This window comes from Acidiphilium cryptum JF-5, assembly GCF_000016725.1.
Lineage (GTDB): Bacteria > Pseudomonadota > Alphaproteobacteria > Acetobacterales > Acetobacteraceae > Acidiphilium > Acidiphilium multivorum.
The window spans coordinates 56,285-113,552 of sequence record NC_009484.1 but is presented as its reverse complement, the minus strand read 5'-3'; the positions used below and the strand labels follow the sequence as shown (position 1 = coordinate 113,552).

Here is a 57,268-nt window from a genome sequence, read left to right as displayed (position 1 = left end):
GGCTGAAGAGGCGATCGCTCTTTTAGAGACTGCGATCGACGTTGAGCCGGATGCGTCTGATATCCTAGCTTTGCTCGGCAATGCGTATTTGGCGAATCAGATGCCAGAAATGGCAGAATTACATCTGCGCAAAGCCCTTCTCCGTGCGCCCGAAAACATCGATATCGCCAATGATCTAGCTGTCGCACTTGGCCGACAGTATCGTTTTGGCGATGCTTCCGATATATTGAATAAATTAGATATTCCCGCAAACGCGAGCTCTACGATATTATTAAATCGCGCTACGATCAGAGCATCAGCTGGCGATCTCGCAGGAAGTGCAAGGGACATCAAAGCGGCAACCCCCAAAGCCAATGACCGGTCTCGGCTGCGAGCTGAATGTTCCTTAATTCCGTATCAAAGCAATGCGACCGCGGAGCTTCTTCTGGACTCGACCCGAAAACTCGCCGCGACATTGCCCGAAGACTGCGAACCACTGATGAAGCCCTCTGTTGTTGATCCTGATCGTCCACTTCGAATCGGCCTACTGTCTCATTCTCTGCGACAACATCCTGTAGGATGGCTCACATTTGCCGGTCTGGAAAATTTAGATCGAGATGCATACGAGCTCTATTGTTTTGGTCACTTCGCTGCAGGAGATCCATTTGCGCAGCGGCTTGCACGACGTGTGCACAAATGGCAAGACCGAATCACAAAATACGAGGCGGAGATTGCCTCAAATATTGCCGATTGTAATATCGATATTCTTATTGACTTGAGTGGCTTTGGTGACAATGGATTGATTGGAAGTTTGGCGTATCGCCCGGCGCCCGTCCAAATAAAATGGGTTGGCTCACAGGCGTCTACAACTGGCATGAAGCGTGTTGACTGGTTCATTACGGATCGATGGGAGACCCCGGAGGGGTTTGATCAATATTATACGGAACAGCTATTACGGTTGCCGGACGGCTATGTCTGCTATTCTCCTCCCCCAACGTCGCCGCCTGTCAGCAATTTGCCGGCTCTTGCAAACGGTCATGTCACCTTTGGCTGCTTCAATAATCTGACAAAACTGACCGATGAGACATTATCGCTCTGGGGACGGATCCTTGAACAGGTCGATAACGCCCACCTGCTCCTCCGCTGCCCGCAATTTTCTGAAGATGGAATTCCTGAGCGCTTCATCTCTCGAGCGCATGCTCTTGGAGTTGATACGAGTCGGGTCGAATTGCGCGGTCGAGCTCCGCATCCAGAATTCATCGAAGGCTATAAGGACGTTGATATCGCACTAGATCCATTCCCGTATTCAGGTGGGCTAACGACATGCGAATCGATGTTTATGGGGGTGCCTGTCATCACTTTGGCTGGTGATTTCTTCGCCGCACGTCATTCGGTGAGCCACCTTTCGAACGTGGGCCTGACGGATTGCGTTACAGAGAGTCCGGAACAGTATATCGATCGTGCCGTTGCCATGTCCTCGGATCTGGAAGCGCTAGCCGCACGTCGGGCTCGATTGCGCGAACAGATGCTCACGAGTCCCCTCTGTGACGCGAAGCGTTTTGGTCGTAATCTCGGTGCCGCGTTGCGCTATGCGTGGCAGGATTATTGTCGTAACGGCTGCCGGGCTTGATCAATCGCCGCAACTGTGGTGCTGACGCGGGATGATCCAATTTTCCGCCCGCGTCGGCCGAACAAGGCCGGCGGCTACTTTCGCTATGGCTGCCCGGGCTCGCGCTCTTCGTGCCGCTGGCCATGATGTGATTTCGCTATCGATCGGCGAGCCCGACCTTCCAACCCCACCGCATGTCGTTGATGCCGCACACCGTGCCGCACTCGGCGGGCAGACACGCTACCCCCCTATCGCTGGAACCGATGCGCTGCGCTGCGCCGCAGCACGGAAATTCGAACGCGATCAGGGTTTGCCGGCAACACCAGCTGACGTTCTTGTCACAAATGGCGGCAAGCAGGCGATATTTGACGCCGTGATGTCGGTCATCGATCCTGGCGATGAAGTGCTTATTCCCGCGCCTTGCTGGGCAGGCTACATCCAGGTGGTTGAATTCGCCGGTGGTATCCCGGTGTTCATCGATTGCCCCGCCGAAGCAGGATTCCGCGTGGATGCTGCCACCCTCGCGGCAGCTATCGGGCCAAGGACGAAGCTCCTTGTTCTCAACTATCCAAACAATCCGTCCGGCGCGATTGCCGATGCGGCAATGCTTATCGGCATCGCCGATGTGCTTCGTCGGCATCCTCATGTACTGACAATTTCGGATGATATTTACGAGCACCTCATTTTCGAAGGCGCGTACCTGACATTGGCGGCCGCTGCTCCAGATCTCGCTGGGCGCGTGCTGACTATGTCCGGCGTATCGAAATCCTATGCGATGACCGGCTGGCGCCTTGGCTTCTGTACCGGTCCGCGTGACTGGCTAGCGGCAATGACGCTGGTTCAGGGGACTGCCACTGCGGGTGTTTCGACCATTAGCCAGGCGGCTGCTGTTGCGGCGCTAGACGGCCCGCAGGATCTTCTCGAGGAACGACGTACGATTTATCGTCGACGCCGCGATCTTGTTCTAGGTGCGCTGGCCGGTGCGCCTGGCCTTACCTGTTCCCGCCCAGAGGGAGCTTTCTACGCCTTCCCGTCGATCACCAGTCTATTGGGTTGCCGGACCCCGAGCGGCCGAATACTTGGCAATGATGAGGATGTGGCGAATGCCTTACTAGATGAGGCTTTGGTCGCTACGGTTCCGGGCTCCGCGTTTGCAATGCCAGGTCATATCCGGCTTTCGACGGCTGCATCCGATGCCCTTCTGGAAGAGGCCTGCGAGCGCATTCTACGATTTTGCATAACGACATGTAACCATTAATTTAGGGTTTGTGGGGATTCATCGTGAGTTGATGACGGCTGCGGCGAGGTGGATCATTGGCTGGAAGCTCTGGTCTGTTTTGCAGGCGCGCAGGGCGATGCGTTTGAACTCCTTGAGCTTGCAGAAGAAATTCTCGATCAGATGACGCCATTTGTAGGTTTCGTGGTCGATTTTCAGCTTCAGTGCCCGGGCCGGGTGCTGGGAAATGACGATCCTGGCGCCTCTTTCGTTGAGTTCTGCGACCAGAGCGTTGCTGTCGAATGCCTTGTCTGCGATCAATCCACCGAATTCGACGTTGTCGATCAGTGGCGGGACCTCGATGCTGTCATAGCGATTGCCCGGCATGAGACGAAAGCGCACAAGGTTGCCCAAGGCATCCGTCAGCGCCAGAATTTTGGTTGTCATGCCACCTTTGGAACGGCCTATGGCCTGGCTTTGAGTCCCCCTTTTGCGCCCTGGCCGTGACGGTGGACCTTGACGATCGTGGCGTCGACCATGGCGTATTCCATGTCGGGTTCATCAGATACCGCGTCGAAAATCCGTTTGAAAACATCAGCGCGGCGCCAGTCGTTGAACCGGCGGTAGGCCGTGCTCCAGTTGCCAAACATCGAAGGCAGATCACGCCACGGACTGCCAGTACGGACAATCCAAAGCACCGCTTCCAGAAACAGCCGATTGTCCCGGCCGCTGCGGCCAGGGTCACTCGCCTTGCCAAGACAATGCGGTTCTATCCTCGCCCATTGGGCGTCCGTCAGTACAAATCGTTCCATTCACAGCGTGAATCACAGCCACCCCCAAATGGGAATCCTAAATCCCCACATGCCCTAGAGCGCTTTCGACCGTATTGAATTGATGGGGGGAATTCCCGCTGGCGTGGAATTCTGGGTCAGAATCCGTGCTGGTGAAGGAGGCTGGCATGGATGGGATACCCTCTCTCGATTGATTTGCGCGTGCGGATTCTGGCTGCTGATCGGCTCCTTCTGAGTGATCCGGGATCTATTTTAGAGCAGCTTCTGAGCCGAAAAATCGCGTGGGGATTCCCGTATCGGGTGAGAGGTGATTCACGATGTTTGCAGGCGAAGGAGGCTGGCATGCATAGGGTGAAGGTAATTTCGCTGGATTTGTGTACGCGTCGTAGCGGCGGTTGATGGCGGCATGTCGCACTGTCTGGCGGCTGAACGCCTCGGGGTTGGGATTGCGGCGGCGATACGCTGGGTGCAACTGAGCCGGGAGAGGGGTTCGCCGGCACCAATGAAGGTGGGCGGCGACCGCAGCTCGGAACGGATCGAGCGCCACGCGGGTGGTTGTCCTTGACCTGGTCGAGACGACGCCGGACTTGACACTTGTCGAGGTGCAGGAGCGGCTGATGACGGAACGTTCGGAGCGGTTTGGCATTTCGACGATCTGGCGGTTCTTCGGCGGACACCGGATCACGCTGAACAAAAAGATTGGCCATGCGGTGGAGCAGGACCGTCCGGACGTCCTGAAGCGGCGCCGTGAGTGGTTTGAGGACCAGGTCGATCTCGAACCCGAGCGGTTAATCTTCATCGATGAAGCCGGCGGTGTCAGGAATTCTCTGTATGGGTGGCGGTTGAACATCAGGCCGGCGGGGCCCTTACGAAGCGATTGCCGAAGATGACGGCGAACTGAACCTTTGCCATAGGCCATTCTCGAGGTGGCATCACCCACTCCTTTTTCGGATCGGTTCAGGATCAGATAGAGCAGCTTGGCCGCGGCCTCATCGCTGGGAAATGGCCGCGCGCGGGGATGGCCCGCCGCAGCTTGGAATTCAGGGCCTCTATGGCATTCGTTGCATAAATGATCCGACGGACCTCGCCGGGGAAGGAAAAGAACGGGATGACTTCCTGCCACACTCGGCGCCAGCTCTGGCCGATGTCAGGATATTTCTGCCCCCCATGAACCGGCGTCGAAGGCGGCGAGAGCGGCCTCGGCGGCTTGGGCATCAACGGCCCGGTCCGGTAGATGTCCTTGAGCGCGGTGGCGACCGCCTTGTGGTCCTTGTAGGACACGAAATCCATGGAATTCCGGAGCAGATGGACGATGCAGGTCTGCACGATCGTCTCGGGAAAGACGGCAGTGATCGCCTCCGGGCCCCCCTTCAGGCCATCGACCACAGCCAGCAGGATGTCCTCGACGCCGCGGTTCTTAGCCTGAATTATGCGTGAGGGTTGGCAGGCATAGCGTAAACCGTTGATTTGATCTAAGAATTTGGTGTCGAGACCAAATCTTCATCAGCATGGAACGTGATGCCCGCCACGGTTGAAACGACCCCATGCCTCCCCGGTCTGTCACCTGTCGCCGGCAAACCGGTGCTGGCCCGCTTCGACGGCGAGATGCTGTCCTCAGACGGCGGTCTGCTGGCATTACGCGAGGTCGAGAAGCGGCTGGGGATTGCCGCGCAGTTGGCAGCCTGCATCGATGATCCGCGCACGCCGGAGGGCGTCCAGCATGGGCTCGACGAGATCATTCGGTTTCGCATGTTGATGATCGCGGCCGGTTACGAGGATGGCAACGACGCCGACCGGTTGCGCAACGACCCGATGTTCAAACTCGCGATGGAGCGTCTGCCCGAGGCGGGCGATCTGTGCTCGCAAGCGACGGTTTCACGCACCGAGAATTTGCCCGGGCCTCGCGCGCTGCTGCGCATGGGCCTGGCGATGGTCGAGCATTATTGCGCGAGCTTCCGCACCATACCCAACCGGATTGTGCTGGATATCGACGATACCTTCGATGCCGCTCACGGCGCGCAGCAACTCTGCTTGTTCAACGCACACCACAACGAATACGGATCTCAACCGATTGTGGTGTTCGACGGCGACGGCCGGATGCTCGCCGCGGTGCTGCGTCCGGCGTGTCGGCCAAAAGGGGCCCAGATCGTCAAATGGTTGCGCCGGCTGATCGACGCCATCCGCGGCCATTGGCCACGTACCGCGATCATGCTGCGCGGTGATTCGCACTTCTGCACGCCGGCAGTTCTGCGGTTCTGTCGAGCGCGTCGCCTCGATTACATCTTCGGCGTCGCACGACCACGACGCTGCGCAAACACGTCATCGCGCTGGAGGCCAGCACCACGGCGCGCGCGCAACAGGCTCCGGGAGAGAAAATCCGGCGGTTCAAAGAGTTCAATGATGGCGCAGCAAGCTGGGACCGCGTCGAGCGGATCATCGCCCGCGTCGAGGCCTGGCCGCTGGGGGGCGATACCCGCTTCATCGTCACCAGCCTGAAGGCTGGTTCCCCGCGCACCCTGTATCAAGAGATCTACTGCGCGCGCGGCCAGGCCGAGAACCATATCAAAGGCGTGGAAGACCCATCTTGCGGCCGACCGGACCTCGTGCTCGCGGGCCAGCGCCAACCAGATGCGCCTGTTTCTGCATATCGGCGCCTACTGGCTGATGTGGAGTTTGCGCTCCCTGATGCCGCGTCGGTCGCGCTGGCGTGGTATCCAGTTCGATACCCTGCGCCTGCGCCTGATCAAACTCGCCGTCCGCCTCGAAACCCTGAAACGCTCGATCCGCCTGCATCTGCCGCGCTCAATGCCGGACCAGGGAATCCTCGGCTATGCCCCGGCCAGACTGCCCAGGCTGGTCAGCTGATCCCAGGGGCGTTTGCCCCGTCCGGCCCCGATCTCTGCCACATCCAACGCCAACACATCGTAGAGCCCACCAAAAACAGCTAGGTTCGGCCGGTAAGCCATCACGCCCGCACGATGTCAGGTTGCACAACCCGCCTGAGAAAAATCAGAGGAAATGCGCTCGCGAATAATCCCGCTAAGTTGAGTGCCTATAAGAGCCGGACCGCAAAAGATAAGTTGAGCGATTTCAGCGGGTTGTGTTTCAGTTCGTTTGCGAAGACGAGCGGAGACACGATGGCCTGGACTGATATCGCCCGGCAACGATATTGCCGGGCCGGATTGCGCTACGCAAGCGCCCTCACCAACGCCGAATGGGCCTTGATCGAACCATTCATGCCCTTGCCGCCGCATCGAGGCCGGCCCCGAACGGTGGCGCTGCGAAGGATTGTGGAGGCCATTTTCTACATGCTGGCGACCGGCTGCCAGTGGCGGAGGCGGCTCAAGGTTCCGCCTGCGGAGCAGGTGGAATGCCGCCGGAGGTGGCAGATCCCGAAGGAATTCGCACCGTTCACCACCGTACTGGGGTATTTTTACCGCTTCTGTCGCGATGGCACGCTCGATCGCATCAATCACGTCCTGGTCATGCAAGCGCGGGAAATGGCCAGACGCCAGGCTTCGCCCACAGCCGGTGTGATCGACAGCCAGTCGGTCAAGACCACCGAAGCCGGCGGGCCGCGCGGGTTCGATGCCGGAAAGAAGATCAAGGGGCGCAAGCGCCACATCATCACGGATACAATCGGCCACCACGTCGGTGCCGTCGTTCACCATGCCGGCATACAGGACCGGGATGGGGCGCCCGATGTGCTCAGATCCGTCAAATCCCTATATCCCTGGTTGCGGCATGTGTTTGCCGATGGCGGCTATGCCGGTCCCAAACTCAAGGGACGCCTCACCAAAATCGGCAAATGGACCATACAGATCGTCAAGCGCTCGGACGCCGCCAGCGGGTTCGTGCTCCTGCCGCGACGCTGGGTGATAGAGAGAACCTTCGCCTGGCTCAGCAGATGTCGGCGCCTTGCAAAGGATTTCGAAGCCACCGTTACCAGCGCCACCGCATGGCTCTTCCTCGTTGTCTGGCAACACGGCTACAATACCGGAGGCCGTACTCGAAACTAGGCGGAAAGGCCCCCGCCGAGATCATCGGCCAACGTATTTGGATGCATGTCCCCAGACGCGTTGCATTCACCTCAAACAACCATCATGAAGGAACAAGACTCTACCTTTGGTCGGCAACAATCGGGGGAGCAGGTCGTCTTGGCCATTGTCACGGTTCGGTTAACGCAGCACTGGCGAAGCTGGGCGGATTGAGGTCTTATCCGACCATGAATCATCATGTAGCCGCTCTTGTGGCCCGATTGCATGAGCAACCCTCCCATACCGGATCGCTTATCGTAACGCTGTTCGGGGATGCTCTGCTACCACGCGGCAGCGCCATTGCTCTCGCTACCATACTCGACCTGTTCGAGTCCCTTGGCATTGGCCCGGGTGTAATACGTACCGCTATCTCGAGGCTTGCCGCTGATGGCTGGCTGGTGGCGAGCCGCCGTGGCCGTTCGAGTTACTACCGGATCGGCCCGTCACGCCGCGGTGAGTTCATCCGCGCCGCGCGACATATCTACGGTCGGCCTCGTGGCACAGCAGCTCGGAGCCTGATCATCGCCCTCCCCGAGCCAGGACCGGGCCGGGAACCTGCACGCGAGCGGTTCAACCGACTCGGCTTTGCCTCATGGCAAGGCATACTGCTCGCTCCGGACCGGCCGTTGCCACGCTCGCTCGAAGCTGGGAGCATCGTTCTTCGAGCAACCGGCGGCCCGGAATCACTGCGCCGACTGGCGGCGCGGGCCTGGCGACTGGATGCCTTGTGCGATCACTACAAGGGATTTCTTGCCATTTTCGGCGGGCTTACGGCCGACGCCCCGGCTTTCGATCCGCGCGATGCGCTGCTGGCCCGGCTGCTGCTGATCCATGACTACCGGCGGATTGTGCTGCGGGACCCGCGTCTGCCGGCTACTTTCCTACCGGAAGAGTGGGCCGGCGACGGGGCGCGCCGACTCTGTGCCCAACTCTACGAGGCGCTACTCGATGCATCGGAGCTCTGGCTGAGCCATAACGGCGCGACCGAGACAGGCGCGTTACCGACGGCAGATTCAACTCTGCGCCATCGTTTCGCGGACCTGCGCGGGCACGTCTGATCCCACCCGCCCGCTTGGCCTGGCCCCACCGAGGAACAAGCCGACAGCACGGGCAATCCGGGCATCGATTTCGGCACGGCTACGGGCCTTTCCGATGCCCAAAAGCATTTCGATGTGGATATTACCGATCGCCATCCCGTAAAGCATGTGTGCCGCCTCTTCGGGATCGTCGATGGCGAGGGATCCGCTGGCGGCACTGGCGGAAAAATAATCCCGCAGCGCATCACGGCACGGCTTTGCCCCCTCCCGATCCAGCAGGCGGGAGAGCGTCCGGCCATGCATGTATTCCGCCATGATCAGCCGGGCAAGTGCGATAATCGACGGGCTCAACACGTGGTGCGCCCACAAGCGGAGCATATCGTTCAATACGTCGTCCACCGGCCGCCCCTCGGTCTCAATGCCGGAAACATCAAGAGGGCGACGGCGGCGCTCGAGCAGAGCGGTGAACAGGTCTTCCTTGGAGTCCACAAGCTGATAAAGCGTTCGCTTCGACATGCCGGCCTCCGCGGCAATATCGTCCATCGTCGCGGCATGATACCCCTTGCGAAGGAACACCCGTTCCGCCGTCTCGATCAGCGCATCGCGCCGTTGCCGCGCCGCATCTGCGGCGTCGCGCCGGCGGCAAACTCGTGTGACAATACCCATCAGCCAGTTCCTCGCCTTCTTCTCCCATCGCAGGAACATTCATGAATTTCAATATTAAATCGGCCTCTTTTCGATATCTTGACGCATCGGCAGAAAACTCTGTAGTTTCCACTTGTCCACTGAGGAGGCTCCCGCGTGCAGGCTGGCGGTTCTGTCCGCGTTCAGTTCAGGCACGCCAGGTACTGCATATCATGAACTTTTCCGATATCCTGCTTCATCGCCGCGTCCGGCTGGCAACGGTTCTGCTCGGCACCACGCTGCTCGCGGGTTGCGCGGTCGGCCCGAACTATCACCAGCCCGCGGCCCCGAAGCTGCATAGCTACACCACAAGCCGACTGCCCAACAGCACGGCTTCGACCTCCGGCGCAGGAGGAACTGCGCAGCATCTCGTGATCGGCCAGAAAATCGCTGGCGAATGGTGGACGCTCTACCATTCGAAACCACTTGATACGCTGATCCGTAAGGCTCTGGCGAACAATCCGAGCCTGAAATCGGCCCAGTACACCCTGCTGGCCGCACGCGACACCGCCCGAGCAGCCGAAGGCGGGTTTTTCCCTTCAATCTCTGGAAGTTTCCAGGCCGAACGAGTGCGCAGCGGACTGGGAACGACGGGCCTCGGCTCTGCCGGCGCCGGCCTCACCTATTCGCTGCGCAACGCCTCCGTCGCGGTATCCTATGCGCCCGACGTGTTTGGCGGCACACGGAGGCAAGTCGAAAGCCTGCATGCTCAGGCCGAACAGCAGCGATTCGCACTTGAGGCTACCTATCTCTCGCTCACTGCCAACATCGTCACCGCCTCGGTTACCGAAGCTTCGCTGACCGCCCAGATCGAGGCGACGGAGCGGATCATCCGCGCGGAGAAAGGACTGCTCGACATTCTCGACCGTCAGGTGGCGCTTGGAGGCATTCCCGAAACCAACGCGATCACCCAACGCACCCAGCTGGCCCAGACAGAAGCAACACTACCGCCTCTGCGCAAGCAGCTCGCGCAGACACGGGACCAGCTCGCAGCCTATGAAGGAGTTCCTCCGAGCCGCTTCCACGCAGCCGATTTCACCCTGGCCGATCTCGCGCTGCCGGAAAGCCTGCCGGTGAGCCTCCCCTCCGCGCTGGTACGCCAGCGCCCAGACATTCGCGAGGCGGCAGCGGTCTTGCACCAGGACACGGCGCAGGTCGGCGTCGCCACCGCGAACATGCTGCCGCAAATCACCCTTTCCGCCGGCATCGGCCATGAAGCGCTGGACGGCCAGGCCCTGTTCGCTCCGCAGACCCTGTTGTGGAATCTTGCCGCCGGCATCACCCAGCCCTTCTTCGAGGGTGGCACGCTGTTCTACAAGCGCCGCGCCGCTGTTGCGACCATGAAGGCAGCTGCCGAGACCTATGAGAACACGGTCGTACTCGCCTTCCAGAACGTGGCGGACGCACTGGAAGCCCTGCATTACGACGCCATCGCGCTTGCGGCGGACACTGCGGCCGAGCACGACGCGCAGCGCAGCCTCAATCTCATCGAGCGTCAGTTCCGCCTCGGCGGCGTGCCCTACACCTCGGTGCTGACCGCCGAGCAAACCTACGAATCGGCCGTCATCACCCGCATCAAGGCCACTGCCCAGCGCTATGCCGATACGGCGGCGCTGTTCCAGGCTCTCGGTGGCGGCTGGTGGCACCGGCATGACGTGAAGAAGCAAGTCGAAACCTGCTGTGGAGTATTGCCATGACGGCGCCCGCCCCCGGAACCGCCAGCGAAACACCCGAGCACAAGACGAAGAAACCCTCGATCCTGCTGCGCATGATCGTGATGCTCGTGCTTGCGGCCCTCGTGCTCGGCGCGATCTTCGGCTTCGGCGCGTTCCGCGACGTGATGATCGCGAAATTTATCGCCACGCTGAAGAACCCGCCGCAGACGGTCGCGACCATGGTCGCGAAGGAAACACCGTTCCAGAATACCGAGACGGCCACCGGCAGCCTCGTGGCGCTTCAGGGAGCCGCTCTCTCGGCACAGGTCGCTGGCATCGTCAACACGATCGACTTCAGATCGGGCCAGGACGTGAACAAAGGCCAGCTCCTGCTCACCCTTCGTCCGAACAACGACGATGCCGTGCTCGCACAGCTGGAAGCGACGGCAAAACTCGACGCGATCACCTATCGGCGTGATCTCGCCCAGTATCAGGCACGGGCGGTGAGCGCGCAGACTGTCGATACTGACCGGGCCAATCTCGCCAGCGCCGAAGCGCAGGTGCGCAGCCAGAAGGCGCTGATGCAGGAGAAAAGGATTTACGCGCCATTCTCCGGCAGAATCGGCATTCGCGCCGTCGATATCGGTGAGTTCCTCGCCGCTGGCACAACCATCGCCACGCTTGAGCAGCTCAACCCGATCGCCGTCGATTTCTACCTGCCGCAGACCGCATTGCGGACGATTCGGCCGGGCATGAAGGCCGACATTTCCGTGGACGGATTCCCCGGCATCGAGTTCAAAGGAAAGATCACGGCGCTCGATTCCGCCGTCGGGACAGCAACGCGCATGATCCAAATCCGTGCGGTGCTGACCAATCCGCATGAGGAACTCCGACCCGGTATGTTCGCGCGGGTCAGCATTGATGTCGGCGCGCCGCAAAACGAAATCACCTTGCCGAAGACGGCAATTGCCTACAATCCTTACGGCGATACTGTATTTCTCGTGAAGCCCGACAAGCGGAGCAAGACGCACAAGTCTGCCGAACAGGTTTTCGTGACCCTGGGACAGACGCGCGGCGATCAGGTCGCCGTGCTCAAGGGCCTCAAATCGGGCGACGAGGTCGTGGTCGCGGGCCAGATGAAGCTGAAAAACGGCACACCTGTCGCGATCAACAACAAGATCCTGCCGCAGAACCTGCCCAATCCCTCCGTGCCGAACGAATAAGCGCACGCCATGAAAAATCTCACGACCCTATTCATCCGGCGGCCTGTGCTGTCGATCGTGGTCAGCGCCGCGATCCTCGTGCTCGGTCTGCGCGCGCTCGCCGGGCTTCCTGTCCTTGAATATCCGAAGACAGAGAACGCGACGATCACGATCACCACCACCTATCCGGGCGCCGACCCGAACACCATTGCCGGCTTCGTGACGACGCCGATCGAACATGCGATCGCACAGGTCAACGGCATCGACTACATGACCTCGCAGAGCCAGACCTCGACCAGCACGATCAAGGTCTTCCTCATCCTCAACTACAATCCGGACAAGGCGCTGACCGAGATCCAGGCTCAGATCCAGTCGGTTTTGAACCAGTTGCCGTCGGGTACACAGCAACCCCAGCTCAAGCTGCAGGTCGGCCAGCAGCTCGATGCCATGTATATCGGCTTCAAGAGCAACGTCCTGTCACCGAACCAGATCACGGACTATCTCACCCGAGTCGTGCAACCGCAGTTGCAGTCGGTGCCGGGAGTGCAGACGGCGGAGATTCTTGGCGCGCAGAACTTTGCGATGAGGATCTGGCTGGAGCCCGCGAAGCTCGCGGCCTATGGCCTGACCGCGACCAATGTCTACGATGCGCTTGCCGGCAACGATTTTATCAGCGCGCTTGGCAACACCAAGGGCACGATGACCCAGGATACGCTGACGGCATCGACCTCGCTGCACAGCGCCGCCGCGTTCCGCCGTCTGATCGTCAAGCAGTCGGGTGGCGCAATCGTGCGGCTCGGCGATGTGGCGCGGGTGAAGCTCGGCTCCGACAGCTATGATGCCGAAGTCGCCTTCGACGGCAAGCCGGGTGTCTATATCGGCATCCAGGTAGCACCCGCCGCCAACCTGCTCTCGGTAATCAGCGGCGTCGAGAAGCGCTTCCCGGAAATCCAGAAGCAGTTGCCAGCAGGGCTCGACGGCGCGATTGTCTACAACTCGGCGGCCTTCGTGAACGCCTCGATCCATGAGGTGGTCGCGGCACTGATCGAGGCTCTGCTGATTGTCGTGCTCGTGGTTTTCGCCTTCCTTGGCACGCCGCGATCGGTGTTTATCCCCGTGATCGCGATCCCGCTTTCGCTGATCGGCACATTCGCGGCAATGCTGATGCTCGGCTTCTCGATCAATCTGCTGACGCTGCTGGCCCTCGTGCTGGCAATCGGCCTCGTGGTGGACGATGCGATCATCGTTGTCGAGAACGTCAACCGCCATCTCGACAACGGCGAAACGAAACTGCACGCCGCGATCAACGCCGCCGCCGAACTCGCCAATCCGATCATTGCGATGACCGTCGTTCTCGCCGCGGTCTATGTGCCGATCGGCTTCCAGTCCGGTCTGACCGGCGCCCTGTTCACCGAGTTCGCCTTTACCCTGGTCTCGGCGGTGACGGTGTCGGCGATCATCGCGCTCACCCTCTCGCCGATGCTCTCCTCCCGCCTGCTGCATCACATTCCGCGCGACGGCACCGACTGGGAAGCCCGCCTCGTTCACTTCATCGACAAACTCTTCAACACGGTGCATCGGCGCTACATGCGGATGCTTCGCGGCAGTCTGCGCACCCTGCCGGTCACGCTCGTCTTCGGCGCCATCGTGCTCGGCAGCATCTATTTCCTCGCCGCCGGGGCGAAGAGCGAACTCGCGCCGCAGGAAGACCAGGGCGTGGTGATCCTCTCCTCGACCTCGGCGCCGAATGCCACCCTCCAGCAGAAGCTGCTCTGGGACCGGGAGTTGAACCGGCTGATGATGTCGCACAAGTCGGTCGGCCATACCTTCCAGTTCGAAACGCCGACCTTCGCGATCGCCGGCATGGTCCTCAAACCCTGGACGGAACGGACGAAGTCGGCAACTGCATTGCAGAACGAAATCCAGAAGCAGGCGGCAGAGGGTGTCGCCGGCCAACAGATTGTCGCATTCCAGCCCCCACCGCTTCCTGGCTCGCAGGGTCTGCCGGTGCAGTTCGTGATCAAGACGACCGATCCGTTCAGCGCCCTCAACGGCGTGGCGCAGAAAGTGCTGGCCGGAGCGCTGAAGACCGGCAAGTTCATCTTCCTGCAAAGCGACCTGAAGATCGATCAGCCGCAGGCCACCGTCGTGATCAACCGTGCCAAGGCGGCCACTCTCGGGCTCGACATGAGTCAGGTTGGCGCCGCGATGGCACAGGCGCTTGGCGGGCTTTACGTGAATTATTTCAGCCTCGACAACCGCTCTTACAAGGTGATCCCGCAGGTCACCCAGGCAAGCCGGCTGAACGTGTCACAGTTGCTCGACTATCCGGTCGCCAACATCAACGGCGTCCCGATCCCGCTTGGCGCGATCGCAACCATCCGCAATGAGGTCATCCCGGAATCCGTCAACCACTTTCAGCAGTTGAACGCCGCAACGATCCAGGGTGTCGCAGCGCCGGGCGTCTCCACCGGCGAGGCGGTGAAGGTATTGCAGCAGATCGCGGCGAAGGATCTTCCGAGCGGGTACGAGGTGGATTACGGCGGCCCGATGCGTCAGTTCATCCAGCAACAGGGCGGCTTCCTCGCGACATTCGGCTTCGCGGTGATCGTGATTTTCCTTGCGCTCGCGGCACTGTTCAATTCGTTCCGCGATCCGCTCATCATTCTGGTTTCGGTGCCGATGGCCATCGTCGGCGCGCTGATCTTTATCTATCTCGGCTTCGGGCTCAGCCTGAACATCTATACCGAGGTGGGTCTGGTCACGCTGATGGGACTGATCAGCAAGCACGGCATCCTGATCGTCGAGGTCGCGAACGAAGCGCAACTCGCCGGCATGACCAAGCGCGAGGCGATCGAGCACGCGGTTGGCATCCGGCTGCGGCCGATCCTGATGACCACGGCAGCCATGGTGCTGGGCGTACTGCCGCTGATCATCGCCAGCGGCGCCGGCGCGGCCGCCCGGTTCAACATGGGCATGGTGATCGCCGCAGGCCTTTCGATAGGCACACTTTTCACGTTGTTCGTGCTGCCCGCGGTTTATATGGTGGTAGGTCAGAAGCATCGTACGGAGGATGAGGTCAGCCATGGCTGACCTCATGTAGCGTGAGGCGGCAGCATGACCCGGACGGAGATCACGATCGGCGAGGCCGCGGCGCGGAGCGGCGTTTCGGCCAAGATGATCCGCCATTACGAACGGATCGGCCTGATCACGCCGCCGCTGCGCGGCGAAGCCAACAATTACCGTTTTTACGATGAGCGGTTGGTGCACGAGCTGCGCTTCATTCACCGCGCCCGTGACCTCGGCTTTGCCATCGTCGATATCCGGGCATTGCTTTCGCTCTGGCGCGACCGTAACCGCCCCTCTCGCGACGTGAAGGCCATCGCCGTTGCCCATATCGCCGAACTCGAGGCGAAAGCAGCGGCGCTACATTCCATGAGCGCGGAGCTGAGGCGCCTCGTTGAAAGCTGCCATGGCAGTGACAGGCCGGACTGCCCCATTCTCGAAGAACTGGCAAACCCCGGAAGTTGAACGCCGCCGGTCATTCTTTCCTTTGATTCAAGCCTTCGCTGCGGCTTATGATTTGCTCTGGATAATCCGTCGGAATACGACACCGGGAGGAGCGCACATGGCGCGATACGGCGCGCAAGGTCAGCGCCACTGATGAACCGCGTTGCCGGCTGGATCGGTACCCGGCTTGCACGCTTTCTGTCCGCTCCCACGCACGGCCACGCCATCGCCCCGGCAACGGATATCGGCCAGCTTGTTGCCTGTCTCCAACCCGCCGACGTGGTGCTGGTAGAGGGTCACAGCCGGTTCAGCATCGCCATCAAGTATCTGACCCAGTCCACCTGGTCGCACGTCGCGCTTTATGTCGGCCTGCGGCGGCGCCTGCCGGATACGCCTCCCGAACCGTGCTTCATCGAAGCCGATGTGGTCGAGGGCGTGCGGATGGTGGGGCTCGAAGCATTCAGAGATTATCATCTGCGCATCTGCCGCGCGGTCGGCCTGTCGGAAAGCGAACGACAGCGCGTGATCGATTTCGCACTATCCCGCCGCGGCGCCCGCTACGATCTGCGGAACGTATTGGATCTTCTACGCTACATGATCCCGACCCCGCCGGTGCCGGTGCATCTGCGCCGCCGCCTCATCGCCTTCGGCGCCGGTGACCCCACGCGCGCGATCTGCTCGACACTCGTCGCACAAGCCTTCCAGTCGGTACTTTATCCGATCCTGCCGATGATCGGCCCAAACGACTCGCACGCACATGATTGCGATATCTGCGTCGCCGAAATTCTCCGCGTGCGCGATCATCAACTCTTCGTGCCACGCGACTTCGATGTCTCGCCCTATTTCGAGGTGGTGAAGCCCTCGCTCGTCGGCAACCCCGGCGCGATCGAGGCGGCGCGCGACGCACTCCGCGGGCCGGATGGCACCGGCCGCCGCCTCTGGCGTTAGGCAAATCGGCTTGCCGCCGCCCGGAGCCAGCTCCGGGCGGCGGCAAGGTCAAGATCAGTGGTTGTCGCGCGGCACACCAAAACGCTCGGCGACGCGCTGATATTGCGGAGCATTCTCCAGCACAGCACCGGTTTCGAGCTGGCCGGTGAAACGGCGATGGATTTCCTGCCAGGGCGTCTGGTTGACCAGGTCCGGCAAGGTCAACGCCGCCCGCCGCGCCGCAAGGTCGGCCTCGTCGATCAGGATGTTGGCGCTGCGATCCTTGAGATCGACGCGGATAACATCGCCGGTCTTGAGCAGTGCAAGGCCGCCGCCCACCGCCGATTCCGGCGAGGCATTCAGGATCGAGGGGCTTCCCGAAGTGCCGGACTGCCGGCCATCACCAATGCAGGGCAACTGGTTCACGCCCTGACGCACCAGTGCGTCCGGGGGCAGCATGTTCACCACTTCGGCCGAACCCGGATAGCCGATGGGTCCGCAATTGCGGATCACCAGGATGCAGTTTTCATCGATGTTCAGCGTGGGATCGTTGATCCGGTGGTGATAATCTTCCGGCCCCTCGAAGACGATCGCGCGTCCCTCGAAAGCGTCCTCATCACCGGGCCGGCGCATGTAGCGGTCACGGAATTCCTCTGAAATCACTGAGGTCTTCATGATCGCGCTGGAAAACAGGTTGCCGCTCAGCACGGCGAAGCCGGCATGTTCGGCCAGCGGATCGTCGAAGCTGCGGATCACGTCGGCATCAATGCTGCGCTTCCCGGCGTTCTCCTCGCCCATGCTGCGGCCGCTCACGGTCAGTGCGTCGGCGTGGAATTTGCCCTGGCGGATCAGCTCGCCGATCACCGCCGGCAGCCCGCCCGCACGGTAGTAGGACTCGCCAAGATACTTGCCCGCCGGCATCATGTTGACCAGAAGCGGAATCTCGTAGCCGATCCGGTCCCAGTCCTTGATGTCGAGTTCGACGCCGATATGCCGTGCGATGGCGATGACGTGCGGCGGGCAGTTTGTCGAGGCACCGATCGCCGAGGCGCAGACGATCGCGTTTTCGAACGCCTTGCGCGTCAGGATCTTCGACGGCCGCAAATCCTCGTGGACCATCGCGACAATCCGCTTGCCGGTCTCGTAGGCGATCTGCGCGCGTTCGCGGTAGGGCCCCGGGATGGCGGCGCAGCCGGGCAGCGACATGCCAAGGGCCTCGGCCATCGCGTTCATCGAGGATGCCGTGCCCATCGTGTTGCAATGGCCAACGCTTGGCGCCGAGCCGGCCACCATGTCGATGAACTTGTCGTAGTCGAGCTGGCCAGCAGCGAGCCGCCGCCGCGCTTCCCACACGACGGTGCCGGAGCCCACCAGTTCGCCCTCGAAATGCCCATCCAGCATCGGCCCGCCAGACAGCACGATGGACGGCAGATCCACCGTTGCCGCCCCCATCAGCATCGCCGGCGTGGTCTTGTCGCAGCCGGTGGTGAGCACCACGCCGTCCAGCGGATAGCCGTAGAGCACCTCGACCAGTCCGAGATAGGCAAGATTGCGGTCGAGCGCCGCAGTCGGCCGCTTCCCGGTTTCCTGGATCGGGTGCACCGGAAACTCGATCGGCACGCCGCCCGCAGCACGGATTCCATCCGACACGCGCTTGGCGAGTTCGAGATGATGCCGGTTGCAGGGTGACAGGTCACTGCCCGTCTGCGCGATGCCGATGATCGGCTTGCCGGATTGCAGTTCCTCGCGCGTCAGCCCGTAATTGAGGTAGCGCTCGAGATAGAGCGCCGTCATGCCGGGATTATCCGGGTTATCGAACCATTGGGTGGAGCGGAGACGTTTCGGGGTACTGCTCATGGCGGGTTCCTTCAGTTCGACCAGCCGCCGTCGATCACATGGGCGACGCCTGTGGTAAATCGGGACTCGTCGGATGCGAGATAAAGCGCGAGAGAAGCGATCTCCTCCGGCATGCCGAGCCGCCCCATGGGCTGGCGGGCGATGAATTCGGCCTCGATGACGGCTTCATCGACTTTGCGAGCCGCGGCAAGGGCCGCGATACGTCCGCGCAGTGACGGGCTCTCCACCGTACCGGGGCAGATGGCATTGCAGCGCACGCCCTGCGTCACGTAATCCGCCGCGACCGATTTGGTCAGCCCGACAACGGCGGCCTTCGACGCGCCATAGGCAAAACGGTTTGGTACACCCTTGATGGACCCGGCGGCCGAAGCGACGTTGATGATCGATCCTCCGCCGCCCTCCAGCATCCCCGGCAGAAAGGCACGGATCATGTGGAACATGGCGGTAACGTTTAGATCGAAGGAAAAGGCCCAATCGCGCTCGGAACACTCCAGCACGGAGCCGTGCGCGACAAAACCTGCGGCATTCACCAGAATGTGAATCTTGCCCAGCGAGGACGCAAGCGCTCTGATTGAGGTATCCTCCAGCACGTCCAGCTGCACGGTCTCGGCACCAGTCAGCCCGTCGAGTAGCTTCGGATCACGATCGGTCGCGATCACCTGTGCCCCTTCGCGTATCAGCGCCTCGGCAATCGCGCGGCCGATACCCTGCCCCGCGGCGCTCACCAGCGCGGTCTTTCCCGCTACTCGCCCGAAATGTGCCATCTTGTCGCTGCCTCTCCTGCGCCGCCGCCCGCGTCGCAGGCAACAACTGTGATTATTACCGATAACGGACATCTTCGGCAACCGTCCGCCCCCTATCTCGCCGGTCCGATGCGGACTATCTTCACGATATGGACAGCCGCACCGCGCTTCTCGTCATCGATGTCCAGACAGATTTTTGCGCCGGAGGTGCCCTTGCCGTACCGAATGGCGACGTGGTGGTGCCGGTGATCAACGCTCTTGCGCGGCACTACCAGACGGTCGTCATCACGCAGGACTGGCACCCGGCCGACCATGTCTCCTTCGCCAGCCAGCATCCGGGACGGTCTCCGTTCGAAACCATACCCCTCGTCTACGGAACGCAGGTGCTCTGGCCGGATCACTGCGTGATGGACAGCCCCGGCGCAGCGCTGCACCGCGACCTCCATATTCCCCATGCCGCAGTGATCCAGCGCAAGGGATTGAATCGCCTGATCGATTCCTATTCCGCCTTCCTGGAAGCCGATCGGACAACCCGCACGGGTCTCGACGGCTGGCTCGCCGCCCGCGGCATCGAGCGGGTCGATCTCTGCGGCCTCGCGACTGACTATTGTGTCGCCTGGTCGGCACAGGATGCGAGGCGCTTCGGTCTGGAAGCACGTGTGATCGAGCCGGCCTGCCGGGGCATCGATCTGGATGGATCGCTGGCGGCAGCGTGGCAGGCGATGACCGCGGCAGGCGTGGCGCGGATCGCCGCGGTCTGATACCAGCGGCTTCATGACCGGCGACGGCGAGCAGCAGCGGACTAGGCAGAGGGCCTCGCGCAGGCGTGCCACTCTCATTGCCGGTTTGCTGGGTCTTGCCATGCTGATCGGCGCTGCCGCGCTTTACGGGCCCAGGCTGATCTCCGGCGATTATCATCGAGGCGCGATCGAGCGACTGGCGAGCGGAGTTGTCGGCCGGCCGGTTTATATCGAGGGGCCGATCACGCTATCTCTGCTGCCGGATCCCCAACTGGTCGCCGAGAACGTCATCATTGGCGGACCGCATGGCGCGCAGGTAACGACAGCCGTCCTGAAACTCGATCTCGCTCCGGGCCCCCTCCTGCTTGGCCGGCTTCGCGCAACCCGCCTCGCCCTGCAACACCCATACATTACCCTGCCCTGGCCCCTGCCCGGCGGCGCGGAGGCCCTCGCACCGCCGCCGTGGCTCGGGTCTCTGCACGCGACGCTGCATGACGGCACCTTCAGGATCGGCCCGCTGCGCCTCGACCACGCCAACCTTTCGATCTTCACCGGCGGCCCGCAGGCCGTGATTTCCGCCAGCGGCACCACGATGCTCGGCAAAACCCCGGCCGCGATCGCGCTCAGGGTCGATGATACCGGCAGTGATGGCCCCGCCCCGATGACGGCGGAACTCAAACTTGGCAAGGATGCCCTCACCACTCTCTCCTTCCACGGCGCGCTCGGCCACGATAGCCGTCTCGAAGGCGTTATCGATATAGCGGCGGACAAGAAGGCCGTTTCGGAGCTTCTGCCCGAACTGCAGAAATCATCGGCTCCGCTGCACGTCACCGGCCAGCTTGCGGCAACCGGGCACCTGGCCGCGTTCGAGAACGTCTCCGCGCAATTCGGCTCGGCTCAGGTGGAAGGTCAGGGCGCATTGGCCCTCGTCCCGGCGCCACTGCTGCGAATCACCGCGAAAGGCGATGGGCTCGACCTCGGAATCGCCGCCGCCCTGCTCGCCCGGATACGCTCCGTCGTGCCGGTAGCCGCCAACCTCGACGTTTCGGGCACCGTTGCCGGCGTGCCGATCGCCAAAGCCAACGCTTTGGTCCTCGCAGACGACCGGTCGCTGCGCGCCCAGTCGTTGACAGCCACACTACCCGGTAACGCCGAACTCGGCTTCGCCGGCGCCCTCGGCCCGGCAGCAGCGGGACATTTCAGCCTTCGCGCCCCCGATCCCGCGGCGACAGTGGCGGCACTTCGGCCGCTGCTGCCGTTCCTGCCGTCATGGCCGGCCAGGGCCGGTCCGCTCGATGTTGACGGACGGATGACCCTGGGACCAGACGGCACGATCAGCCTCGATGATCTGCAGGGCAAGGAAGCCGCGACCGCCGCGATCCCCGCCTTTACTGGCGCCGCGCGTATCACCCCCGCAGGCGATCGGGCCCATATAGTTGCTCGTCTTGATCTGACCCGTCTGACACTCGATCATCTGCTGCTCGATCATCTGGCCGTTGCCCTTTCGAGCGCAAAGCCACGCTATGATGGCTCGGTGCAGATCACTGCGCGTCAACTCGCGGTTCCTGCCGCCACAAAAGGCGCAAAGCCTGAAATCGAAGCCACCGACCTGCTTGTCGACGCCAGCCTGCACGATGCTGCCATCGGAGGAGGCGTTCATATCCGCCTCGCCAGCGCGCATCTCGGCCGGGGGCTGCTCCTCGGTCGTGGACTGCGCAAAGCCAACGGCGATGTGATCGGCGCCCGATTGTTTCTGGCCGGGCCGGACGCACAGAACACAATGACGGCACTCGCACGCATTCTCGGTCTGCCGGACCGCTGGGCAACGCACCAGGCGCTCCGTCAACCTTTTTCGCTTGCGATCGCTGCCGATGGCGCCGAGAAGGCGCTGGCGACGACGTGGGCTCTCCGTCTCGGCTCACTTAACGCCGCTGCCGCGCCGGTGATCGACCTCACGAATCGTTCCGTAGTAGGTCCGATCACGCTTCGGGCACCGAATGCTGTGGCGTTGATACGCAGCCTCGGCGGCGCCAACCTGCTCGGCGAACATGCCGGACTCGGCTGGCCCGGCCCTGGGTCGGCCAGTCTACGCGCTGCCGGTTTCTTCGTGGGTGGCCACATGGGCCTCTCCGATTTCGTTGCCTCGCTCGGCGCGCTGACGATTTCAGGCAGGATCAACGCCGATCTGGCCGACGGTCCTCCACAGATCTCCGGGAGAATTGCCGCCGATACGCTGGCGGTTCCCGCCCCGCCAGCATTGGAGGGGGCTGCCAGAGCCGCCCTTGGCAGCGGGTTACGCGTCAATTTCCCCATCCTCAGCGCGGCACGGGTCGAACGGTTCGGCGAAACGGTGGCACGGCACGCGTCGTTCAGCCTTGCCCTCGACCAGGGAAAGCTGGCGCCACGCATCGCGGTCACGCTAAACCGCGCGGAAGTCGTTGGCGGCAGGCTTTCGGGCCGCGCGATCCTCACCGGCGCGGCGGGAAGCACGCCGGCCACGCTCAGCCTGCAGGCCAGCCTGACCGGGGCACGGGCCTCAGCCGTTGCGTCAATCGCTGCCACCCACGGCCTTGCGCTTCCGCTCTCCGGAGGCACGGTCGATCTCGGTGCCAATCTCATGGCCCAGGGCGATTCCGGGCGGGCATGGCAGCGCTCGCTCGCAGGCAGTCTCACCGCGTCGAGTCACGGCATCACGATCTCAGGGCTTGATCTTGCCGGCGTCGGACAGACACTCGGCGCGGCCATCCAGGCGCCGCATCCGGTTGGTCCGATCGCGACGGCCCACGCTCTTCGCGGTTTGCTTGGCAAGGGAACGACCACCTTCAATCTGCTTGATCTGACGGCGACGATTGGCCAGCGCACAGTGCGGCTCGACCATGCCGCCCTCAGTGGCCCGGCCGGCGAGCTGGCCGCGGCTGGCGACCTCAATCTCGCGCAGGACCACCTGAACCTGACTCTGGCTGCCCGCCCTGCCGTCTCTCAGGCCAAGACCGTGCCAAGCCTTTCCATGACCATCGCCGGCCCTGCCGCACACCCCGGCAGCCGCATCGATGTGGCTGCCGCGATTAGCTGGATCCACGATATGCTCGCCACCACGGAGACCAGTTCGGCGACGCATTGACCATCGCCCGGATCATTACCCGTAGTTGACGCCGTCATGTCTCAACGACTGTGGTCGTGAGCCGGAACAGTGCCGGTCATGATGCGGCAAGCCACCGTTTGGGAGCATGGTGGGCAATGTCTGGCCGAAACTGCCCGGTCAGACGGAGGCCCAGCAGCGTACCGGCAAGATACTGGGTCGCCATTACCGGGCTTCGAAACATGCGGGCTTGATTACCTTCCACGTCGGGATCTAGCCGCACCACGCGACTTGCCTGCACCGGGTGCCGGTTCTGATCGGCGGGGGCCTGCTCCTGTGCCCGGTGACGCGGGCCCCCTGGCAACGGTCGCAGACAAAACTGCCGGATTCCCTCCGGAACCGATTTTCCAACAGTCGGTTGATTGCGGATGCCCTCATCGCGATCGAAAGGGGTTTCAAACTGAACGGGCCAGCGCTCCATCCCCTCGGCGAAGACCACGAAGGCCTCACGCCAGTATTCAACGAGTTCATCGCCGGGCAACAGGCCCGCAGCCAGGTAGATTGGATGCATGGCCCCCGCACGCCCGCCGGAGCGCTCCGCTCGTGCCCGGCCTATGCATACCCATACGTTAACCGGCGCGACGAGCCTGTAGTATCGAGGATCAAGAATCTCAGACATCCGCAGCTCCCCTCGAAAGGCGAACGCGTTATAGCGTCGTAGAGTAACTCCGATTATTCAATTTGTTGAATAATTTTTCAGAATTATTTTTTATTACGCATCGAATACAATCATTATGAAATATTTTTGACGATTATATTTCATAATGATTGATATTTTACCCCAGAAATATATGGGTTTCCGCGCATACAATTGACGACTGAACGATTTGCCATGCAAGCTGCAAGGCATCCATCCGGTTCAGTTCATCGGGAGATGGTGGAGAGGGTTGGATTCGAACCAACGTAGGCGTGCGCCAGCGGATTTACAGTCCGCCCCCTTTAGCCACTCGGGCACCTCTCCGCCGCCCGTAATCTTCGATCGCGCCGGCGTTGTCAACATCGGTGGTCGCAGGCTAGAGAGCCGCCATGGACAAGCGCGACTCTCACGGAAAGGCCGGCAACGGCGGCCGCCACAAACTTCCTCGCGGCCCGCATCCTCACAGGCGGCCACAAGGCGATGCGCCGCGTGACCGGCGACCTGCATCATCCGCCGGTGGGCTTTGGCTCTATGGATTGCATTCCGTCGAGGCGGCGCTTGCGAATCCCGCCCGCAGGCTGCGCCGCCTCGTTGTTACCGAGGAAGGCGAAGCCGCACTCGCCGGGCGCCTGCCGCATCCATGGCCGATTCAACCCGAGCGGATCGAGCGCGATCGACTCGACCAGATGCTTGGCCGCGGTATCGTGCATCAGGGCGTTGCCCTGCAGGCCGATCCCCTGGTGCCGCCATCGCTGAACGACGCACTCAAACGTCCGGGCCCGGTTCTCGTGCTCGATCAGATCACCGACCCGCGCAATGTCGGGGCGATCCTGCGCTCAGCCCAGGCCTTCGGCGCGGCAATGGTCATTGCGCAGGAACGCAATGCCCCAGAGGAGGGCGGTGCACTCGCCAAGGCAGCTTCCGGCGCGCTGGAACGGATACCGCTGCTACGCACAGTGAACATCGCTCGGGCGCTGATCGCGCTAAAGGCGGCGGGTCTGTGGGTCATGGGGCTCGATGCGGCAGGATTGTCGCATCTGTCGCGCGACGCGATCGGCAACCGTCGTGCCGCCCTGGTGCTCGGGGCCGAGGGCGAAGGGCTGCGCCGCCTGACCCGCGAAACCTGCGACGAACTTGTCTCGCTGCCGATGCCGGGCGGAATGGAAAGCCTTAATGTGTCAGCAGCCGCGGCCGTGGCGCTCTACGAAATCATCCGGTAGGCGAAATCCTCGGCACCCGCTGCGCTTTCCGCTACAGCGAGTTCCTTCATCATCGCATGATGCGGCGAGAGGCCGCAGGCAGGGTCCGTTGCCGCGGCATCACCCGTCAGGGCCAGCGCTTGGCAGCGGCATCCACCCCAGTCGATCTCCGCGCGATCGCAGCCCTTGCATGGCTCGGGCATCCACTCCGTGCCGCGATAGACGTTGAACGCCTCGGAATGCGCCCAGATCTCGGCAAGCGACTTCTCCTGAACCGTGTCGAAATGCAGATGACCGATGGTTTCCGCAGCATGACACGGCAGCACCTTTCCCGACGGCGTCACATTGAAGAACCGCCGCGCCCAGCCGCCCATGCAGGCCTTGGGGCGAGATGCGTAATAGTCGGGCACGACATAGTCGATGTTCAGCACGCCTTCGAGCTTCTGACGCGCGACCTCGACGATGCGCGTCGCCTCATCGAGCTGCGCACGGGTCGGAATCAGGGCCGCGCGGTTCTTCAACGCCCAGCCGTAGTACTGTACATGCGCGACCTCTATCCGCTGCGCCCCGGCCTCGACCGCAAGGTCGAGCATCGCCGGCAACTGGTGCAGGTTGCGCCGGTGCATCACGGCGTTCACCGTCAGGGCCAGGCCTGCGCCCCGCACCAGCCGCGCCGCGGCGAGCTTCTTCACATGTGCATGTCTCAACCCTGCAATATGGTCAGCTAACGCAGTCTCCGATCCCTGGAAGCTGATTTGCACATGATCCAGTCCGGCCTCGGCCAGTTCATCCATCCGGCGCTTGTCGAGCAGCACCGCCGAGGTGATCAGATTGGTATAAAGTCCCTCGCGATGCGCATGGCGGACCAGCTCCACCAGATCGTCCCGCACCATGGGTTCGCCACCCGAGAAATGCCCTTGCAGCGCGCCAAGCGCCGCCGCCTCGCTAATCACCCGCTTCCATGTTTCGGTGCTCATCTCGTCGCGCGCGCGGTCCATGGCGAGCGGGTTCGAGCAATACGGGCATTTGAGCGGACAACGATGCGTGAGTTCCATCAGCATCGCGAGCGGCGGCGCGGGTGCATGCCGTGTTGCATTCACCGTGGCGGGTGCGAGATCGTTCATGACGCGATCATCCCTTTCCTCGCGAGATCGTTAAGCATCTCGATGCAATCCGCCAGCACCGCCTCGCGCGGCGCCTCATAGCGCGCAGCAAGCGTATCGGCGATCACGCCGACGCTGGCTATGCCATCAACCGCATCGAGAATCGCTACCGCAATCGCATCCGGCATGATGACCATCTCGGGGGCGAGCAGGACGTGGCAGTTGCGTGCTGCATCGAAGCGAAACCTGACGTGCCGCGGCAGATGCGGCACGCTGTCAGCAGTGAGTGTCACGACCAGATACCATCATGGCCGAACGCCCCCGGCGGGATCAGCCCCGGGCTGACATAGGCATGGTGCAGCGCGTCGAGTTGCGCCCAGAGCACATCGCACTTGAATGTCAGCGCCGCGATGGCCGCCTGCTGCTGCTCCGGCGTGCGGGCATGGCGCTTGACGTAGTCGAGCGCGAAATCGGCGTCGCGCGGCGCCTGGTCGAGACGCGCATTGAAGTAGGCCAGCGTTTCCCTCGTGATGAAGTCGTAATTGGCAAGCATGCCGGAAACGCGCTCGGAAATGATCGTCGGCGAGAACATTTCCGTCAGCGACGACGCCACGGCCTCCAGCAACGAGCGGTCGCGTACGAAATCGACATAGGCGCGCACGGCGAACCGCGTCGCCGGGAGGGCACGGCGCTCGCTGATGACCATGTCGCGATCGAGTCCCAGCCCCTCGGCGAGAGCCAGCCAGCGGACGATGCCGCCCTCTCCCGGTTGCGTGCCGTCGTGATCGACAAGGCGCTGGCGCCAGATCCGGCGCAACTCGGAATCATCAGTGCGGGCGATCAGCGTGGCATCCTTGATCGGAATCGCCGCCTGATAACAGTAGCGATTGAGCGCCCAAGCCTGAACCTGCCGCTTATCCAGTTTCCCGCCGTGCAGAAGCTGATGGAACGGATGGCGGTTGTGGTACCGCGCCGCACCCACTGCGCGGAGCGCGGCTTCCAGTTCGTCCGGACTCATCAGCACCGTCATAGCACGATCTCCATCCCGTCATGGGCCACGATCCACCCTGCGCGCTCCGCCTCGGCGCGCTCCGGCGTGTCGTCAAGAATCATCGGATTGCTGTTATTGACATGAACAAACACCTTCCGCGCGACATCGAGCCCGGCGAACGCAGCGATCGATCCCTCAGGCCCGCTGACGCTGATATGCCCCATCCGCGCACCTGTCTTGGGCATCAGACCAGCCTCGATCATTTCATTGTCGTGCCAAAGCGTGCCGTCGAACAGGACGAGCGCCGCACCGCGCACCCGTCTTGCCACATCCTCCGAAACCCTGGCGCAGCTGGGGATATAGAAGAACGCCCTGCCATGATCGTCGGCAATGCGCAGCCCGATCGTGTCGCCCTCGGATGAGCCGAAATCCGCGCGGCTCACATCCTCGGCATAAAGTGCCACCTTGCCTGGTACCACGAAGGCTTCCACGGTGATTCCGAGATCCTGCCCCGCGCCATTGGCAAGCCGCGTCGGCACATCGACCGGAAGCTCGCGGCGCGGTACCAGGCCGGCATCCAGCACGCGGAAAATCTGGCTGTCACCGAGCAAGTCAAAAATCCGCCGGCCCGCATACAGGCCGAACCGATGCCCCTCGCGCAGATTGAGCAGACCGGCCGTGAAGTCGACATCTCCTCCCGTCAGTACCGCTGCCGCAATGGGACTGTCGCGCAGTCCGGAACGAGGCTGAAGTGCGGGGGTCGCAAGGATCTGCCCGCGCAGATCCGGAGAGGCGTTAAAGATCACATAATCCGAGTCGTTGACGCTGACGGCCAGCGCGGCCTGGGTCCGCGGCTTCGCTGCCGGATCGCCACAACGCGCCCGCGCGCAATTGCCGCAGGCACAGTTCCACTGCGGAAAGCCGCCTCCGGCGGCGGCGCCGAGAATGATGATCTTCATGGATTTGATAGATCGCCGGAACCGGCGCGAGGCACCGGCTCCGGCACCTTGTGTTCAGATCAGTCGAGATCAGCGCAGGCGTAGCAGTTGATTTCGGTGCCAACGGCGATTTCGACGAGCTTCGGCTTGGTCCACATGGATGTATCTCCTGGAACGTTGTGGTTCAAACGCGTTTTCCGCTTTTCTCTCCGCAACATGCGAAGTATGCCGACAATACGACATGTCGGTCCTGAAGCAAGTGCGAATTGGGCGCCACATTCCCGGTTGTAACAAAACGGGACAGCGTTACGGTCACAATCCCTACATCACGAAAAAGGGCGGCTTGATGCCGCCCTTTCCCGGATACCAACCTGAACCGGCTAGCCGCAGGCCGCAACAGCCCGCCGCGCCATCACGCCCACAAGATGCGCCCGATACGCGGCGCTGGCATGGATGTCGCTGCTCATATCCTCTTCCGGTGTCTTCACGCCGCTGATCGCGTCGGGAGCGAAATGCGCCGACAGCGCCTGCTCCATCGCGGTATGGCGAAAAACACCATTATTCCCGGCGCCGGTCACGGCAACCCGTACGCCGCCCGCGTTCTTTGCCACAAACACGCCGACCATCGCGTAGCGCGACGCCGGGTTCGGGAACTTCTCATAAGCCGCCTTCTCGGGGATCGGGAACGAGACCTCGGTGATCAGTTCGTCCGGCTCCAACGCGGTGGTGAACATGCCCTGGAAATAGTCGTCCGCCGCGATCTCGCGCTTCGTGGTGCGGATGGTTGCGCCAAGCGCCAGCACAGCCGAGGGATAGCAGGCAGAGGGATCGTTGTTGGCGAGCGACCCACCGATCGTACCGCGGTAACGGACCTGGCGGTCGCCGATATGGCTGGCCAGGTGCGCGAGCGCGGGAATCGCATCGGCCACGTCTTTCGATGTCGCGACCTCGCGATGCGTGGTCATCGCCTTGATAACCAGCGTATTACCTTCGCGGCGGATGCCGGACAGCCCCAGTCCTGCGAGATCCACCACCGCGCTCGGCTTCGCCAGGCGCTGCTTGAGCACGGGGATGAAGGTCATGCCGCCGGCGAGCGCCTTGGCCTCGGGATCGGCCGCCAGCGCCTTTACCGCGTCATCCACGGCAGCCGGTTTCTGATACTTGAAATCGTACATCTCTTCTCTCCGTTACTCGGCGGCCATCCGCGGCGACGCCGCATTGATGATCGACCAGATCTTCTGCGCTGTGGCCGGCATGTCCACATGCGTTACCCCGTAATCACGCAACGCGTCGACCACGGCATTGATGACGGCCGGCGGACTGCCGATTGCCCCCACCTCGCCCACTCCCTTCGCGCCAAGCGGGTTATGCGTGCACATCGTCGATTCGGTGCCGACATGGATGCTCACGAGATTGTCTGCCCGCGGCATCGTATAATCCATCAGCGAACCGGACAGCAGCTGACCCGCTTCGTCATAGATCGCATGTTCGAGCAGCGCCTGCCCGATACCCTGAGCAACGCCGCCATGCACCTGGCCATGAACGATCATCGGGTTGATCACACGGCCGATATCATCGACGGCAGTGAAGTTGAGCAAGGTGACGACACCCGTATCGGGATCAACCTCCACCTCGCAGATATGGCACCCGCCGGGGAAGGTGAAGTTCTTCGGGTCGTAGAATGCCGTCTCGTCGAGGCCGGGCTCGAGTTCGTCATGCGGATAGTTGTGCGGCACATAGGCGGTCAGCGCAATCTCGCCGAAGGCTTTCGACTTGTCGGTGCCGGCCACGGTGAACTTGCCGTCCTTGAATTCGATGTCGTCAACCGAGGCTTCCATCAGGTGAGCGGCGATCTTCTTGCCCTTGGCAATGATCTTGTCGACTGCCTTGACGATTGCCGATCCGCCCACGGCAAGCGAGCGGCTGCCATAGGTGCCCATGCCGAACGGGATCTTGCTGGTATCGCCATGCACGATCTCGACCTGCTCGAACGGCACGCCGAGCTGGTCGGCAACGAGCTGGGCGAAAGTCGTCTCATGGCCCTGACCGTGGCTGTGCGTGCCAGTATAGAGCGTTACCGATCCGGTCGGGTGCACCTTGACGTTGGCGACCTCGTAAAGACCGGCCCTGGCGCCAAGCGCACCGGCAACCGCAGACGGCGCGATGCCGCAGGCCTCGAGATAGGTCGACATGCCGATGCCGCGCAGCTTGCCGCGCTTCGCCGATTCCGCGCGCCGTGCCTCGAAGCCGTTCCAGTCGGCCAGTTCCATGCAGCGGGCAAGCGTCGCCTCGTGATTGCCGCTGTCATATTGCAGTGCGACCGGCGTCTGATACGGGTAGGCATCGGGCGGGATGAAGTTGCGCCGGCGGATGGCGACACGATCCATCCCCATCGTCTTCGCCGCAACGTCGACAAGGCGTTCGAGCAGGAACGTGGTCTCCGGACGGCCGGCGCCGCGATAGGCATCGACCGGAACGGTATTGGTGAAGATCGCCTTCACCTCGGAATAGATCGCGGGCGTGGTATAGACGCCGGCAAGCAGCGTCGCCGACAGATAGGTCGGGACCGATGGCGCGAAGGTCGAGAGATAGGCGCCGAGATTGGCCATCGTCTTCACTCTCAGCCCGAGGAATGCGCCGTCCTCGGCCAACGCCAGCTCGGCGTGGGTGATATGGTCGCGGCCGTGGGCGTCGGTGATGAAGGATTCGCTGCGTTCGCAGGTCCATTTCACCGGACGGTTCACCTGCGCGGCCGCCCAGGTCACCGCCGCTTCCTCGATATAGTGGAAAATCTTCGCCCCGAACCCGCCACCGACATCCGGCGCCACGACGCGCAGCTTGTGCTCGGGAATCTGCAGCACGAAGGCGCCCATCAGCAGGCGGATCACATGGGGGTTCTGGCTGGTGGTGTAGAGCGTGTGTTCGCCGGTCGCCTGGTCGAAATCGCCGATCGCCGCACGCGGCTCGATCGGGTTGGGCACCAGCCGGTTGTTCACCACATCGATCTTCGCCACCTTGAAGGCCTTGGCGAAGGCGGCATCCACCGCGTCCTTGTCGCCGATATGCCAGTCGAAGCAGACATTGCCCTTGGCGTCGTCATGCACCAGCGGCGCGCCCGCGGCGGTCGCCGCGACCATGTTGGAGACGGCGGGCAGCGGGTCGATGTTGACCACCAGCGCCTCGGCGGCATCCTTTGCCTGGTCGACGGTCTCGGCGATCACCATCGCGACCGCATCGCCGACATACCGCACCTTGCCCTGCGCGAGCACCGGATGCGGCGGCTCGACCATAGGGGAACCGTCCTTGCTATGGATCTGCCAGCCGCAGGGCACGCCGCCGATCCCGGCCTTTGCGATATCCTCGCCGGTAAAGATCGCCACCACGCCGGGCATCGCGCGCGCCGCGCCGGCGTCAATCGAGCGGATGTTGCCGTGCGCCACGTCGGATCGCCGGAACACGGCATAGGCCTGACCCGGGCGGTTGATGTCATCGGTGTAATGGCCGCGGCCCGACAGAAACCGGCGGTCCTCCACGCGCTTCGGCGAATCGCCAATGCCGCCCTTCACGATGTGCGGCTGCGTCATGTCGTTCATGGATGATCTCCCGAATTTTTGCCGCGCCGGACGATACCGGCGCGGTATCTTTTATGATCCGAGCCTCACTCCGCAGCCTGCGGCAATTCCCGCCCATGCATCAGCGGCCACGCCGCAGCGATCGCCTTGACGATGTTGTGGTAGCCGGTGCAGCGGCAGATATTGCCTTCCAGCCCATCGCGGATCTGTTGTTCGGTCAGACCTTCCGGATGGCTTTCGACAAGATCGATCGCGCTCATCACCATGCCCGGCGTGCAGAAGCCGCATTGCAGGCCATGATGCTCGCGAAACATTTCCTGCATCGGATGCAGCGTGCCGTCCGCGGCCGCGAGCCCTTCGATCGTGGTCACCTCAGCACCATCCGCCTGCACCGCGAGCATGGTGCACGACTTGACCGACTTGCCGTCGACCTTGACCACACAGGCACCGCACTGGCTCGTGTCGCAGCCGACATGCGTGCCGGTCAGGTGCAGGTTCTCGCGCAGCATCTCGACCAGCAGCGTGCGCGCCTCGACGTCAGCGGTCGCCGGCTTGCCGTTCACCGTGAGTTTAACCTGGGGCATTGATTCCTCCGTTCATGATCACGCGCGCCCCTCCGCCAGGGCGGACCGCTTCCTGATCACATGATGATGGGGCTCTTCCGCATTGGTCAAGAGAACCGCCGCGCTTTCCTGCGGCGGCACACGAATTTGGCAGAATTTGACACAGTTCCGCTTGCGCGCCGCCGCCGGCCTGCTAACCCTCCTGCCCGATGCCCGCCTTGCCCTCGCCGATCGAGCTGGTCACCAACCGACTGCCGGCCCGCCACCGCGCGGCGGCGGGCGAGTTACTGCGCTTCGGCCTGGTCGGCGTGTTCGGCCTGCTGGTCGATATCGCCGCCGTCTATGCGCTGATCCCAAGCCTCGGCCTCTACGGCGCCGGCATGGCAGCCTATCTGATCGCTGCCAGTTGCAATTGGGTGCTACACCGGCTGTGGACGTTCCGCGCCCGCGCCCAGCGCCCGGCCCACACCCAGTGGTTGCGCTTTCTCATGGTCAACCTCGCTGGCTTCATGGTCAATCGCGGCGCGTATTCCGCTCTGATCGCAAGCTTTGTCCTGCCGCGTCACTATCCGGTGTTGGCCGTCGCCGCCGGGGCGGCGTCGGGCTTCCTCATCAATTTTCTGCTTTCCCGCCGCCTCGTTTTCGGTTAACCAAAAATCAACCTTGGATTGCGGTCAAGCAACTCTAGGTGGAGGCGAACCGGATGTCTCAGACGATTCTAGAGCCTTTGGCCGAACCAGTCCGCCGTATGGCGGCAATCCCGGTCAAGCGGGCGCACCGATTCCGTCCGCACCTCGGCCCGAGTAGCGGAATCGCATTTCTCCTGGTCACGGATGCCGCGACCGTTCTCATTGGCCCGCGTCTTGCCACCCGAGTGTTGGCGCCTGCCCCCACCATGGCCGCCGGGCCGTTCAACGAACTCGTCTTTGGTGGCCTGACATTGCTCGCCCTGTTCGCTGCCGGTCTTTACGCAGTCGGCCCCGCGCGCGCGCCGCTCGTCCATATCGGAGCCATGCTGCGCGCCCTCGTGGCGGCGGACGTGCTTGCCCTGCTGCGGATCGCACTGTTGCGCCCTGTGCCAGCCATATTGCCGCTCGACAGATCAATTGCATGGGCCGTCGGTGCCTTCACGTTCACTGCCGTGCTGATGCTCGGCGAGCGCGCAATGGTTGCCGCGTTCTGGCGCCGCCACGGAATCGGCATCCCGCGAGGAGCATCCGCCCTCGTTGCCGCAACTCCGTGCGACCGTATGCTCTGCACTCGTCTCGACCGCATGACCGACCACCGGCTTGGCTATGTCTTCTGCTGGGGGCTCGCCCCGACATCAGGCCTGCGCACCATCGCCGATGCGGCGACCCTGGAAGCCATGATCCGCTCTGGCCAGATCGGAGATCTCGTCGTCTTCGTCCAGCGCGGCGATGGGCCCGAAGCCCGCAGCAAAATCGATGCACTGCTTGCCCGCCTTGCCGATCAGCCGGTGCGGATCCGCCTCGCCTTCGACGCGGTGGCCGAGATCGGCGCGTGCGACCTCGCGACCGGCCGGAGCCTGCGTCTCGTCACGGTGCTCGACCGGCCGATCCGTCCGTTCGGCGCCGTGGCAAAGCGGAGCATGGACGTGGGCGGCGCCGCCTTGCTGATCATCCTGCTCGGCCCGCTTCTGGCCCTGATCGCCCTCGCCCTACGGATGACCGGACCCGTCCTGTTCCGCCAGCGCCGCATCGGGCTCGACGGCGCGCCGTTCACGGTCTTCAAGTTCCGCACGATGCGCCCGCAGCCACCCAGACAAGCCGCAGGCCCGGTGTCTCAGGCCCAGCCTGGCGATCGGCGGATCACCCGGCTCGGCGCCATTCTCCGCCGCCTTTCGCTCGACGAATTACCCCAACTATTCAACGTGCTGCGCGGCGAGATGTCGCTGGTCGGCCCCCGCCCGCACGCGCCGCACACCACCGCCGGCGACTTCACCTTCGAACAGGCGATCGCCTTCTACGGCGTGCGCCACCGCGTGAAGCCGGGGTTGACCGGCCTCGCCCAGGTGCGCGGCCTGCGCGGCCCGACCGACCGGCGCGACCTCGTGGCGGCCCGAGTCGCCGCCGATCTCGACTATATCGAGCGCTGGTCCCCCTGGCTCGACCTCGCCATCCTGTTGCGCACGATCCCCGCTGTGCTGATCGGCCGCAATGCCATCTGAGCCGCGCCTGCTGGCCGGGACGCCGCCCCCTGGCCACGCCTATGATGCCGACATTGTCATCCTGAGCCATCACCGCCCGCGTGAAACCATCGCCGCGATCCGTTCGGCGGCCGCGCAAACCGGGCTGGACAGCCATGTCATCGTGCTCGACCAGAACTCACCGCCCGGCATGCGCGCCGCCCTGGCGACGGTGGCGACCGAATTCCCCCATGTCGCGCTCTACGGCGTCGGGCAGAATTTCGGCGTGCCCGGTGGCCGCAACCGTGTAAGCGCCCTCGGCCACGGCCGCACGATCATCGCGCTCGACAACGATGCCGTCTTCGCCGCCCGCGATACCGCGGCCCGCGCCGCCATCCGCATCGCCGGAACGGCGGATCTCGCCGCCATCGGGTTCCGCATCCTTGCAGCCGACGGGCGCAGCCTCGACCTGACGAGCTGGGGCTATCCGAAGCGGCTTTTGCCCCGGGCCGACGGATTTTTCGCGGCGACCACCTTCGTCGGCTGCGGCCACGCCCTGTCGCGCGCCTGCTTCGAGCGTCTCGGCGGCTATGACGAGAGCCTGTTCTTCACCTGGGAGGAATACGAATTCGCCCGCCGCGCCATTGCCGCGGGCTGGCGCATCGAGCATCACGGCGACCTCGCCGTCATCCATGAAGTTTCTCCCGAAGCGCGGGTGAACTGGAATGCCGGACGCTGGCACCAATACGTTCGCAACCGTCTGCTGATCGCCCATGACTGGAACGGTCTGTCCGGCTTCCTGTTCCGCGCCGGCATTTATCTCGCGCGTGGCATCAACGCGTGCCGCCTGCGTCCGACACTCGACGCCATTGCCGAGGCCCATGCCCTCGCACGCACCCGCCCCCGCCACCAAGAAACGGCAGAGGCCCGCCACTACGTCTTCCGTAACGAAATCCGCCACCGGCTGCCGGGCGGCGCGCGCCTTATTGGCGCCGGTGCCACCGCTTCGGCCAGGCGGCCACCCACGGCCGCACCCCCTGCACCCACCGGTCCGTAGTCAGCCTCACGCGGCCGCCCGCGAACCGCAGCGCGATCGCGCCATCGCGCCACACGCTGAACCGATCGATCACGTAGCGCCCCCGGGCCCGGCACGCGCCGCGCAACGGTTCAGGCGAGATCACCACCCGCGCATCGCCGCATCCGTTCTCCGCCGCCGTGGCATCGGCAAGATACAGCACCCGCCCATGGTCGAACCGGCATCGCCCGCCGGCACAAATGTCGGCGGCACGGGCCACCGCCACACGGTCATGCGCGAAGACCGGCCGCCATTGCGCCAGGGTGTATTGATCCGGCCGCCGCGTCTCGAGTATCCGCACCACCGCGCCGTCGCGCACCGCAACGAGCGAAGCCGTGGGCGAGACCAGCACATCCGGCGCGCGGCCCAGCATCATCCCCGCCAGACCGATCACGACAGGCGCCAGGCCGGCAAGGCGTACCCGCCCCCGCAGCAGTCCGAGCAGCGCCATGCCGAGGCCCAGCAGCGCAACCGGCCAGCCCGGGCTTGGCCCGATCACGATCAGCGCGTGCGGCAACTGCCCGACGAACCGCGCCACGGCCAGCATCGCCGCGATCCCCCACCCCATCGGCGCGAGCGCCAGCACCTCGAGATGCAACGGCATCAGGACCAGCGCCACCATGCCGGCCGGCAACACGACGAGCGCCGTCAGCGGCACCGCGATCAGGTTTGCCAGGATGTAATACGGCTGCACCTGCTGGAACTGGTAGGCCGCGAACGGCATCGACGCCCCACCCGCCAGCAGCGAGGTGAAGGCCAGCGCGGCGATATGCCGACCCAGCCGTCCTCGCCATCCCGCCCCCTCGGTATCGAACCGGCGTCCAACCGCCTCATAGCCCGCGATCAGTGCCAAAACGGCGGAAAAGCTCATCTGGAAACTCGGCCCCGGCACCGCCTGCGGCTCGATCAGCATCAACACGAACGCCGCCACCGCCAGCCCGCGCAGCGACAGCGCCCGTCGCCCGGCGACAATACCGAGCAGAACCAGCGCGGCCATGGCGAGACTCCGCTCGATCGGCACGTGAAAACCGGTCAGCGCCGCATAGACCACCCCACCCGCAAAAGCCACGGCCGAGGCAATGACCTTCGCCGGCACGCGGAGCAGCAGAAACTCCGACCACCCGACGCAGAATCGCGCCAGCGCGAACAGCGCCCCCATCACGATGCCGATATGCAGCCCGGCGACGGCAAGGATATGAGCCAGTCCGGCGGTGATGAACGCCTGGCGCTCACGTGCCGGAATCGATTCCTCGAAGCCGGTCAGCAGCGTGGCGGCGATTGGCCCCGTAGTGGGCGGCATGGCGGCCAGCACCCGTGCGGCAATCGTTTCGCGCAACCGCCGCAGTGCGCCGCCCCACCCCGGCGCGGCAACGCGCGTCACGTCGAGCTTCCCGACCGCGAACCCAACCGCGCCGAGCCCCGAAAAAAACTGATCCCGCCCGAACGACCACCCTCCCGGATAGGCCGGGCGAGACGGAGCGAAGAGAAAGGCGCGCACCCGCACACTGTCGCCTGCCGCGAGGCGGACATCGTCGCCGCGGCGTAACTTGATCCTCACTGCCCGGCCCAGCGCCGGCCCTCCATTGAGGCGCGATGCCGCAATCCGCACCCGTCGGCCGGTCGCCAGCAAGTCGATCGAGCTCACCCGTCCTGTTACCGTCACGACGCCGTGCGGCACGACGATCGGCGGCGGCATCAGCATCGCCTGCCATTGCGCCCGGCCGAGACCGAGTAGGGCAAACAGCGCCAGCGCTGCCAGCCGGCGACCCACCGGCCGCCGCCAGAGGACGGTGATTACACCGGCCGCCAGCACGATCGCCACCGGCGCCAGCCACGCCGGCGGTTCCGCCCTGAGATCAAAATAAAGGAGGATGCCGGCCATCATCGCTACCGGGAGGAACAGCACAATCCGCCCCGCGTAGGCGGCCGACGAACGCAGGGCACCCGGCGGCGGCGCCGCCGCCGGTTTCGCTGCTCTGACCGCGATCAGCGCCACATCCACCGAAACCTCAACTATAAGTTGATTTACCCTATTTCATTTCCCGAATGGATGAAAGCTCGACATCAGGTCAGCGATGCGATGGCAAGCACAAGGGTAATACCCGCGATCGCCAGCGTCGCATGCGTGCCGAGCAGCAGCCCCGCAGGGCGCCGTTGGCGCCAGGCCGCGATGACGACGAACAAGCCGAGCAGCAGGGCGAGACCGAGCAGAATTTCCGCCCCCGCGCCGAAGCCACCCAGCCCCATCCGTGCCGGCACCGGATGGCGGGCCAGCGCGATGACCAACGCGGTCAGTCCCATGGCCCCCAGAACGCCATGCAGCGGGCCAAGCAGCCGGCCGAAGACGCCGCCACCATTCACCCCACCCTGCTGCATTGCGCGCACGCCGAGCCACGCACCGAGTGAGGCGGCTAGCAGAAGCAATGAGAGAGGAATCGTCATTCGCACACAATGACGCTCCCGCAATGGGCATCAAGAGCGAAACCCGCATGTGCGGCGCCGGGGGGCGCGGAGAACGCAGATTTGATCGGGCTCGGCGCGCCGGCGGCGGGCTAAGCCGCCGCCGGCCGGGCGCCTTGCCGTCAGGATTGCTGGCGGCGCAGGAAAGCCGGAATGTCGATGCCGATTTCCTCGTTCTGCGTCAGCCGAACCGCCGCACGCGGCTCATGATGCTGCGGCGGCACATGGTACGAGGCATGCTCGGCCGCCGGGGCCTGAGGCATCTCGCGGTCGAGATGCTGCGGCGCCTGGTAGGAAGGCTCCTCCCGCGCGGGCCAGGACGGAGCGGCCGCACGAGGTTCCGCCTGCGGCATTGGCTGCGGGGCGGCCGCATTGCGGAAGCTGCTGGTCATCCGGCCGAACAGGCTCTGCTTGCGCGGCGGCTCGGCGGCGCGCGGCGTCTCCCGGAAGGCGGCCGGAGCCGAGATCGGCGCCCGCACCGGCCCCTCGGCCTGGAACTGCGGACGCGCCGGCACCGGACCCGGCGCCGGCTGCGGATGCATTGCCTGAGCCGCCTGGTGCTGCGCTGGAGCGGACTGCGGCTGGAAGTGTGCCGGATGCGAAGCCGCGGCGGGCGCCGCGGTCATATGCGGCTGCGCCGCCACTGTCGCGTTCGCCTCCACCATCACGCTGTCGCCCGAAACCGCGGCCAGGCGCGGCCGCTCGGCCTGTGCCGGCACTGGCGTGTCGATCCCGGTCGCCACCACCGAAATCCGCACCCGGCCTCCCAGGCTCTCATCCAGCGCCATGCCGACCATGATGTTCGCATCCTCGTCGACTTCCTCGGCGATCCGGTTCGCCGCCTGGTCGAGTTCATGCAGCGAGAAGTCGGAACTGCCGGTGATGTTGATCAGCAGCCCGCGCGCGCCCTTCATGTTGGTGTCTTCCAGCAGCGGATTGGAAATCGCCGCCTCCGCGGCGCGGATCGCGCGATCCTCGCCCTCGGCTTCGCCTGTGCCCATCATCGCCTTGCCCATCACCGACATCACCGAGCGGATGTCGGCATAGTCGAGGTTCACGAGGCCCGGAACCACCATCAGGTCGGTGACGCCGCGCACGCCCATGTAGAGCACATGGTCGGCCATCTCGAAGGCTTCTTTCCAGCCTGTCCGCTCGTTGGCCACCTTGAAGAGGTTCTGGTTCGGAATCACGATCAGCGTATCGACGAACTGCTGCAGCTCGTTGATCCCCTCCTCGGCGGAGCGCAGGCGGCGGCGCCCCTCGAAGGCGAAAGGCTTGGTCACCACGCCGACGGTCAGGATGCCGCGCTCGCGCGCCATCCGCGCGATGACCGGCGCGGCCCCCGTGCCCGTGCCGCCACCCATGCCCGCGGTGATGAACACCATATGCGCGCCGTCGAGATGGCGGGCCAGGTCTTCCGACGCTTCCTCAGCCGACGCCTTGCCGATTTCCGGCCGTCCGCCCGCACCGTTACCCTGGGTGATATGGGGCCCAAGCTGGATCCTCCGCTCGGCACGCGAGAGCATCAACTGTTGTGCATCGGTATTGGCGACGACGAATTCCACGCCCGGCAGGTTCAGCGCGATCATGTTGTTGACCGCGTTGGTGCCCCCACCGCCAACGCCGATCACCGTGATTCGCGGCGTGAAATCTGTCTGTGTCGTGGTCTGTCGGATCAGGTTCAGGGTCATGTCTGCGTCTCCTGGCAGGCGGGCGTGAAACGATGGGCAGCAAGGATGCGATGGCGTTCGCTCATCACATCCGCCGCATGAGCAAGTTCATGAAACGGGCGAGGCGGCCCTGCGGCGCGGCAGCGGTCAGATCGATGTCATGCATCGTCTGGCCGTCGCCGCTGGCGAAGGCGAGCAGGCCGATCATCGTGGCGAAATTCGGCCCGGTGGCGGCGTCGGGCAGGCCGATGACGCCGATGGGCTTGCCGATCCGCACCTGGCGGTCGAGGATCTGTGCCGCCAGTTCGCGGGCACCGACCAGTTGCGACGCGCCGCCGGTCAGCACCACGCGCGCCCCTGCCGCCCGGCCGAGCCCGGAGGTCTCGATCCGGTCGCGCACCAGCTCGAAGATCTCCTCGAGCCGCGGGCGGATGATCGAAACCAGCGCGCTGCGCGGCACCTTGGCGATCTGGTGCTCGGCCTCGCCCACGAGGGGCACTGGCAGCAGCTCGCGCGCATCGTCCGGGCTTTCCTGGCAGGTGCCATAGAGCGTCTTGAGCCGCTCGGCATGCGCCACCTGGGTGGAAAGCAGCCGGGCGACGTCGTTGGTGACGTGATTGCCGCCGACCGGCAGTTGCGCCGTGTGCAGCATCTGCCCTTCGGCGAAGACCGCGATCGTCGTCGTGCCGCCGCCCATGTCGATCACGGTGGCGCCGAGTTCCCGCTCGTCCTCCACCAATGTTGCGAGGCCCGAGGCAAACGGCGCCGACACCATCGAGGCAATCTCGAGCTCGCATCGTTCGAGGCAGGCGGTGACGCTCTTGATCGCCGTGGTGGCGGCATCGACCACATGAAGCTGCGCGGTCAGCGTATCGCAATAAAGTCCGCGCGGATCGGCGACGCCGCCGGTCTCGTCCGTGGAGAAATTGAGCGGCAGGGCATGAATCGTGCCGCGCCCCTCGGACGCCGCACGGGCCCGCGCCTCGCGCACCACGCGGCGGATGTCATCCTCGGTCACGGCGCGGCCGTCGATCGGCCACTGCACGTTGAACAGCCGGCTCTCCGGCTGCCCGCATGACAGGTTCACCGTGACCGATTTCAACCGCATATCGGCCTGGTCCTCAGCCGCGCCCACAGCAGCACGGATCGCCTTCTCCGCGTCTTCCAGATCAACGATGCCGCCCGATTTTACCCCTCGCCCACGTTGCCAGCCGAAGCCGAGGGCGCGCAGCCGTCCATCGCTCTCGGCGCGGCCGATCAGGCAGGAAATCTTGGTCGAACCGATATCCAGCACGCCGAACGGGCCAGATCGCGCGGGCTGGCGGCGCGTTTCCTGCTGGCGCGGTTCGGCCCGTGTCGCGGTCAGCGTCGCGCGGCGGGACAGATCGTTCATGCCCATGCCTCCCTCATGACTTGTGGTTCCCGGATGCTGCGGACGGCGTAGCGGCGTCGGTCACGAAACCTTTCGGGTAGGGGCGCACCACCAGGCGGTCGGCAAGCCGCAGGTCGATCCGGCGCACCGGCCGATCCAGAAGGCGAATCTTCCGCTCGGCCTGCATCAACACGGTCAGCGCACGAGCGGGATGGGAATCCGGCAGTTCCACCACCGTGTGATCGCGCAGGATCAGGTTCCAGCGCAGCCGATCGATCCGCTCGGCGGCAACCACCTTCGAATCGATCGCGGGAAACCGGGCGAGCAGGTCGAGCAGGTCCTGGGCATGCTTCGGCGCACCAGCGCCGACCAGCAGCCTCAGATTCGGATCATGCGCCCGGGCTGCCCCTGCATCGCGATCCTCCAGCACCGCGCCACCAGCGCCGACCAGCGCGAAGCGCCCATCCGGCCGCTGCCAGATCGCAACGGCGCGGCGTTCGGTGACCTCGACCCGCAACGTGTCAGGCAACACGCGCTCGACAACGGCGCTGCGCACCAGGCCCAGCGCTCCGACCCGGGCTGCCACGGCCGCCGGCGATACAGCGAAGATCGCCTTGCCACGCTCGACATCGAGCGCGCGCTCGACAACGGCGCGCGATCCCGGCGTAACGCCGCTCAGTTCAATATGGGCAATCCGGAATCCCGCATCGGCCGCGACGGTCGCCGCCGCGGCGCGCACCGGCCGAAACACCGCCAGAACGCCCCGCAGACCAAGCGGCACCGCGATCAACAGCAATGCCATGACGCCGAGCACCGCCGTCGGGCGTCCGGCCCGACGCAAACGGCGCAACAACAGCGTGCGCGGACTCGGACGGTCCTGGACGGTCGCCTTGCGCTGCTTCACACGCGGCATGCAGCGTTCTCCACCATCCAGGCGCACAGCGCGGGGAAATCGATTCCGCAATGAGCCGCCTGTTCGGGCAACAGCGAGGTTGGCGTCATGCCCGGCTGGGTGTTCACCTCCAGCAACACCAGCCGGTCCGTTTCATCGTCGTAGCGGAAATCCGAGCGTGTCGCTCCACGGCAGCCAAGCGCGCGATGCGCCGCAACCGCGACATCCCTGGCCCGCGCGCTCACCGAAGGCGGCACGTCCGCCGGAATCTCGTGCCGAGAGGCACCGGCGGCATATTTCGCCGTGTAGTCATAGAAGCCCTCCGCACGAATTTCGGTGACCGCCAGCGCCCGGTCCTCGAGCACCGACACGGTAAGTTCCCGCCCGGGAACATATTCCTCGGTCATCGCCACCGATCCGTGGCGCCAGGCGCGCGCGATATCGGCGCGGCGGTTGTCGCCCTCGCGCAGGATGAACACGCCGACCGAGGAGCCCTCGTTGACCGGCTTGATGACATAGGGCCGCGGCAGCGGATCGGCCTCCGCGAGTTCGTCCAGCGGCACGATGCGGTGCTGCGCCAGCGGCAGGCCGGCAGCGGCGAAAACCGCCTTCGCCGCGCCCTTGTCCATCGCCATCGACGATGCCCGCACGCCGGAATGGGTATAGGGGATGCCCATGTAGTCGAGCACGCCCTGGATCGTCCCATCCTCGCCGAAACGGCCGTGCAGCGCGTTGAATACCGCATCCGGCGCCGGCGTCAGCGCCGCGATCACCGCGCCGAGATCGGCGCCGACCTCGATCTCGAACACGTCATACCCCGCCTTGCGCAGTGCCGCTGCAACCTGCCGGCCGGAGGCGAGGCTGACCTCACGCTCCTCCGAAATGCCACCGAGCAGGACCGCGACGCGCTTCATGCCGCACCCCGGCACGGCAGGCCGACCCGGCGGATTTCCCAGATCAGCTCGACGCCGGTGCGCTCGCGCACGCGCCGGCGCACCGTCTCGCCCAGGCCCTCGATGTCGGCGGCGGTCGCCTCGCCGAGATTGATGAGGAAATTGCAGTGCTTTTCCGAAACCTGGGCGCCGCCGTGGATGAGCCCGCGACATCCCGCCTCGTCGATCAGCCGCCAGGCCTTGTCGCCCTCGGGGTTGCGGAAGGTCGAGCCGCCGGTCCGCGCCCGCACCGGCTGCGTTGCCTCGCGGCTCGCGCGGATATCAGCCATCCGCGCCGCGATCGCCGCCGCCTCGCCCGGCCGCGCGTGCAGCCGCGCCCGCACGACGATCCCGCCCTCGGGCAGCCGCGCGTGACGATAGGTCAGCGCGAGATCGCCGGCGGCATAGCGCGCCACCGTCCCGTCCCGCCCGACGATCTCGGCCCAGTCCAGAACATCGCGGATCTCCGCGCCATAAGCGCCGGCATTCATCGCCACGGCGCCGCCGAGCGAGCCCGGAATGCCCGAGAGGAATTCGAGCCCGGTGAGCCCCGCCGCCGCCGCGTGTTCGGCGATCGTCGCATCCAGCGCCGCCGCCCCCGCCACGATGCCGTCCGGCTGGACTTCGATATCCGCGAACCCGCGCACCAGCCGCACGACCACACCCGCGATCCCGCCATCCCGCACGATCAGGTTGGAGGCGGCGCCGATCGGCAGCACCGGCACTTCCGGCGCCAGCGCGGCGAGAAAACGGCTCAGATCCTCGATATCGGCGGGGCGGAACATCACCTCCGCCGGCCCGCCGACGCGGAACCACGTCACCGGCCCGAGCGGAACATCGAACCCGATGCGCCCGCGCACTTCCGGCAGGGCGGCGCGCCAGTCGGCCATGACCGGAGCGGCCATCATCGCATCCCCCCGGCACCGCGGCGGGTGGTCTCGATCAGCGCCTGCAACTGGTTGGGCAGCGCCTGCGCCCAGTTGGTAATCGACCCGGCGCCGAGGCAGACGACGTAATCGCCGGCGCGGGCCATCGCGTTGATCATCTCGGCCAGATGATCGGGGCTACCGAGCGAGACAACCGATTTGTGGCCGCGCGCCCGCAGCCCCTCGACCAGCGCGTCGCGATCGATACCCGGGATCGGCTCCTCGCCCGCCGGATAGACGTCGGCGACGATCACCTTTCCCGCATCGTTCATGCAGGTGCAGAAATCCTCGAACAGCGTCGCCAGCCGCGTGTAGCGGTGCGGCTGCACCACGGCGATCACGTCCCGCGCACCGGCCTGGCGCGCCGCCCGCAGCACCGCCGCGATCTCGACCGGGTGATGTCCGTAATCGTCGATCACGGTGATGCCGGCGACCTCGCCGGTCTTGGTGAAACGCCGCTTCACGCCCCGGAAACTCGCCAGCGCCGCGCGCAGGTCGACCTCCGGCACCTCCATCTCGATGCCGATCGCGATCGCGGCCAGTGCGTTCTGGACATTGTGGTTGCCCAGCATCGGCAGGCGCATCGGCGCCAACACGCGCTCGCGCCCGGCCACCCGTTCGGACAGGCGCACCTCGAACGTCGCGCCATTACGGTCGGACATGATCCGCTCGGCCCGGACATCCGCCTGCGGCGACAGGCCATAGGTGATCAGCCGGTGATCCGACAGGTCCGGGATCATCCGCTGCACGCCGGGATGATCGATGCACAGAACCGCGAACCCGTAGAACGGGATGTTCGAGACGAACTGGCGATATCCCGCCTCCATCGCCTCGGCGGAGCCCCAATGGTCGAGATGCTCGGGGTCCATGTTGGTGACGACGGCGATCACCGCCGGCAGGCGGAGGAAGCTGCCATCGCTCTCATCGGCCTCGACCACCATCCAGTCGCCGCCGCCAAGCCGCGCATTGGTGCCGTAGGCGTTGATGATCCCACCATTGATCACGGTCGGATCGAGCCCCGCCCCTTCGAGCACGGCCGCGACGAGGCTCGTCGTCGTCGTCTTGCCATGCGTGCCGCCGATCGCGACGGACCAGCGCAGCCGCATCAGTTCGCCCAGCATCTCGGCGCGCCGCACCACCGGGATCATCCGCTTGCGCGCCGCCTGCACCTCGGGATTGTCGCGCGGCACCGCGGTCGACACCACGACCACCTGCGCGTTGCCCAGATTCGCCGCGTCATGCCCGATCGCGACCGGAATGCCCGCGGCGCGCAGGCGGGCGACATTGGCGTTTTCGGAAAGGTCGGATCCCTGCACGGAATAGCCGAGATTGTGCAGCACCTCGGCAATGCCCGACATGCCGATCCCGGCAATGCCGACGAAATGGATCGTCCCGATCGACAGCGGCATCGCCCTCATCGCACACGCTCCGCAATGGCCGACAGGACGAGATCGGCGAGCCGCGCGGCAGCCTCCTCGATCCGCGCGCTCGCCGCCGCCTCGGCCATCGCAGCCAGCCGCAGCGGATCATCGAGCAGGGATTCGAGTACGCCGGCCAGCCGGTCCGGTGTCGTCGTCGCCTGGTCGAGCCGGAATGCGCCGCCCCGCCGCGCCAGGACATCGGCATTGTGCCGCTGGTCGGTATTGATCGCGAGCGGAATGAAGATCGCCGGCCGCCCGATCGTCGCCACCTCGGCGACGGTCGACCCGCCGGACCGCGCGACCAGCAGATGCGCCGCCGCCATGCGCGGCGCCACATCGCTGAAGAACGGCGCCAGTTCATGTGTGATCCCGGCGGCATCGAGCGCGCCGCGTGCCGCCCCGATAGCCTCCCCCGGGCATTGCATGGTCAGTGCGATCCGCCGGCGCAGCCCCTCCGGCAGCCGGGCCAGCGCCTCGGGTACCAGGGTGGCGAAAATCCGCGCCCCGAGCGAGCCGCCGAGCACCAGCAGCCGGATCGTCTCCGCCGGCGGTTCATAGGGCGACGCAGCCAGCACCGAAATCGCGGCACGCACCGGGTTGCCGGTCACTGTCGCGCGCGCCCGGCCGGGCAACCCCACGGTGCCCTCGAAGCTCAGCGCGAGATGGTCGGCGAAGCGCGCGAGGAAGCGGTTCGCGCCGCCGAGCACCGCGTTCTGGTCGTGCAACACGATGGCGGGTCGCCGCCGCAGCGTAGCCGCCGCGAGCACGGGCGGCACCGAGGGGTAGCCGCCGAAGCCGACCACAGCGGCAGCATCGAGCTTTGCAAGGATGTGCCGGGCCGCGACGGTGCCGCGCGCAAGCTGTGCCACGCCAAGAAGTCGCCGCCCAAGACTGCGTCCGGCCAGCCCCGCACCGGCCAGAACATGGCGCTCGCAGCCGGCAAATACCGCCGATTTCTGCCCCGCCGAGCGCGCGTCCGTCATCAGCACGATCCGCTGGCCACGCCGCATCAGTTCGTCTGCCACAGATTCCGCGGGAACCATGTGCCCGCCCGTGCCGCCGGCTGCGATGACAATCGGGTTCAGCATCGCGCCTCTCATACCGCCCGATCCTGCATGCCGAGGCCGAACAGCCCGTCCGTCACGCGCTCGGCATGGGTGCGCCGTCGCGTCAGCGCCAGCAGGAACCCCATGTGCAACCCGGTCGCCAGAACAGCCGAGCCGCCATACGACAGGAACGGCAGTGTCATGCCCTTGGTCGGGATCATCGACAATGAAGACGCCATGTTGATGAAGGCCTGCAGTCCGAAACTGGTCAGCAGCCCGGCAGAGGCGAGGGCCACGAACGGATCCGTCTCGCGCAGCACCCGCATGAACCCACGCAGCACGATCACCGCGTAGAGCGCGATGATGCCGAGGCAAAGAAACATGCCGAATTCCTCGCCAGCCACCGCGAAGACGAAATCGGCGCGCGCGTCAGGCAGGTAGTGCTTCACCTGCCCCTCGCCCGGCCCACGTCCCCAGAGCCCGCCATTGGCGAAGGCGGAAAGCGCCGTGAGCGCCTGATACGCCTTGTCCTTGGTCGGATGGAGGAACAGCATCACGCGCTTGTGCACGTGAGCGATCAGCTCGAATGCTGCGAATCCGGCGGCGCCAAATCCGGCCACGCCAAGCCCCACGAAAAACGCGTTCAGGCCGTCGAGAAAAAGCTGGACGAAAAATGTCGCCAGCACCAGGGCGGTTGAACCGACATCGGGCTGGCGCAGAAGAATCAGCACCACCAGGCTGTTGAGACCGATCGCCGCGAACATGCCCGGAAATCCCGGCGTGCGCCGCCGCTCCGCCAGCAGCCATGCGGTCGCGATGATCAGCGCGGGCTTGAGGAATTCCGAAGGCTGAATGGTGAAGCCCGGCAGCGCGATCCAGCGCCGTCCGCCATCGACGACGACGCCATGCACGAGAGTGAACCCGGTGAGCACAAGGAAGACCACCCCGGTCGCGAGCGCGGCGAGCTTGACGTAATGCAGGTCAAGCATCGAAACCCCGACCATCAGAATTCCCGCCGTCAGCAGGTAGACGATCTGCCGGATCATCACGATCGTGTTGGGATCGTTCAGCGAAAGATTGGTCGCCGGCGTGGCCGCGAGCGCAAGCACATAGCCCAGGCCCACCAGCAGCAGCAGGGCGGTGAGCATCACCCGGTCGACGCTCCACCACCACCGTCCGACGACTGAATCATCCGCGCGCGAAAGGACCGGCATCACCTGGCCTCCATCGAAACGAGGCGGGCGGCCAGTTCGGCGAAACGTCGTCCGCGCGCGGCGTAATCGGCGAACTGGTCGAAACTCGCCGCCGCCGGCGAGAGCAGCACGGTATCGACCCCAATTCGCCGGGCCGCCGCGAAAGCAGACGGAACGGCGTTCTCGATCGTCCCCGCGATCTCGCAGGAGACGCCCGCGCTGGCGAGCGTCGCGGCGAATTCCGGCGCATCGCGGCCAATCAGCACCGCATGGGCAACGCGGGAAAACCACGGCGCCAGCGGCGTGATGCCGCCGTCCTTCCCGATCCCCCCGGCAATCCAGACCAGGCGCTCATGGCAATCCAGCGCTCGCGCGGCCGAATCGGCATTGGTTGCCTTGCTGTCATCGATGAAGGTTACGCCTGCAACCGATGCGACCACGCGCTGCCGGTGCGGCAGTCCGGGAAAGGACGCCATCGCCCGGCCAATGACCTCGCGCGGAACACCGAACGCGAGCGCAAGGGCAGCCGCGGCCGCCGCGTTTTGCGCGTTGTGCGTGCCGGGCAATGCCGCCGCCGCGTCGAGATCGGCAATCACGCCGGAATGATCGACCAGCTTGCGGCCGCGCGCGAAAATATCGGCCCGCTGGCAGCCGGAAATTCGCACGATTCGTCTCTTGCCATCCTCGAATCGGGTCGCCATCGCCGCCGTCGCGGCGTCATCGATCCCAAACACGGCGACATCGCCAGCTTCCTGTCCGACAAAAAGCCGAGACTTTGCAGCTTCATATCCGGCCATGTTACCATGGCGGTCGAGGTGATCCGGGGTCAGATTCAGCATTGCCCCAGCACTGAAGCGCATGTTTACGATTCGCTCCAACATGTAGCTCGACATTTCGAGCACATACACGCCGTCATCACCAAGGCGCGGCAAGGCGAGCGCGGCCGGCCCCAGATTGCCGCCCGCCGCAACCTCGATGCCGGCATCGGCAAGGATATGCGCCAGCAGCGCCGTCGTGGTGGACTTGCCGTTGGTGCCGGTGATTCCAACGAACCGCGCAGAACTGCCCGAGTCGCGGACCGCGCGGAACAGCAGTTCTGCATCGGTGAAAATCGGCACGCCGCGCGCCATCACCGCCGCTGCCTCGGGATGAGGCACAGGCAGAGCATGGGGAATGCCCGGCGACAGGATCAGTCCGTCGAGTTTGGAGGCATCGCTGGGCCGGCCGATCGTAATCCCCACAGCAGCAGCCGCGCCGCGCCGTGCCTCGTTGTCGTCCCAGGCGATGACCGACGCGCCCATGGCCACGAGCGCTTGCGCTGCTGGCAAGCCGTTCACTCCGAGACCCAGCACTGCGTAACGCCGCCCCGCGAACACGTGGCTCCAGTTTTCCACCGGCGCGCTCATCGGATTTTCAGGGTCGCCAGGCCCAGCAACGCAAGTATCATCGCAACGATCCAGAAGCGGATCACCACGGTCGGCTCGGCCCAGCCCTTCTTCTCGAAGTGATGATGCAGCGGCGCCATCAGGAATACGCGCCGCCCGGTGCGTTTGTACCAGAACACCTGCACGATGACCGAAACGGTCTCGACGACGAACAGCCCGCCGGTAATTGCCAGCACGATCTCGTTCTTCGTCGCCACGGCGACCGAACCGAGTGCACCCCCAAGCGCAAGCGAACCGGTATCGCCCATGAACACGGCGGCCGGCGGCGCGTTGAACCACAGGAATCCCATGCCGGCGCCGATCAGCGCCGAGCAGAACACGGCCAGCTCACCCGTTCCGGGAACGAAATTGATTTCGAGGTAATGCGAAAAAATCCTGTTGCCGACGAGATAGGCAATCAGCGTGAACACGCCGGCGGCGATGATCGTCGGCACGATAGCAAGGCCATCGAGCCCGTCGGTTAGGTTCACCGCGTTCGAGGCGCCCATCATCACGAACATCGCGACCAGCGGAAACAGCGGGCCGAACGGGATCATGAGATGCTTGAATACCGGCACGGCGAGCGAATCGGCGATCGAGCCGGGCATCAGCTGCGTGATCCATACAGCCGCGCCAAGCCCGAGCACCGCCTGCACAACGAGCTTGATCCGCCCCGGCACGCCCTTGGTGTTGCGCTTCGTCAGCTTGAGGAAATCATCGGCGAAGCCGAGCGCGCCATAGCCGATCGTGATCATCAGCACGGCCCAGACATAGCCGTTCCGCAGGTCTGCCCAGAGCAGTGTCGAAACGGTCAGAGCGATCAGGATCAGGAAGCCGCCCATCGTGGGCGTGCCCTTCTTCTCGATCAGATGCCGTTCCGGCCCGTCGGCCCGGATCGGCTGCCCCTGCTTCTGGAGCGACTTGAGCCAGCGGATCAGCCTGGGGCCGAGCAGGAAACTGACGACAAGCGCCGTCAGGCACGCGCCACCCGCGCGGAACGTGATATAGCGGATCAGGTTGAACGCGTGGAACGCGGCGACATGGGGAAGGAGCAGAGCGTAGAGCATCAGGCCTTGTCCTCGATCGCCGCGACCACGTCACGCATCCGCGACCCGTAGCTCCCTTTCACCAGCACGACGTCACCCACCGCGAGTGCGGCGCGCACCGCCGGTGCGAGGGATGCGGCATCCACCGCCCATGCGCCCCGCTGACGTTCCGGCAGTTCATCGAACATCACGCGCATATGCGGCCCGCAGGCGAAAACCAGATCGGCCACGCCGGAAACCGCATCCGCAAGATCGCGATGCTCGTCATCGGCATAGTCACCGAGTTCGAGCATGTCGCCCAGCACGGCGATGCGCCGCCCCGGCAGCAGTGACAGAACCTCGAGTGCCGCCCGCACCGAGTTGCCAGAAGCATTGTAACTCTCGTCGAGCAGCGTGATCTCGACGCCGTCCACATTCACGCGGCGTCGGGCGCCGCGCCCGGCCAGCGGTGCAAAACCATCGAGCGCCGCCGCGGCCTGCGCCGGATCGAGCCCGAGTGCCGCCGCCGCCGCCAGCGCCGCCACCGCGTTCATCGCCATATGCGTTCCCGGCGCAGCGAGACGGCAACGGACCACCATGCGCAGGATATTCGCCGTCACCGCGACTCCGTCGGCATCGCTCTCGGCTTCGATCAGCCTTGCCTCCGCGAGATCCTGCGCGCCGAAACTGACCACCCGAACCCCGTCCCGCGCCCGGCGCGCAAGGCGCGAAAGGAACGGCCCACGCGGCAGTACCGCCGCCCCGCCCGGCACCACGCCGCGCAACAATTCCGCCTTTTCATCGGCAATCGCCTCGACCGAACCCATCAACCCCAGATGCGCCGAGCCGATCGCGGTGATCACGCCGACATGCGGCCGCGTGATGGCGGAGAGCGGCGCGATCTCGCCTGGATGGTTCATGCCGATCTCGACCACCGCAAAATCGGCCTCGGCCGGCAACCGCGCGAGGGTCAGCGGCACGCCGATATGGTTGTTGAAGGAGGCTTCCGCCGCATGCGTCGCGCCAAATGCGGAGAGGATCCGGCGCAGCATTTCCTTGGTGGTGGACTTGCCGACCGAGCCCGTGACCGCGACGACGCGGGCGCGGCTGCGCGCCCGACCGAATTCGCCGAGCCGGGTGAGCGCGGCCTGCACATCCTCGACGAGCAGTGCCGGCCCGGCGCCGACATCGCGCGCAACCAGCACGCAGGCCGCCCCTTTCGCCTCGGCATCAGGAACGAAATCATGCCCGTCGCGAGCGTCCGCCAGGGCGACGAACAACTCGCCCGGCGCGATCGTCCGGCTGTCGATCGAAACACCTGTGGCATCAGCCTCGCCGCGCAGCCAGGTGCCGTTGGTGGCGACGGCAAGGTCGCGCGCGCTCCAGAGACCGCTCATGCCGCAAGTTCCCTGATCACCGCCGCATCGTCGAAGGGCAGCACCGCATCACCGACGATCTGCCCGCTCTCATGTCCCTTGCCAGCCACGGCCAGCACGTCGCCCGCCCGCAGCGCATCGAGTCCGGCAGCGATCGCGGCACGCCGGTCGCCGATCTCCCGCGCGCCGGGGCAGGCCGCGAGGATTGCCGCGCGGATCGATGCCGGGTCCTCGCTCCGCGGATTGTCGTCGGTGACGATCGCGACATCCGCGAGTCTCGCGGCCACATCACCCATCAGCTTCCGCTTGCCGCGATCCCGATCGCCGCCCGCGCCGAACACCAGCACCAGCCGTCCGGCCGCGTGCGGGCGCAGCGCCATCAGCAACCGCTCCAGCGCATCCGGCGTGTGCGCGTAATCGACATAGGCGGCAGCGCCATTCGGCAGCACCGCCGCGCGCTCCAGCCTCCCGCGCACCGGCGCGAGGCCTGGCAGCCTGTCCAGCGGATCGGACACGCCTGCCGCACGCGCGAGGCCTGCCGCAAGCAACGCATTATCCACCTGGAACCGGCCCGGAAGCGGCAGTTCGATCTCGCGCGATACGCCACCGCACGCGATCGTCAGCACTTGGCTGGACGGCGTCGCGATGATGCCGCGCAGGTCAAACAGGTCACCGCCCGCGCCCACCGTCGCCAGATCGAGCCGCCGCGCCTGCGCGATGTCGCGCAGTGCCGCCAGCGTATCCGGCTCAAGATCGGCCATTGCCACCGCCGGCGCGCCGGGAAGCAGCAGGTCCTGGAACAGCCGCAACTTGGCCCGACGGTAGGACGCCATGTCCCCGTGATAATCGAGATGATCGCGTGTCAGGTTGCTGAACCCGCCAGCGGCAAGGCGCAGCCCATGCAGGCGGAACTGGTCGAGCCCATGCGAGGAGGCCTCGAGCGCAACGGTCCCGATTCCGGCCGCCCGCAACGCGGCAAGGATATCGGAGAGGGTCACCGGATCCGGCGTGGTCAGGCTTGCCCCCGGCGCGAAGCCCGGCGCGATCAGCCCGAGCGTGCCGAGCGAGGCGGCCGGTCTCCCGCTGGCCACTGCCATCTGGCGGATGAAATCCACCGTCGAGGTCTTCCCATTGGTGCCTGTCACGCCGAGAATCGTCTCCGGCAGCGGTCCTGCCAGCGTCGCCGCGATCTCGGCCAGGCGGCGCCGCGGCTCCGGGTCCTCGATCAGCGGGCGTGGCGGCACGCCAGGCGGCCAGCGGGTGCCCGAAGGCGCCAGCACCGCGGCGGCCCCCTGTGCCACGGCCTGGGCGATGAAATCTCGCCCATCGGCGCGCGCGCCCGGCAAGGCGGCGAAGATCATGCCCTTGCGCACGGCGCGGCTGTCAGCGGTGATTCCGGAAAACACCGTCTCCGGCGGCAGGATCCAGCCTGGCGGGGCACCGTAACGTGAAAGACCGTCCATCAGTTCACCCCCCCGCACGCGTCACCGGCAGGGCGATATTCATGATCCGGTGCCCCAGCGTATGGGCGCTGGAAGCGGGCGCCGGGGGCAGGCTCACCGTTTGTGCCGCCGGCGCCAGGGGCTGCCACATCTCGGTCCGTGCGAGCGCCTGGTCATGCGCCGCGACGTCCATGTTCGCCGGCGGGGTCTGATGCGCGAGGATATAGGCGTATTTGCTCGCCCCCGGCGGGAACAGGTGCCCCGGCCCCAGCGCGAGCCGACCCGGCGGCGCCGGCGGATCGAGCGGGATCGACAGTGCCGCCTGCGCCTCGGCAAGCGTCTGGCCGGATAAAGGCATGATCCCGAGCATCGGCCCGATCCGCGAGATGATCTGGGCGACGGCCGGCGCGGCGACATAGCCGCCCGTGGTAAACCCATGGCAGAACGGCAGCATCTGCTTCGTCGCATGCGGCTGCAGCACGACGACATAGACCACATAGCGCGGATCGTTCATCGGGAACGCGGCCATGAACGAGGCGTTGTTGAGATGTTGCAGATAGCGCCCGTTCGGCCCGACGACCTGCGCCGTGCCGGTCTTGCCGCCGACGAGATACCCCGGCACCCGGGCATAGACGCCGGTGCCATCCGGGGCGGTGACGACATTGCGCATCATCTTGCGCATGATCAGCGACGTCCGCTCGCTCATCACCCGCACCCCGGCGGACCGCTTCCCATGGTCCAGCAGGGTGGGCGGATACCAGATCCCGCCATTGACGACCGGCACGACCGCCGAAATCAGCTGCAGTGGCGACATCGCGATGCCGTTGCCGAAACTCACCGTCATCGTCGTCAGCAGCTTCCAGCTTGATTTCGGGTGATACATCGGCGGCGTGGCTTCCGGCAGCTGGATCGGCGGACGACGGAAGAAGCCGAGCTTGCGCAGCCATGCGCGCTGGATCTGCGGCCCGAGAATGGTCGCGATCCGCGAGGCGCCGATATTCGACGACACGGCGAGGATATGCGGCACCGCCATCCAGATATGCGCCGGCTCGAAGTCGGTCACGGTGAACCGGCCGACATGCAGCGGATGCGTCGTGTTGAACCGGTCCCAGGGCTGGATCATGTCGGAATTGATCGCCATCGACAGCGTCTGCAGCTTGAACACGCTGCCCGGTTCATAGTCGCCGGACACGCAGCGGTTGAAGCGCGCATCGGCGGGCGCAGACCCGAGATCATCGGCGTTATAGTCGGGCACGCTGGCCATCGCCAGCACCCTGCCGGTCCGCGCCGAGATCACGATGCCGCAGGCGCCCTTGGCATCATAATCGCTCATTGCCTGCCAGATCGCCTGGCGCACGATCCCTTCCGCACCGATATCGATCGACAGGCGAAGCGGCTTGCCAGGCGCGCTGGTCAGGCGCTTGTTAAACCAGTCCTCGACCCCGGCGATCCCGCGCTGGTCCGGCGTCACCCCGCCCAGGATATGCGCCGCGAGGTTCCCCTCGGGATAATGCCGACGCTCGGTATTCTCGAAATACACTCCCGGAATCCCGAGCCGGTTGACCGCCAGTTCCTGCGAGGCGGTCAGCTTGCGGTCGAGATACACGAAGTCGCGCGACCGATCGGCGAGCCGCGCCTCGAGGAATCCGGGATCGAGCCCCGGGATCACCGCGGCGATCTCGCGCGCCGCGACACCCGGATCCTCGACCTGCTTCGGATTGGCATACAATGCCGCCGCCGGCAGCGAGACGGCAAGGATCTCGCCGTTCCGGTCGGTGATCTCGGCGCGTGCGGGTGGCGGCAGGACGACGGTGGTCGATGGCGTCTGCGCCGCAATCGCCGCCTTGTCCGGCGGGACGGGATGGACCACCGTGACATAGACGACCCGCGCGGCAAGCAGCAGATAAATGAGCACGAAGCCGGCAAATCCGGCGGCGAGCCGGCTGTGCAGCACACCGATGGCGGCGCGTCGCGCCAGATCGGGCGAAGTGACGCGGACATGCTCCATCCGCGGTACCGCGCCGCGCTCGGGTGCACCGGCGCGTCGGGCCGCATCCCGGCCGCCGCGGCCAGGAACGCGCGGTGAGAGACTGTCGCGTGGCGGCGGCGCGGTCATGGCGCCACTCCGCCAGCGGGACGCGGCGGCGCCAGGCTCGCACCGTAATCCCCGAATACCGACGTCCCGCGTGCGGCGGGCGCCACGATGCGGGCGGGCGGCGCCGGAGCCTGGGGCCGCGCCGGCACCGCGTCGCTCGCCGTGATCGACCTGACCGGCGGCTCCGTGGGCCGGGGGGCCGGGCGTGGCGCGAGGACCGAGGCGCCGAGCGTCTGCGGGCGGCGCGCGGCGGCAATGGCGGGGCTGTGGGCACGCGCGACAACATCATGCCGCTGGCTTGCAGGCCGGTGCACGACGACGGCATGCTGCGCCGGCGCCACCACGGAGCGGCGAACCGCAACAGGGCGCACAGCCGGATGCGGCACGGCGAGATGCGCTTGGGGCGCCGCCAGAGCAGTTTGCGACGTCGCCGCCGCGAACCTTGGCGCCGGCAGGCTCCGCGGCGGGACGGGCAGCGGAATCGTGGCCAGGGCGACGGTCTCGGGCGCAGCCGCCGCGGCAACGGCGGCAGATGACGGCGCACCGGACAGGTCGCCCGGCAAGGGCGGCGGCAACGGCAGATGCGGCAGTTCCGCACCCGGCGGCGGAAGGGCATCCGCCAGTTGCTGCCAGGATACCAGCTGATCCGGCTTCATCGGTCTGAGCTGCGGCATGAACATGGCGGCGAGCCGCGCCAGCCGGTTCGGATCGGTTTCGAGCGCCCATTCGGCGCGCAGCACGCGGATGCGCTGCTCCGAACTGCGGATCTGCGCGGTGACCCCGCCAATCTTGTGCTCGAGCGTGCCGGCGCGGTGCTTCACCACGAACAGCCAGGCACCCGAGCCCAGCATCAGCAGCCCGGTCACGAGGGTCACCGGGCGGATCATGCCGCGAGCCTCTCGATTCCACGCAGCCGCGCCGACCGGGCGCGCGGATTGGCGACGGTCTCCGCCTCTCCGGGCGTAACGACACCGCGGGTCAGAGCCCGGAAGCGCGGCGCCGCGGCTTGCCGCGCGAGGCCGGAGGGATCGTGCCGCGAGGGCGCGGCGACATGGCCGGTCGCAGCGTTCATGAAACGTTTGACGATGCGATCCTCCAGCGAATGGAACGACACGGCGACGAGACGCCCGCCCGGCGCCAGCAGCGACGCGGCGGCCTCCAACGCGCGTTCGATCTCGGCGAGTTCCTGGTTCACCTCGATCCTCAGCGCCTGGAAACTGCGTGTCGCCGGATCAATGCCCGAGCGGTCGGGCCGCACCACCGTGCGGATCACCGCCGCAAGATCGGCCGTCGTCTCAAAGGGCTGAGCGGCACGACGCCGGACGATCGCGGCGGCAATCCGCCGCGACGCCCGCTCCTCTCCGAAATGAAAGAGAATGTCGGCCAGTTCCGCCTCGGCATAGCCGTTCACGATATCGGCCGCCGTCGGCCCGGCCGCGCCCATGCGCATGTCGAGCGGGCCGTCGGTCCGGAAGGAAAAACCGCGCGACGGATCGTCGAGCTGGTAGGACGACACCCCGAAATCGAACACCGCGCCGTCGAGTGCCGTCACCCCGCGGTCGCGCAGCAGAGCGAGCAGGTCGCCGAACCGGCCCTCGATCAGGTGCAACCGGTCGGGATACCGGGCGGCGAGTGCCGCGCCGCGCGCGATCGCCGCCGGATCGCGGTCAATCGCCCAGACCGTGCAGGACGCCGCCTCCAGCATCGAAGCGCTATAGCCGCCGCCGCCGAATGTCCCGTCGAGATAGACCCCGTCCGCGCGGGGCGCGAGCATCGCCACCGCCTCCTCGCGCAGCACCGGCACATGGGAAAGCCCGCCGCTCATGCCGAAGCCCCCGCCGGCAGGGTAAGTCCGCCAATCCGCGCGCGCTCCCGCGCCTCGGCACGGCGGCGGTCGGCCGCTTCCGGCTCCCAGATCTGGAATGTCCGGCCCAGACCCATGAACACCACGCTGTCGCGCAATCCCGCATGCTCCACGAGCGGTTCCGGCAAAAGGATCCGGCCTTCCTTGTCGGCCTCGAGCGGCCAGGCATCCGCGTAGAGCGCCGCCGCCATGTCGTCATGCGTATCGCTGAACAGGTCGAGTCCCTGCAAACGCGTCGCCAGCGCCTCAAACACCGGCGCCGGCCAGACTTCGATGCAGCGGTGCTTGTGGGATGGCCGCAGGATCAGCCCTTGCGAGTCACCCTCCCGGCGCAGGGCGGCACGGAACGCCGCCGGAACCGATACGCGGCCCTTGGCGTCCAGCCTGTTCCTGTGGGTGCCGAGAAACTGGCTCATCGGCGCTGTCGCGGCCCTTTCGTCTCGCCGTTGGTATGCCTCGCTGCAAACATTCCGACGCACACGCGTCACGCCGGTCGGATTCGCTATGGGTTGTCATGGGATAACATGGGCGATCATGGGCGTCAAAGGGATTTCCACCGATCACTCGCAAAATTTCCTCTCCGCGACCGCAACAAATCGGAATCGCCCGCGAAGCGACGCAGCGAGACAGGGGCCATTTGCCCATGTTTCTATTTTGTTCTCGAAGCGGCCCAGCCGAACCCGATTCGTTAACCAATCGTTAGTTTTTTGGATATCACCGAAGCTCGACGGGCACCATCGACAATCGATGCAGTCGCGTCAGCGCGAAGAGGCCGCGCAG

Annotated in this window: 50 protein-coding genes, 1 tRNA gene and 2 pseudogenes (2 of these 53 cut by a window edge); 19 read left to right on the top strand and 34 right to left on the bottom strand. The window is 65.1% G+C overall.

The window, feature by feature from the left end; all coding sequences use genetic code 11:
• Both ACRY_RS18865 and ACRY_RS18860 read left to right on the top strand, forming a co-directional pair.
• Positions 1-1,609, top strand: partial view of a tetratricopeptide repeat protein gene (locus ACRY_RS18865; RefSeq protein WP_011941280.1) — the 3' portion only. The gene continues 593 nt to the left of window position 1, outside the view; 1,609 of the gene's 2,202 nt are visible here — the last part of the coding sequence; the start codon falls outside the window, past its left edge; its stop codon occupies positions 1,607-1,609.
• A gap of 31 nt (positions 1,610-1,640) precedes the next feature.
• On the top strand, positions 1,641-2,846 hold the full coding sequence (locus ACRY_RS18860; protein ID WP_011941279.1) for a pyridoxal phosphate-dependent aminotransferase: 1,206 nt from the start codon (positions 1,641-1,643) through the stop codon (positions 2,844-2,846).
• An 18-nt stretch (positions 2,847-2,864) separates the two neighbouring features.
• Here the strand turns inward: ACRY_RS18860 and ACRY_RS18855 are convergent.
• Positions 2,865-3,616 (bottom strand): IS5 family transposase gene (locus ACRY_RS18855; protein ID WP_155856341.1). Its coding sequence is split into 2 segments (ribosomal slippage): positions 2,865-3,286 and positions 3,286-3,616, totalling 753 coding nucleotides; the frame shifts between segments, so codons are not numbered across the junction.
• 596 nt (positions 3,617-4,212) lie between these two features.
• Between ACRY_RS18855 and ACRY_RS02945 the strand changes: the two genes are divergently transcribed.
• On the top strand, positions 4,213-4,485 hold the full coding sequence (locus ACRY_RS02945; protein WP_155856340.1) for a hypothetical protein: 273 nt from the start codon (positions 4,213-4,215) through the stop codon (positions 4,483-4,485).
• Between the two features lie 73 nt (positions 4,486-4,558).
• On the opposite strand, the gene ACRY_RS02940 is transcribed toward ACRY_RS02945, so the two are convergent.
• Positions 4,559-4,981 (bottom strand): IS256 family transposase, encoded by a 423-nt coding sequence (locus ACRY_RS02940; protein ID WP_011941277.1) that lies wholly within the window; start codon positions 4,979-4,981, stop codon positions 4,559-4,561.
• 132 nt (positions 4,982-5,113) lie between these two features.
• On the opposite strand from ACRY_RS02940, the pseudogene ACRY_RS20345 reads away from it, so the two are divergent.
• The 5 genes and pseudogenes from ACRY_RS20345 to ACRY_RS20110 all read left to right on the top strand — a co-directional run.
• Positions 5,114-6,102: pseudogene (locus ACRY_RS20345) on the top strand (IS1380 family transposase); the annotation flags it as partial.
• Positions 6,095-6,460, top strand: coding sequence for a transposase (locus tag ACRY_RS20335; protein WP_331271420.1), 366 nt, complete (start codon positions 6,095-6,097; stop codon positions 6,458-6,460). The pseudogene ACRY_RS20345 and the gene ACRY_RS20335, both read left to right, overlap by 8 nt.
• A gap of 272 nt (positions 6,461-6,732) precedes the next feature.
• Positions 6,733-7,614: an IS5 family transposase gene (locus tag ACRY_RS02930; RefSeq protein WP_011941274.1), complete on the top strand. Its 882-nt coding sequence runs from the start codon at positions 6,733-6,735 to the stop codon at positions 7,612-7,614.
• Positions 7,503-8,057: pseudogene (locus ACRY_RS20480) on the top strand (hypothetical protein); the annotation flags it as partial. The gene ACRY_RS02930 and the pseudogene ACRY_RS20480, both read left to right, overlap by 112 nt.
• Before the next feature lie 201 nt (positions 8,058-8,258).
• Positions 8,259-8,690, top strand: a complete 432-nt coding sequence (locus ACRY_RS20110) for a PaaX family transcriptional regulator C-terminal domain-containing protein (RefSeq protein WP_231295402.1) — start codon at positions 8,259-8,261, stop codon at positions 8,688-8,690.
• On the opposite strand, the gene ACRY_RS02920 is transcribed toward ACRY_RS20110, so the two are convergent.
• The gene (locus ACRY_RS02920) at positions 8,646-9,374 is read right to left on the bottom strand and encodes a TetR/AcrR family transcriptional regulator (RefSeq protein WP_035185362.1); all 729 of its coding nucleotides are present in this window, start codon (positions 9,372-9,374) and stop codon (positions 8,646-8,648) included. The genes ACRY_RS20110 and ACRY_RS02920 overlap by 45 nt on opposite strands.
• A 152-nt stretch (positions 9,375-9,526) precedes the next feature.
• Here ACRY_RS02920 and ACRY_RS02915 point away from each other — a divergent pair, with 152 nt between their 5' ends.
• The 5 genes from ACRY_RS02915 (at position 9,527) to ACRY_RS02895 (ending at position 16,668) form a co-directional block, all read left to right on the top strand.
• Positions 9,527-11,050 carry an efflux transporter outer membrane subunit gene (locus tag ACRY_RS02915; RefSeq protein ID WP_035185359.1) on the top strand — a complete coding sequence of 508 codons (1,524 nt, stop codon included), beginning with the start codon at positions 9,527-9,529 and terminating at the stop codon, positions 11,048-11,050.
• Entirely contained in the window at positions 11,047-12,231 is a 1,185-nt protein-coding gene (locus ACRY_RS02910; protein ID WP_011941270.1) for an efflux RND transporter periplasmic adaptor subunit, read from the top strand. Before ACRY_RS02915 ends, ACRY_RS02910 begins: the two co-directional genes overlap by 4 nt.
• Positions 12,232-12,240: 9 nt before the next feature.
• Positions 12,241-15,303, top strand: coding sequence for an efflux RND transporter permease subunit (locus tag ACRY_RS02905; RefSeq protein WP_011941269.1), 3,063 nt, complete (start codon positions 12,241-12,243; stop codon positions 15,301-15,303).
• Between the two features lie 24 nt (positions 15,304-15,327).
• On the top strand, positions 15,328-15,741 hold the full coding sequence (cueR, locus tag ACRY_RS02900; protein WP_007422708.1) for a Cu(I)-responsive transcriptional regulator: 414 nt from the start codon (positions 15,328-15,330) through the stop codon (positions 15,739-15,741).
• Positions 15,742-15,873: 132 nt separating this feature from the next.
• Positions 15,874-16,668, top strand: coding sequence for a YiiX/YebB-like N1pC/P60 family cysteine hydrolase (locus tag ACRY_RS02895; protein WP_007422709.1), 795 nt, complete (start codon positions 15,874-15,876; stop codon positions 16,666-16,668).
• Between the two features lie 54 nt (positions 16,669-16,722).
• Here ACRY_RS02895 and ACRY_RS02890 read toward each other — a convergent pair whose 3' ends face one another.
• Positions 16,723-18,504 (bottom strand): IlvD/Edd family dehydratase, encoded by a 1,782-nt coding sequence (locus ACRY_RS02890; protein WP_011941268.1) that lies wholly within the window; start codon positions 18,502-18,504, stop codon positions 16,723-16,725.
• Positions 18,505-18,515: 11 nt separating this feature from the next.
• Positions 18,516-19,268, bottom strand: a complete 753-nt coding sequence (locus ACRY_RS02885) for an SDR family oxidoreductase (protein ID WP_007422711.1) — start codon at positions 19,266-19,268, stop codon at positions 18,516-18,518.
• A 128-nt stretch (positions 19,269-19,396) separates the two neighbouring features.
• Between ACRY_RS02885 and pncA the strand changes: the two genes are divergently transcribed.
• Both pncA and ACRY_RS02875 read left to right on the top strand, forming a co-directional pair.
• Complete coding sequence (gene pncA, locus ACRY_RS02880; protein WP_011941267.1) at positions 19,397-20,008, top strand: bifunctional nicotinamidase/pyrazinamidase; 612 nt, start codon at positions 19,397-19,399, stop codon at positions 20,006-20,008.
• 13 nt (positions 20,009-20,021) lie between these two features.
• Complete coding sequence (locus tag ACRY_RS02875) at positions 20,022-23,108, top strand: AsmA-like C-terminal region-containing protein (protein WP_231295320.1); 3,087 nt, start codon at positions 20,022-20,024, stop codon at positions 23,106-23,108.
• Between the two features lie 76 nt (positions 23,109-23,184).
• On the opposite strand, the gene ACRY_RS02870 is transcribed toward ACRY_RS02875, so the two are convergent.
• Complete coding sequence (locus ACRY_RS02870; RefSeq protein ID WP_011941265.1) at positions 23,185-23,745, bottom strand: hypothetical protein; 561 nt, start codon at positions 23,743-23,745, stop codon at positions 23,185-23,187.
• 256 nt (positions 23,746-24,001) lie between these two features.
• Positions 24,002-24,087, bottom strand: a tRNA-Tyr gene (locus tag ACRY_RS02865).
• Positions 24,088-24,152: 65 nt separating this feature from the next.
• Between ACRY_RS02865 and rlmB the strand changes: the two genes are divergently transcribed.
• On the top strand, positions 24,153-24,983 hold the full coding sequence (gene rlmB / locus ACRY_RS02860) for a 23S rRNA (guanosine(2251)-2'-O)-methyltransferase RlmB (protein WP_011941264.1): 831 nt from the start codon (positions 24,153-24,155) through the stop codon (positions 24,981-24,983).
• Here the strand turns inward: rlmB and pqqE are convergent.
• The 8 genes from pqqE to ACRY_RS02820 all read right to left on the bottom strand — a co-directional run bounded on the left by pqqE (position 24,965) and on the right by ACRY_RS02820 (position 32,150).
• Positions 24,965-26,086 carry a pyrroloquinoline quinone biosynthesis protein PqqE gene (gene pqqE, locus ACRY_RS02855; protein WP_011941263.1) on the bottom strand — a complete coding sequence of 374 codons (1,122 nt, stop codon included), beginning with the start codon at positions 26,084-26,086 and terminating at the stop codon, positions 24,965-24,967. The genes rlmB and pqqE overlap by 19 nt on opposite strands.
• Positions 26,083-26,358, bottom strand: coding sequence for a pyrroloquinoline quinone biosynthesis peptide chaperone PqqD (gene pqqD / locus ACRY_RS02850; RefSeq protein ID WP_011941262.1), 276 nt, complete (start codon positions 26,356-26,358; stop codon positions 26,083-26,085). Before pqqD ends, pqqE begins: the two co-directional genes overlap by 4 nt.
• Entirely contained in the window at positions 26,355-27,095 is a 741-nt protein-coding gene (gene pqqC / locus ACRY_RS02845) for a pyrroloquinoline-quinone synthase PqqC (RefSeq protein ID WP_007422717.1), read from the bottom strand. Before pqqC ends, pqqD begins: the two co-directional genes overlap by 4 nt.
• Positions 27,092-28,015 carry a pyrroloquinoline quinone biosynthesis protein PqqB gene (gene pqqB, locus ACRY_RS02840; RefSeq protein WP_011941261.1) on the bottom strand — a complete coding sequence of 308 codons (924 nt, stop codon included), beginning with the start codon at positions 28,013-28,015 and terminating at the stop codon, positions 27,092-27,094. The genes pqqC and pqqB overlap by 4 nt, the downstream gene beginning before the upstream one ends.
• 59 nt (positions 28,016-28,074) lie before the next feature.
• Positions 28,075-28,152 carry a pyrroloquinoline quinone precursor peptide PqqA gene (gene pqqA / locus ACRY_RS20560; protein WP_013639178.1) on the bottom strand — a complete coding sequence of 26 codons (78 nt, stop codon included), beginning with the start codon at positions 28,150-28,152 and terminating at the stop codon, positions 28,075-28,077.
• A gap of 222 nt (positions 28,153-28,374) precedes the next feature.
• Positions 28,375-29,169, bottom strand: a complete 795-nt coding sequence (locus ACRY_RS02830; RefSeq protein WP_007422719.1) for an FAD binding domain-containing protein — start codon at positions 29,167-29,169, stop codon at positions 28,375-28,377.
• A 12-nt stretch (positions 29,170-29,181) separates the two neighbouring features.
• Positions 29,182-31,587 carry a xanthine dehydrogenase family protein molybdopterin-binding subunit gene (locus tag ACRY_RS02825; protein WP_011941260.1) on the bottom strand — a complete coding sequence of 802 codons (2,406 nt, stop codon included), beginning with the start codon at positions 31,585-31,587 and terminating at the stop codon, positions 29,182-29,184.
• A gap of 65 nt (positions 31,588-31,652) precedes the next feature.
• Positions 31,653-32,150, bottom strand: a complete 498-nt coding sequence (locus ACRY_RS02820; protein WP_007422721.1) for a (2Fe-2S)-binding protein — start codon at positions 32,148-32,150, stop codon at positions 31,653-31,655.
• Positions 32,151-32,338: 188 nt separating this feature from the next.
• Between ACRY_RS02820 and ACRY_RS02815 the strand changes: the two genes are divergently transcribed.
• From ACRY_RS02815 to ACRY_RS02805, 3 genes are all read left to right on the top strand, one after another.
• Positions 32,339-32,779 (top strand): GtrA family protein, encoded by a 441-nt coding sequence (locus ACRY_RS02815; protein ID WP_011941259.1) that lies wholly within the window; start codon positions 32,339-32,341, stop codon positions 32,777-32,779.
• A 224-nt stretch (positions 32,780-33,003) separates the two neighbouring features.
• Entirely contained in the window at positions 33,004-34,317 is a 1,314-nt protein-coding gene (locus ACRY_RS02810) for an exopolysaccharide biosynthesis polyprenyl glycosylphosphotransferase (RefSeq protein WP_231295319.1), read from the top strand.
• Entirely contained in the window at positions 34,307-35,332 is a 1,026-nt protein-coding gene (locus ACRY_RS02805; RefSeq protein WP_011941257.1) for a glycosyltransferase family 2 protein, read from the top strand. Before ACRY_RS02810 ends, ACRY_RS02805 begins: the two co-directional genes overlap by 11 nt.
• Here ACRY_RS02805 and ACRY_RS02800 read toward each other — a convergent pair.
• The 19 genes from ACRY_RS02800 to ACRY_RS02710 all read right to left on the bottom strand — a co-directional run.
• Positions 35,259-37,352: a ComEC/Rec2 family competence protein gene (locus ACRY_RS02800; protein ID WP_011941256.1), complete on the bottom strand. Its 2,094-nt coding sequence runs from the start codon at positions 37,350-37,352 to the stop codon at positions 35,259-35,261. The genes ACRY_RS02805 and ACRY_RS02800 overlap by 74 nt on opposite strands.
• A 62-nt stretch (positions 37,353-37,414) precedes the next feature.
• Positions 37,415-37,792, bottom strand: coding sequence for a hypothetical protein (locus ACRY_RS02795; protein ID WP_013639173.1), 378 nt, complete (start codon positions 37,790-37,792; stop codon positions 37,415-37,417).
• A gap of 140 nt (positions 37,793-37,932) precedes the next feature.
• Positions 37,933-39,501 (bottom strand): cell division protein FtsZ, encoded by a 1,569-nt coding sequence (gene ftsZ / locus ACRY_RS02790; RefSeq protein WP_011941254.1) that lies wholly within the window; start codon positions 39,499-39,501, stop codon positions 37,933-37,935.
• A gap of 64 nt (positions 39,502-39,565) precedes the next feature.
• Positions 39,566-40,873: a cell division protein FtsA gene (ftsA, locus tag ACRY_RS02785; RefSeq protein ID WP_007424255.1), complete on the bottom strand. Its 1,308-nt coding sequence runs from the start codon at positions 40,871-40,873 to the stop codon at positions 39,566-39,568.
• A 13-nt stretch (positions 40,874-40,886) separates the two neighbouring features.
• Complete coding sequence (locus ACRY_RS02780; protein WP_011941252.1) at positions 40,887-41,765, bottom strand: cell division protein FtsQ/DivIB; 879 nt, start codon at positions 41,763-41,765, stop codon at positions 40,887-40,889.
• Positions 41,753-42,658 carry a D-alanine--D-alanine ligase gene (locus ACRY_RS02775; protein ID WP_011941251.1) on the bottom strand — a complete coding sequence of 302 codons (906 nt, stop codon included), beginning with the start codon at positions 42,656-42,658 and terminating at the stop codon, positions 41,753-41,755. The genes ACRY_RS02780 and ACRY_RS02775 overlap by 13 nt, the downstream gene beginning before the upstream one ends.
• Positions 42,655-43,584, bottom strand: a complete 930-nt coding sequence (gene murB, locus ACRY_RS02770; RefSeq protein ID WP_011941250.1) for a UDP-N-acetylmuramate dehydrogenase — start codon at positions 43,582-43,584, stop codon at positions 42,655-42,657. The genes ACRY_RS02775 and murB overlap by 4 nt, the downstream gene beginning before the upstream one ends.
• Positions 43,581-45,020, bottom strand: coding sequence for a UDP-N-acetylmuramate--L-alanine ligase (murC, locus tag ACRY_RS02765; RefSeq protein WP_011941249.1), 1,440 nt, complete (start codon positions 45,018-45,020; stop codon positions 43,581-43,583). The genes murB and murC overlap by 4 nt, the downstream gene beginning before the upstream one ends.
• Positions 45,017-46,123 carry an undecaprenyldiphospho-muramoylpentapeptide beta-N-acetylglucosaminyltransferase gene (gene murG, locus ACRY_RS02760; RefSeq protein ID WP_011941248.1) on the bottom strand — a complete coding sequence of 369 codons (1,107 nt, stop codon included), beginning with the start codon at positions 46,121-46,123 and terminating at the stop codon, positions 45,017-45,019. Before murG ends, murC begins: the two co-directional genes overlap by 4 nt.
• Entirely contained in the window at positions 46,120-47,283 is a 1,164-nt protein-coding gene (locus ACRY_RS02755; protein ID WP_011941247.1) for an FtsW/RodA/SpoVE family cell cycle protein, read from the bottom strand. The genes murG and ACRY_RS02755 overlap by 4 nt, the downstream gene beginning before the upstream one ends.
• Positions 47,283-48,668: a UDP-N-acetylmuramoyl-L-alanine--D-glutamate ligase gene (gene murD / locus ACRY_RS02750; protein WP_011941246.1), complete on the bottom strand. Its 1,386-nt coding sequence runs from the start codon at positions 48,666-48,668 to the stop codon at positions 47,283-47,285. Before murD ends, ACRY_RS02755 begins: the two co-directional genes overlap by 1 nt.
• Positions 48,665-49,753: a phospho-N-acetylmuramoyl-pentapeptide-transferase gene (gene mraY / locus ACRY_RS02745; RefSeq protein ID WP_007422359.1), complete on the bottom strand. Its 1,089-nt coding sequence runs from the start codon at positions 49,751-49,753 to the stop codon at positions 48,665-48,667. Before mraY ends, murD begins: the two co-directional genes overlap by 4 nt.
• Positions 49,753-51,108 (bottom strand): UDP-N-acetylmuramoyl-tripeptide--D-alanyl-D-alanine ligase, encoded by a 1,356-nt coding sequence (locus ACRY_RS02740; protein ID WP_011941245.1) that lies wholly within the window; start codon positions 51,106-51,108, stop codon positions 49,753-49,755. Before ACRY_RS02740 ends, mraY begins: the two co-directional genes overlap by 1 nt.
• Positions 51,105-52,550, bottom strand: coding sequence for a UDP-N-acetylmuramoyl-L-alanyl-D-glutamate--2,6-diaminopimelate ligase (locus tag ACRY_RS02735; RefSeq protein WP_011941244.1), 1,446 nt, complete (start codon positions 52,548-52,550; stop codon positions 51,105-51,107). Before ACRY_RS02735 ends, ACRY_RS02740 begins: the two co-directional genes overlap by 4 nt.
• Positions 52,551-52,554: 4 nt before the next feature.
• Positions 52,555-54,645 carry a peptidoglycan D,D-transpeptidase FtsI family protein gene (locus ACRY_RS02730; protein ID WP_011941243.1) on the bottom strand — a complete coding sequence of 697 codons (2,091 nt, stop codon included), beginning with the start codon at positions 54,643-54,645 and terminating at the stop codon, positions 52,555-52,557.
• Positions 54,642-55,511 (bottom strand): cell division protein FtsL, encoded by an 870-nt coding sequence (gene ftsL, locus ACRY_RS02725; protein ID WP_011941242.1) that lies wholly within the window; start codon positions 55,509-55,511, stop codon positions 54,642-54,644. The genes ACRY_RS02730 and ftsL overlap by 4 nt, the downstream gene beginning before the upstream one ends.
• Positions 55,508-56,449 (bottom strand): 16S rRNA (cytosine(1402)-N(4))-methyltransferase RsmH, encoded by a 942-nt coding sequence (gene rsmH, locus ACRY_RS02720; protein ID WP_011941241.1) that lies wholly within the window; start codon positions 56,447-56,449, stop codon positions 55,508-55,510. Before rsmH ends, ftsL begins: the two co-directional genes overlap by 4 nt.
• Complete coding sequence (gene mraZ / locus ACRY_RS02715; RefSeq protein ID WP_013639164.1) at positions 56,446-56,904, bottom strand: division/cell wall cluster transcriptional repressor MraZ; 459 nt, start codon at positions 56,902-56,904, stop codon at positions 56,446-56,448. The genes rsmH and mraZ overlap by 4 nt, the downstream gene beginning before the upstream one ends.
• Positions 56,905-57,202: 298 nt before the next feature.
• Positions 57,203-57,268 carry the 3' portion of a S49 family peptidase gene (locus ACRY_RS02710; protein WP_011941239.1) on the bottom strand. Its footprint extends 1,677 nt past the window's final position, so the window shows 66 of its 1,743 coding nt (coding positions 1,678-1,743); its start codon lies off the right edge, out of view; the stop codon is at positions 57,203-57,205.

What these genes read in the sequence shown, in the direction of transcription:
- ACRY_RS02905 (WP_011941269.1), top strand. Translation starts at nt 12,241, where the DNA reads ATGAAAAATCTCACGACCCTATTCATCCGGCGGCCTGTGCTGTCGATC.
- ACRY_RS02815 (WP_011941259.1), top strand. Translation starts at nt 32,339, where the DNA reads ATGCCCGCCTTGCCCTCGCCGATCGAGCTGGTCACCAACCGACTGCCG.
- murD (WP_011941246.1), bottom strand. Translation starts at nt 48,668, where the DNA reads ATGAGCGCGCCGGTGGAAAACTGGAGCCACGTGTTCGCGGGGCGGCGT.
- ACRY_RS02910 (WP_011941270.1), top strand. Translation starts at nt 11,047, where the DNA reads ATGACGGCGCCCGCCCCCGGAACCGCCAGCGAAACACCCGAGCACAAG.
- mraY (WP_007422359.1), bottom strand. Translation starts at nt 49,753, where the DNA reads ATGCTCTACGCTCTGCTCCTTCCCCATGTCGCCGCGTTCCACGCGTTC.
- ACRY_RS02730 (WP_011941243.1), bottom strand. Translation starts at nt 54,645, where the DNA reads ATGACCGCGCCGCCGCCACGCGACAGTCTCTCACCGCGCGTTCCTGGC.
- pqqC (WP_007422717.1), bottom strand. Translation starts at nt 27,095, where the DNA reads ATGACGGTGCTGATGAGTCCGGACGAACTGGAAGCCGCGCTCCGCGCA.
- ftsA (WP_007424255.1), bottom strand. Translation starts at nt 40,873, where the DNA reads ATGAACGATCTGTCCCGCCGCGCGACGCTGACCGCGACACGGGCCGAA.
- ACRY_RS02930 (WP_011941274.1), top strand. Translation starts at nt 6,733, where the DNA reads ATGGCCTGGACTGATATCGCCCGGCAACGATATTGCCGGGCCGGATTG.
- rlmB (WP_011941264.1), top strand. Translation starts at nt 24,153, where the DNA reads ATGGACAAGCGCGACTCTCACGGAAAGGCCGGCAACGGCGGCCGCCAC.
- murB (WP_011941250.1), bottom strand. Translation starts at nt 43,584, where the DNA reads ATGATGGCCGCTCCGGTCATGGCCGACTGGCGCGCCGCCCTGCCGGAA.
- ACRY_RS02915 (WP_035185359.1), top strand. Translation starts at nt 9,527, where the DNA reads ATGAACTTTTCCGATATCCTGCTTCATCGCCGCGTCCGGCTGGCAACG.
- ACRY_RS02740 (WP_011941245.1), bottom strand. Translation starts at nt 51,108, where the DNA reads ATGAGCGGTCTCTGGAGCGCGCGCGACCTTGCCGTCGCCACCAACGGC.
- ACRY_RS02825 (WP_011941260.1), bottom strand. Translation starts at nt 31,587, where the DNA reads ATGAACGACATGACGCAGCCGCACATCGTGAAGGGCGGCATTGGCGAT.
- murC (WP_011941249.1), bottom strand. Translation starts at nt 45,020, where the DNA reads ATGAGGGCGATGCCGCTGTCGATCGGGACGATCCATTTCGTCGGCATT.
- ACRY_RS02920 (WP_035185362.1), bottom strand. Translation starts at nt 9,374, where the DNA reads ATGTTCCTGCGATGGGAGAAGAAGGCGAGGAACTGGCTGATGGGTATT.
- ACRY_RS02805 (WP_011941257.1), top strand. Translation starts at nt 34,307, where the DNA reads ATGCCATCTGAGCCGCGCCTGCTGGCCGGGACGCCGCCCCCTGGCCAC.
- ACRY_RS18860 (WP_011941279.1), top strand. Translation starts at nt 1,641, where the DNA reads ATGATCCAATTTTCCGCCCGCGTCGGCCGAACAAGGCCGGCGGCTACT.
- pqqA (WP_013639178.1), bottom strand. Translation starts at nt 28,152, where the DNA reads ATGTGGACCAAGCCGAAGCTCGTCGAAATCGCCGTTGGCACCGAAATC.
- ACRY_RS02755 (WP_011941247.1), bottom strand. Translation starts at nt 47,283, where the DNA reads ATGCCGGTCCTTTCGCGCGCGGATGATTCAGTCGTCGGACGGTGGTGG.
- ACRY_RS02780 (WP_011941252.1), bottom strand. Translation starts at nt 41,765, where the DNA reads ATGCCGCGTGTGAAGCAGCGCAAGGCGACCGTCCAGGACCGTCCGAGT.
- ACRY_RS02735 (WP_011941244.1), bottom strand. Translation starts at nt 52,550, where the DNA reads ATGGACGGTCTTTCACGTTACGGTGCCCCGCCAGGCTGGATCCTGCCG.
- ftsZ (WP_011941254.1), bottom strand. Translation starts at nt 39,501, where the DNA reads ATGACCCTGAACCTGATCCGACAGACCACGACACAGACAGATTTCACG.
- mraZ (WP_013639164.1), bottom strand. Translation starts at nt 56,904, where the DNA reads ATGAGCCAGTTTCTCGGCACCCACAGGAACAGGCTGGACGCCAAGGGC.
- murG (WP_011941248.1), bottom strand. Translation starts at nt 46,123, where the DNA reads ATGAGAGGCGCGATGCTGAACCCGATTGTCATCGCAGCCGGCGGCACG.
- ACRY_RS02875 (WP_231295320.1), top strand. Translation starts at nt 20,022, where the DNA reads ATGACCGGCGACGGCGAGCAGCAGCGGACTAGGCAGAGGGCCTCGCGC.
- pqqE (WP_011941263.1), bottom strand. Translation starts at nt 26,086, where the DNA reads ATGAACGATCTCGCACCCGCCACGGTGAATGCAACACGGCATGCACCC.
- ACRY_RS02890 (WP_011941268.1), bottom strand. Translation starts at nt 18,504, where the DNA reads ATGAGCAGTACCCCGAAACGTCTCCGCTCCACCCAATGGTTCGATAAC.
- ACRY_RS02820 (WP_007422721.1), bottom strand. Translation starts at nt 32,150, where the DNA reads ATGCCCCAGGTTAAACTCACGGTGAACGGCAAGCCGGCGACCGCTGAC.
- cueR (WP_007422708.1), top strand. Translation starts at nt 15,328, where the DNA reads ATGACCCGGACGGAGATCACGATCGGCGAGGCCGCGGCGCGGAGCGGC.
- ftsL (WP_011941242.1), bottom strand. Translation starts at nt 55,511, where the DNA reads ATGATCCGCCCGGTGACCCTCGTGACCGGGCTGCTGATGCTGGGCTCG.
- pqqB (WP_011941261.1), bottom strand. Translation starts at nt 28,015, where the DNA reads ATGAAGATCATCATTCTCGGCGCCGCCGCCGGAGGCGGCTTTCCGCAG.
- ACRY_RS02830 (WP_007422719.1), bottom strand. Translation starts at nt 29,169, where the DNA reads ATGTACGATTTCAAGTATCAGAAACCGGCTGCCGTGGATGACGCGGTA.
- ACRY_RS02870 (WP_011941265.1), bottom strand. Translation starts at nt 23,745, where the DNA reads ATGTCTGAGATTCTTGATCCTCGATACTACAGGCTCGTCGCGCCGGTT.
- ACRY_RS02885 (WP_007422711.1), bottom strand. Translation starts at nt 19,268, where the DNA reads ATGGCACATTTCGGGCGAGTAGCGGGAAAGACCGCGCTGGTGAGCGCC.
- ACRY_RS02775 (WP_011941251.1), bottom strand. Translation starts at nt 42,658, where the DNA reads ATGAAGCGCGTCGCGGTCCTGCTCGGTGGCATTTCGGAGGAGCGTGAG.
- rsmH (WP_011941241.1), bottom strand. Translation starts at nt 56,449, where the DNA reads ATGAGCGGCGGGCTTTCCCATGTGCCGGTGCTGCGCGAGGAGGCGGTG.
- ACRY_RS02945 (WP_155856340.1), top strand. Translation starts at nt 4,213, where the DNA reads ATGACGGAACGTTCGGAGCGGTTTGGCATTTCGACGATCTGGCGGTTC.
- ACRY_RS02795 (WP_013639173.1), bottom strand. Translation starts at nt 37,792, where the DNA reads ATGACGATTCCTCTCTCATTGCTTCTGCTAGCCGCCTCACTCGGTGCG.
- ACRY_RS02895 (WP_007422709.1), top strand. Translation starts at nt 15,874, where the DNA reads ATGAACCGCGTTGCCGGCTGGATCGGTACCCGGCTTGCACGCTTTCTG.
- pncA (WP_011941267.1), top strand. Translation starts at nt 19,397, where the DNA reads ATGGACAGCCGCACCGCGCTTCTCGTCATCGATGTCCAGACAGATTTT.